This window comes from Streptomyces sp. NPDC042259, from assembly GCF_055582085.1.
Window position 1 is genome coordinate 1,088,249 of record NZ_JBVJDW010000001.1, and the last position, 57,671, is coordinate 1,145,919.

Genomic DNA, 57,671 nt, shown 5'->3' on the forward strand with positions numbered 1-57,671 from the left:
CGTCGTATTCCAGGCCCTTGGCCTCCAGGCTGCCCAGCACGACCACCCGGTCGCCCAGTCCGGCCAGCCAGCGCCGCGCCTCCGCGCGGCGGCCCATGGGCACGACGACGCCCACCGTGCCGTCCACGTCGGCCAGCAGGTGCAGCGCCTCCTCCCGCACCGACGCCGCCAGATCGCCGCCCGCGACCGCGAACCGCGGCACGACGCCCGTCGAGCGGACCGCCGCCGGGGAGCGCATGCCGGGCATGGCCAGGGCCAGTACCTTGGCCGCCAGCTCGGCGATCTCGGCCGGGTTGCGGTAGTTCACGGTCAGCTCGAAACGGCGGCGCGGGCGGCTGCCGAGCGCCTCGTCACGGGCCGCGGCCGCCTCGTCCGGGTCGGACCAGGAGGACTGCGCCGGGTCACCGACGATCGTCCAGGTGGCGGTGCGGCCCCTGCGGCCGACCATCCGCCACTGCATGGGCGTCAGGTCCTGCGCCTCGTCGACGATGACGTGCGCGTAGTCCGTCCGCTCCAGAGCCAGCCGCTCCGCCCGCTCGCGCCGCGTCTCGGAGCGCTCGGGCATCAGCTCCTCCAGCCCGGTGAGATGGGCCAGCGGGTCCGCCTCGCGCGGCTGCTTGGGGCGGAAGGGGACGCCGAGCAGCGTCTCCAACTCGTCCAGCAGCGCCACGTCGTGGACGGACAGCGGCCCCCGGCCGTGCTCGTCCAGCCGCTTGAGCGACCGGGCCAGCAGCCGGACCTCACGCGGGTTGAGCACCCGGCGCGCCCAGCGGGAGAGCCGGCGTTCGTCGGCCATCGCGGCGAGCACCCCGCGGGGGGTGAGTTCCGGCCACCAGGCGGCGAGGAAGTCGAGGAAGTAGTCCTCGGTGGAGAGGTCCTCGTCGAACGCCTGCCGCGCCTCGGCCAGCAGCTCCGGGTCGGAATAGCGCTTTCCGGCGCCCGACTTCGACCACAGCGCGTCCAGGATCAGCCGCCGGGCGCGCGGGCGCAGCAGGTTGACGGGCGCGGTGCCGCCGAGCACGGTCTGCCGGATGCGCCGCAGGTCGTCGGCGCCCAGCTCCACCCGGCCGCCGAAGACGACCACGCGCAGCCGGTCCGGCGGACCGGCCGGGGCGGCGGCGGTGAGGCCGTCCAGCGACAGCTGGCCGTCGTCCGCGGGGGAGGCGGGTGCGGGGCTCGCAGGGGAGTCCAGCGCACCCCGCACCGCCTTGCGCAGCACCTTGAGCATGCGCGAGGAGCCCTTGATCCGGGCGACGGCGGGCTCGTCGTAGGTGTCGGCCTCGGCGCCGTCCACCAGGTTGCCGACCGCGCGGATCGCGACCTGGCCCTCCTCGCCCAGCGAGGGCAGCACGCCCTCGGTGTAGGCGACGAGCAGCGGCGTCGGGGAGACCACGAGGATGCCGCCCGCGTAGCGTCTGCGGTCCTGGTAGAGCAGGTAGGCGGCGCGGTGCAGGGCGACGGCGGTCTTGCCGGTGCCCGGGCCGCCCTCGACCTCGGTCACCGACGCGGCGGGCGCGCGGATGACCATGTCCTGCTCGGCCTGGATGGAGGCGACGATGTCCCGCATGGTGTGGCTGCGGGCCTGGCCGAGTGCGGCCATCAGCGCGCCGTCGCCGACCACCGCCAGCTCCGCCCCGCCGAGCGTCGCGGTCAGCTCGGGGCGCAGCAGGTCGTCCTCGACGCCGAGGACCTTGCGGCCCTTGGAGCGGATCACTCGGCGGCGGACCACCCGGCCCGGTGCCACCGGCGTCGACCGGTAGAAGGGCGCGGCGGCGGGTGCGCGCCAGTCGATGACGAGCGGCGCGTAGTCGGCGTCGAGCACGCCGATCCGGCCGATGTGCAGCGTTTCGGCGATCTCCGCCCGGTCCCCCCGTACCGCGTCGTCGGCGGGCTCGACGGAGGTGTACGCCCCGTCCGGGCCCTTCTTGCCGTCCTTTCCGAGCAGCAGGTCGATGCGCCCGAAGAGGAAGTCCTCGAACTCGCTGTTCAGCCGGTTGAGGTGCACGCCGGCGCGGAACACCTGCGCGTCCCGCTCGGCGAGCGCTCCCGGCGTGCCGACCTGACCGCGTTTGGCGGCGTCGTCCATGAGGAATTCGGCCTCGTGGATCTTTTCCTCAAGACGTCGGTACACCCGGTCGAGGTGCTGCTGTTCGGCACCGATCTCGCGGTCGCGGACCCCGTCCGGTTCCGTCACCACGTGCGCGTCCGTGGCGTTCTGCGCGGCCACCCAGGCCCCCTTCTGCTGTGCGTAGGGCAGCCGTCAACCGTACGCGAACAGGGGTGCTGAGCGCACCTGTCAGGACATGAGCGGTTTGCTATGACTGTTCACACGTTGACAGATCCCCGCGGATGGGCTGGTGCGGGTGCGGACGGTCACCGGTTGTCGACGGTGGCCAGCCGGGTGCCGTCGAGTGTGCGGACCTCGAACCGGTCGATCCGGTCACGGTCGAGGGCGGCGCCGCCGTGGGTGTACAGCGGCTCCTTGTTCCACTTCCCCGTGGCCTCCGGCAGGCCGTAGCCGCCCGCCGGGACGGCCCAGGTGGTGACGGTCTGCCGTTCGCCGTTCTTGCCGACGGCGATCAGGTCGCAGCTCAGCGGGCCCCTGACGTTGCCGAGCCTGAGGGCGACGTGGGTGCCCCAGGGTTTGGCCTGGAGGGAGACCGTCGCGTCGACCTTGGTGACGGGGTCGACGGTGCCGATCTTCTCGCCGTCCTCGTACATCTCCTTGGCCGCGCTCACCGTGCTGTGGCCGGGCGTGTCCCGCGCGGTGACGGCGGCACCGGCCAGCGGACCCGCGACGATCAGGGCGACGGCCGCCGCGGCGAGCCACAGCCGGCGGGTGCGCCGCGCCCGGCGCACCGTGGCGGTCTCGTCCAGCAGCCGGTCCAGGAGGGCCGGCCCGGGCCGGGCGTCGAGCACCGCGGGGTCGGGTGACGCCCCTTGGAGTTCGGCGAGCACCGGGGACAGGCCCAGCAGGTCGTCCAGCTCGGCGGCGCACCAGTCGCAGGAGACGAGGTGTTCCTCGAAACGGGCGGCGTCCGCCTCGTCGAGGACGCCGAGCGCGTAGGCGCCCACGTCCGTGTGCTGTGCCGGCGGGTTCATGCCGTCACTCCCCGTTCCGCGAGCGAGAGCTTCATGGAGCGCAGCGCGTAGAAGACCCGGGACCGTACGGTCCCGGCCGGTACGCCCAGCACTTCCGCCGCCTCGCTCACCGTACGTCCTTTGAAATAGGTCTCGATCAGAGCCTCTCGGTGGGCTTCGGTCAGATCGCCCAGTGCCTCGGAAATGGTCATCAGGCGCAGCGCCCGGTCGATCTCGTCGGCCGCGGGGATCAGTTCCAGCGGACCCGCGTCGACCTCCCGGGGCCGGGACTGCCGGCTGCGGTGGCCGTCGATGACGATGCGCCGGGCGACGGTCACCAGCCACGGGCGCACGGATCCCGTGGCGTCGCGCAGCCGGTCGGCGTTGCGCCAGGCGCGCAGCAGGGTCTCCTGGACGACGTCCTCGGCGCGCTGGCGGTCGCCGCCGACCAGGCGCAGCACGAAGGCGAGGAGCGGGCCGGCGTGCTCGTCGTAGAGCGCCCGCATCAGCTCCTCGTCGGGCGTCGTCCTGTCTGCCACGGCGGCATCCTTGCGCAAGCCTTCCCCCAGGTCGATAGCTCGGTTCTCCCGAAGGCGCGGGTGGGGGGCCGTCGCGGGCCCCTTCACCGGTGGATACGGGTGGGGCGGGGGATCGGCTCAGTGCCGGCGGATAAATTTCCGGAAGACCCTCCGGCAACACCCGTGGCGTACGGGCTCCGGGTTCGGCTCAGCCGTGGCCGTCGGCGGCGCGCCGCCGGTGCCGGGCGACGCGCTCGCGGTTGCCGCACACCTCGCTGGAACACCAGCGGCGGCGGCGCCCCCGCGAGGTGTCGAGGTAGACCAGCGAGCAGGTCTCCCCCGCGCACCGCCGCAACTGCCCCCGGGCGACGGGATCGGTGAGCAGCTCGACCGCGTCCCGGGCGACCTGCCCCACGAGGGCGTCGCAGTCGGGCGGGGCGGCGACGGTACGCACCAGCGTGCCGTCCCCGGCCCGGACGGCGAGCACGGCGGGCGGCGCGGTCGCGGCGAGGGCGTTGACCCGCTCCAGATCCGGATCGGCGGCCCGCCCGTCGACCTCCGCGTGCACGACCCGGTGCAACAGCTCCCGCGCGGCGTGAAACCGCCCGAGCCAGCCCCCGTCCACGGCCGTCAGCGGCGTACCGGGCGGCACGACCCCGGCCCCGACCAACCAGTCCCGCAACCGCTCGGGCCCGGTCAACCGCTCCACGGTCTCCTCACCCGCCCGGCTGCCGCCCGTGGCCAACAGGTCCAAGCAGAGCCGCCCGGAGTCGAACCGCAGGTCGTAGGAGGCCCTCGCCGCCGCCATGTGTCCTGTCACCCGTTTCCCTGTGGGGGGTCCTGTGGGGCCCTGTGGGGTACCGCCCCCCTCAGGGTGCCCGGAGGAAGGGGGGTCCGTAACCCCCGGGGACGGGCGGGGGCCCCTCGGGCCTCAGCGCAGCTATCGCGGATTCTGCTCGTCATCGTCGTTACCGGCTTCCATCCGCAGCTCGGCCAGGTCCAGGACCCCACGGATGATCCGGTCGACCTCGGCGAGCCCTTCGGGCGGGAGGCCATCAGTGACATGCGCGGCGTCGGGGACGAACTCGTAGTCCCAGCGCTGTTCGGTCGACTCGTCGCTCAAAGACCGATCTCCCGCTCAGCGGCGGCCAGAATCCTGGCGATCTCACCCTGGGCCTCGATGACCTGCCGCTCGCTCGACGCCGGGTCGGCGGCGACACGCTCGGCCTCGCGCAATGCCGCCGCCCGCTGCGGCCGACGCTCGACCGCCACGAACATGGCCCACTTGATCAGGAAACCGCGCATCCATCCGATGGTTTCCGTCCGCACGGCCTGGTCGAAGGCCTCGCCCAGCTCCCGGTCGTACTGCGCCAGGTTCAGCGGCCTGATGTGCCGCACGGCCTCCCGCAGGGCCTCACGCGTCATCGCGGGCTGCGGAATGAGACCGCCCGGAGGACGCGTCCGCAGGGCGCCCGTACCCGCCGCTCGACCGGCCATCCGGCGGCCGCCCTCGTCATGGCGGTGATTACACACCGTCAGCAGTAACGCGGCCCGAAGCCAGTGGTCCGGGCGGCCACGGCGGTCATCCGTCGCCACACCTGGCGGGCCGCCGCCCGGTCCGCCTTGTCGCGGGAGTGATCGGAGGGGGTCACCGTCTGCGGCAGGCCCGGCGGCCTCAGCGCCCCGTAGTCCGTGAACCGCCGCGTCCCGCAGTTCGCGCACCGGGCCTCGCCCCCGGTGTGCGTCCAGCCCGAATGATGCGCGCACGGCTGGACGAGCCGCCCGACGGCCCTCATGCCGTTCCCTCGGGCGGGGCGGCACACGCGAACTCGCACCACACCACTTTTCCGGGGTCCCGCTCCCCGACCCCCCACGTGTCCGCCAGCGCGTCCACCAGCATCAGCCCCCGGCCCCGCTCCTCCTCCGCAGTGGTCGTACGAGCCACGGGGTGGCCGTCGCCGCTGTCGTGCGTTTCCAGCCGGATGACGTGGTCGTCGAGAAGCCAGAGGTGGAGCAGGAACCCCCTGCCCACCGGCACTCCGTGCAGCAGGGCATTCGTGGCCAGTTCGCTCACGCAGAGCAACACGTCTTCGGCTCTGCCTGTGAGGTTCCAACGCTCCAGGGTCCTGCGGGCGAATTCTCTGGCCATGGGTACGGACCTGGGCGTACGCCGGTAGAACCGCTTGTGGAAGTAGGGGAGTTGAGTCGCGTCGTTCATGAGACCACGGTGGCAGTGGGTAACTACGCTGGACCAGCGCATCAGCCCGTACGGATTTTTTGTACGGGTTCCACGCCGGTCATTTGCACCCATGGATGGGGAGTTGGTCTCCATGCAGACCCGGAAGAACGCCAAGAAGCAGGGCACGTCCGTGCGGCTCATCGGAGCGTTGGTCGCGCTTTTCCGCGCGAACGCGGGCTTCACACAGCGCACGCTCGCCGATCGTTTGTGTGTGCACGAGGAGACGATCGCTTCGATCGAGCAGGGCAGGCGGCCCCTTCTACCGGACATGGCAGAGCAGCTCGATCGCGTCCTGGAGACGGGGGGTGCACTGGCGGTTGGAGTAGAGCACCTATCCGCTCGGGAGAAGTACCCCGTCTGGGCGGAAGAGTTCATGGCCCATGAGAGGGAGGCGATCTCTCACTACTCGTACGAGAACCAGGTCGTTCCCGGCCTGCTTCAAACAGAGAATTACGCTCGCGCCACCTTCCGCACCACCACCCCATCCCTCACCGAGGAGGAGATCGAGGTTCGCGTCGCGGCCCGGATGGAGCGCCAGGAGCTGCTACACCGGACGGCGCCTGCCACTTTCAGCTTCATCCTCTCCGAGGACGTGTTGCTCTGCCGCCTCGGCGGCCAAGAGGCCATGAAGGAGCAGCTCCGCCACCTACAGGTTGCCGCCGACCTGCCTGGCGTCTCTGTCCAGGTGATGCCGCTCGACTACGAATCCCACGCTGGCCTCTCCGGCCCCTTTGTCTTGCTGGAAACTCCCAGCCATCAGCAGCTCGCCTACGTCGAAGCGCAGCTCGGAGGCCGTCTCACCTCGGAGCCCGAGGACGTCAGCCTCCTCGCGCGGAAATATGGAATGCTGCGCACACAGGCTCTCAACTCTAAGGAGACCCAGAGCTTGCTGGACCGGCTGCTAGGAGAGACATGAACGAGCTGACGTGGTTCAAGTCGAGCTACAGCACGGAACAGGGCGGCAACTGCATCGAAGTCGCGTACGACTGGGTCAAGTCGAGCTACAGCGGCAGCGAGGGCGGCTGCTGCGTCGAAGTCGCCACCCACCCCACCACCATCCTCGTCCGTGACTCCAAGGTCCCCGACGGCCCCCGTCTGACCCTCTCCCCCGAGGCCTGGTCGGCCTTCACGGCCTTCGCTCGTACCACCGACTAGGTACCGCATGGGCCGATCGGCCCAGCCGCCGCACGGCGAGTGCAGTAGTCGGCAGTCCGCCGGACATACGGACCCACAAGCAGCCGCCGAAGGCGGCGAGCGCCCCCGGGGCGTGAGCCACGCCCCCGCGCATCCGAACCGCCCCTCCCGGTGAATCGCGACCCCGCGAAACCCGCTCCCGCACCGCATGCCTACGGCACAAGAGTGGCTCTGGCCTGCCGTTTTTAGCCCATTAGCATGATCTTGAAGCCTGCCTGTGAGGGCTCATTCGGCATGAGGCAATAGATCAACATCTTGCTTGGGAGTGCCCTACCTGCCAGCCGTCAGCCATCCGGTGCACCATCTGCCAGCTGGCACATTGCGCGGGCAAGGTGCCACCTCCCGGACAGGACCCTCCCAGTGGCGCCCGAGCCACTTGCCGGAGGGCGGACAACGACCACACACTGCATTCGTCAGGGCAGTCTCCGATTGCCTGTCCTGCGGGGAAGGACCAGCGATCGTGGCTACTCCGGGCGCCGTGGTACAGCGGCGGCAACTGCGCACCGAGCTCAAAAAGGCACGTACCAAAGCCGGACTCACTCAGCTGGAAGTGGCTGCCCGGATGGACTGGAGCCCTTCCAAGCTGATCCGGATCGAAGCCGGCCAGGTGGGGATCTCCACCAACGATCTACGGGCGCTGCTTCATGAGTACGGGGTCACCGACCAGCAGCGCCTGGACTACTTCCTGGAACTGGCTCGCGCCAGCCGGAAGATGCCGTACCGGGAGTACAGGGGGCTGCTGTCCAAGCCCTACATGGACTTGCTGTCGTACGAAGTCGCCGCGAGCATCGTCCGTTCCTTCGAGCCTCTGCTGATTCCCGGTCTGCTCCAGATCGAGGAGTACACGCGGGCGACGAGCCTCGCCTTCGCCCCGCACCTCACAGGAGACCGACTGGACCGTGCGGTCGAAGCCAGGCTTCAGCGGCAGGAGCTGCTGGACAGCCCGCACCGACCGGAGTTCTTCTTCATCATCGACGAGGCGGCGATCCATCGATGGACCGGCGGCCCCGGGGTGATGAAGAGTCAACTGCTCCACCTCAAGGAGATGGCAACCCGCCCCGGGATCTCCATCCAGATCGTCCCTTTCAGCGTCGGTGCCCACGTCGGCCTGCAAGGGTCCTTCGTCCTTCTCGAATTCGATGGGGAGATGGACGACATTCTCTATCTGGAGAAGACCTCGGGGGACTCCGTCTTCAGTGACGACACCGAAGCGACCAGCCGCTATCTGGAAACTTTCTGGGCGCTGGAAACGCAGGCCCCTCGGGAAGACCTGCCCCGTTTGATCGACCGGGCGATCGAAGGAATGAACGGAGTCCCGGAGGCGCGACCCTCGGTGGAAGTGAGCGTAGAGGCGTAGGAGAGGCCGTCTCCCATGCCTACAGCAGTAGGTTGATTCGGAGCGATTCGTGAACAGCATAGTCAGCCCTGCCGTGCCCGGCTTCACGCGCGGCGGAGCAGTACACCCACGGGGACGTACAAGCGAGTTGCGGAACCATGGCCGGCCGTAGCGAGCGGCCGAGCCCCCGCCGACGCCAGATGTCCGACGACTCGTCCAGCGCCTGGGACGTCGTCGTCATCGTCCTGCGGGAGATCGTGACGGACTCCCGCAGGACACGGAACCTCATCCTGCTGGTCATCAGCGTGCTGCTGAGCGCCGGAGCGCTGGTGACCGTGGCCCTTGTGCTGATACCGAACCCCTCGGGCTGGCTGACGGCGGCCGGGTGCTGCGCGGGCACCACCGCCGTCGCGGCGGCCAGTCGCCGGCGTCAGCCGCGCGCTGTGCGGAGATCGCCGCTCACCGGGTCGAGCCCGCGCGGCGTGGAGCCCGCGAGTCCGTCGAACGAGGGCGAGCCCAGCGATACGCCCAGCTGAGCAGGGTCGGGGCCACCCACCCCGCCGCTACGACCACCGCCCCGGAGGCCAGTACGTGCACCAGCACGGACCCTCCGGTGGCGGCCGCGATCAGGGCTCCGAAGCCCGTCGCCGCGATGCCGGCGGCCAGTATGTAGACGTACCACAAGAGACGCCTCGCGCCTCGGGACGGACCGGCCGAGGTCGAGTTCCCCATGACGTCTCCTCTGCCACACACAGTCGGGGGCCGGGCCTCCACCAGATTAGGGGATACGGCCGCACCGCCGGAACGGTACGCGCCCGTACAAACAGCGTGTACGGCTTCGGCGCGCACAGTCCGCAGCACATACGCGCAAATGCCGAATTTCTCAGATATTTAATTCTATTCCGGCCCACCCTTCCCTGATCACCGATTACTTGTCAATCTGATGGGGATAACCGGGGAGCCGAGCCGCAACTCCCCCGGCCAGCCATCGACAAGCGGCCGAGCGGAAGGGATATTGGCGTGGGCGATCAGAAAATTCGGCCACTCTGGCTGAGGAGCAGCTTTTCCGGCCCCGGTACCGAAAACTGCGTCGAAGTCGCCTTCGTCGATCACGAAGTTCGGGTACGCGACTCGAATTCCCTCGGTCGGCCCTCGGTCTCCTTCTCCCACCGCACCTGGCGGGAATTCCTCACCCGGCTGCGGCTCCCGTCCGCCTAGCCCCGCTCCCCCATCAGCGCCGCGTCACCCGGCGGCAGCCACCCCGCCCCCGGCGGTCGCTCCAGCCACCCCCGTGACGCGGCCAGGGTCCGAGCGGCGTGCCGCAGCGCGTCCAGGCCCGGGTGCCGCAGGCCCTTCGCCCACACCATCGCCACCGGCGAGAGCGGCACCGGGTCGACCAGCGGTCGCAGCACCATGCCCGGTACGTCGATGAACTCGACACTCGCCAGCACCGACCAGCCCCGTTTCCGGATGACGCGGATGAACTCCTCGTCCCCCTCGATCTCCGGGAACGGTTCGGCGACGCGTATGCCCCGCCCCTCGAAGAGGCGTTCCGCGAGGTCGGTCCACTCGGCGGTCACCGGGTTTCCGGCGGCGGCGTAGAGCGTCTCCCCCGCCAGCTCGCCCAGCGGGACCTGCGGGAGTCCGGCCAGCCGGTGGTCCTCCGGCAGCAGCACGGCCATCGGCTCGTAGCGGACGGGCTGGTGATCGAGGCGGGCCCGGAGCGCCGGGTCGAGGCCGGCCACGCGGCCGAAGGAGACGTCGAGCCGTCCGGCGGCGATCTCCGCCGCCGCGCCCGTGAGCCCGCTGAGGTACCGGGCGATCAGCTCCTGCTCGGGAGCCGCCTCCCGGGCGGCCGTCAGCACCTGGTGGGCGACGCCGGCCTTGGCGCCGACGTCGACGAGCAGCGGGCGCTCCTGGCGGGCACAGGCGGCCGCCAGTTCGTCGTACGCGGCGAGCACCCGCCGGGCGTGCGGCAGCAGCCGGGTGCCTTCCGTGGTGAGGGTCACCTGCCGGGTGGTGCGCGCGAACAGCTCGGCGCCGACCCGTCGTTCCAGCCGCCGGACGTCCCGGCTCAGCGCCTGCTGGGCCACGTACAACCGCGTCGCCGCCCGGGTGAAGTGCAGTTCCTCGGCGACGGCGACGAACGCCCGCAGCAGTCGCGGCTCTATGTCGTGGGGCACGGACGGCAGTTAACAACACAGGCGCGTGAATGGCCACCGATCAGGTGTTGGACCGCCGCACCGCCCTCCGGCGAGGGTGGGGGCATGCCGCATCACACACCCTTCCTCGCCGTCAGCGGCGGCACCCTGATCGCCATGGCCCGTCCGGCCACCGGCCCGCTACCCGGCCGGGACACGCCTCGCCGACGCCCCGGGCGCCTCGTCCGTCTGCTACGGAACCGCCTTGACCTCAAGCGCGGTTGATGTCCGACGCTGGGCGCGTCCGCCAGCGATCACCGCAAGGAGTCCGGCCCCCATGAGCACCACCCCGCGCCCCGCGCTGCCCGACGTCACCCGTCCCGACGCCGGGACCTCCCTCGTCAGCGAATGGATCTGCGGCAGCGCCGAACGCTCCCGCACCGCCGCCGACATGGCTCTCGCCGAGTGGTCGGTCACCATGGGCCAAGGGCCCGGCGGGGACGCCGACGGGGCCCTCGCCCTGCACATCTTCCTGAACACCGACGGCAGCGGCCTTCTCCACTACTCGCAGTGGACCAGCGACGAAGCCCACCTCGCCTGGGCCCGGGCCCGCCGCGACCGGATGATCGGCACGCTCGACGAGGTCGTCCCCGGCATCGAGCGCCCGGGGCTGCACCGCACCCGCGTCTACCGGAGCATCACGGCGGACCCGACCCGCACACCCGGCCTGGTCGTCCTCGCCACCGTCGACGCGACCGGCCCCGAGCGTCAGCGCTCCTGGGCCGACACCGTCGTCGCCGCCCAGCGGGAGACCCCGCTCCCCGGGCTCATCGCCGCCCACTTCCATCTCACCAAGGACGGCACGCGCGTCCTGAAGTACTCCGAGTGGTCCGACGTCGCCGCCCACGAGGCGGCGCTCCCCGTCCTGGCCGCCTCCCCGGACTGGGGCAAGGTCCTGGACCACCCCGGGACCCGGCACCTGGGCTTCAAGCGGTACGAGATCTACGGCTCCGTCACCCGCGAGCCCTGACCCGCCTCACGATCACCACGCCCGCCGCTGCCGCCACGGCCGCCCCACCCGTGCCCGCACCGACGATCAGCACCGTGCGGCCCGGCCCCTCGTCCGGGGACGCGGGGGCGGCTCCGGTGACGACGAGGTGGCCGGTCCGCTTCACCCGGCCGTGGTGGCTGACGACGGTGACGGGGTAACGCCCGGATTCCAGACCGGAGCGGACCCGGGCCGGGCCGAAGTAGCGCGGGTCGTCACCGTCGCCCGCCTTGCTGTCGTCGCGCTTCAACGACACCGCGCGCTCGAACGCCGGGGAGGTCGCGGTCAGCCGGCCCTCCTCGCCCGGGTCGGGTGACTCGTCGCTCCACAGCACGTTGACCGAACCACCGGCCGCGATCTTCACCCCGGACCCCCGGGCGTCCTCGGGCCGCTCCTTGACCGCGAAGAAGGCCGGGCCGCGCGCCCTGCCCACGTAGTCGCTGTCCCCGGGCCGCGCGGCCCGCACCACCAGGTCCTTGTTCTCGATGGTCCGGCCGTCCGGGCCGGTCAGCTCCACCTTGTACGTGCCGTCCTTCGCGTCGACGGGCAGCCGCGCGAGCGCGGAGAACATCCGGGGGTTGTTCCAGTCGGCGCCCTTGGGGTCGTGGACCAGCCGGACGGGGTTGGGGAAGACCGGGGACCGCACGGTGAAGACGTCACCGCTCTCACCGGGATAGAGGTCGTCGAACCACATCCCCAGCTGCTCGCCCGGCCGCAGCTCGTCCCCCGGCGTGGCCGCCTGGAACGTCGGCCGCTGCGAGGGCTTGACCTCCACCTGGTCCCGGGCCACGACCTCGCCGTCCGCCTCGACCTTGAGCGGGTACGTGCCCGGCGCGGTGGACATCGCGACGGCCGGGCGCGCGTGGTGCGAGCCGTCCGAGGCGGCCAGCTCGACCGGGCGCTCGAAGACGGGCGAGGTGACGGTGACATCCGCACCCGCCCGGACACCTTGGACATCGACGTCGATCAGCTCGCCGGGCCGGTTGTCGAAAGCGCCGTTGAGCAGCAGGTGCACCCCGCCGCCCGGCCCGTCGTCGGCCACCGCGACCCCGGCCGCGCCGGCCACCGGCCCGATCAGCCCCACCCCCAGCACGGCCACCGCCGCCCGAGTCCACTTCACCGCACACCCCCTGTCGGTCACTGAGGAAGATGCCCGTCCCGGCCCGATGGTTGCCCGGACGAAAAAACCCCGGGCCCGCGACGATGTCGCGGGCCCGGGGTTCACATGGGATGACGGGATCCGGGGGCCTGGCCCCCGGAGAGCTGACGGGCGGACCCTGCTCGCGTGGTGTGCGAGCGGGGAACGCCCATCCGTCCGTGGAGATGGCGGGAATCGAACCCGCGTCCAACGGTGCGGAATCAGGGCTTCTCCGTGTGCAGTTCGCTGCGCTTTTCTCGGCCCCGGCGATCACGCGAACAAGTCGCCGACGGGCCCAGTCACTGTTTGATTTCCTTCTCGACCCCGTGACCGGGTCGAGAAGTTTAGTTCCCTAGCTGATGCCAGGATCCGGGTCGGGAACAGCCCCGGGCTGACACTTCACGCAGTCGCTACTTAGGCAGCGAGGGCGAAGGAATCGCGCTTGGAGTTGGCGATTATTGGTTGCGACATATGGTTTACGAGATCATTGCCGCTTCCTCGACACGCTTCCCCTGCTTCGACATCCGCTGTCGAAACCGATCATCCCCATGTTGATTTTTCAAGGTGCGCACCCGCCGGTACCACCCGGTGGTGTGCGATGCCCATCGTACGTGACCAACGCACGAGGGTGCCAGCGAATTCCCGCGGGGCGGGCTGCGGGCCCGGTCGCGGCGCCGGCTACAGCGCCTGCTGCTTCGCCCGCTGGCGCCTGCGCGCGGCGGCGATCGCGCGGTTGGACTCCCGCGTGTCCTGCTTCTCGCGCAGCGTCTGCCGCTTGTCGTACTCCTTCTTGCCCTTGGCGAGGGCGATCTCGACCTTGGCCCGGCCCTCCTTGAAGTAGATCGCCAGGGGCACGATCGTGTGACCCGTCTCCTGCGACTTGGAGTCGAGCTTGTCGATCTCGGCACGGTGCATCAGCAGCTTGCGCTTGCGGCGCGCGCTGTGATTGGTCCACGTCCCCTGGGCGTACTCGGGGATGTGGGCGTTGTGCAGCCACGCCTCGCCGCCGTCGATCTGCACGAAGCCGTCCACCAGCGAGGAGCGGCCCTGGCGGAGCGACTTGACCTCGGTGCCCGTCAGCACCATGCCGCACTCGTAGGTGTCCAGAATGTGATAGTCGTGGCGCGCCTTCTTGTTCTGCGCGACCAGCTTGCGACCCGTCGTCTCTTTCTTCTGTTTAGCCATAGCGCGGTCATTCTCGCACTAGGACCCCACCCCGAGGCCACTCAATACCGTGCGGGCCCGACGCTCGGCGTCACCACGAACGACGAGGTCGGGGGTGATGCCCCGGCCGTCGACCGCGCGCCCGGCGGGGGTGCGGTAATGGCCGACGGTCAGCTCGGCCACCGAGCCGTCGGGGAGCCGGCTGGGCATCTGCACGGACCCCTTGCCGAAGGTGGGCCCGCCGACGAGAACGGCCCGGCCCCGGTCCTGGAGGGCGCCCGCCAGCAGCTCGGCGGCGCTCATCGTGCCGGCATCGACGAGGACGACCAGCGCCGGCCGGGTGCGCCCGCCGGGGGCGGCCTGCAGCACGCGCTGCTCGCCGTGCACGTCGTAGGTGGCGACGAGACCGCCGTCCAGGAAGGCGGAGGCGGCCTCGACGGCCTCGGTGACCAGACCGCCGGAGTTGCCGCGCAGATCCAGCAGGATGCCCTCGCCGCGCCCGGCCGCCCGGACCGCCCGGCGGACCCGCTCGCCGGTGCCCTTGGTGAAGGAGGCCACCTTGATCCGGGTGGCCGGTGCCTCGTCGTCCCGGAGCCGGGCGACGGTGACGCTCTCGGTCGTCAGCCGCTGCCGGCGCAGCGTGTGCTCCCAGGTCCGGCCGCCGCGCTGGAGACCCAGGCGCACGGGCGTACCGGGCCCGGCCGCGGCCGCCCGGACGGGGTCCTTCCCGGCGGCGCCGCCCGGGGCCGGACTGCCGGCGTCACCGCGCAGCCGGGCGACGGTCTCGGTGACGGGCCGGCCGGTGACGTCCGCGCCGTCGACCGTGCGGACCCGGTCGCCGGGGCGCAGCCCGGCCCGCTCGGCGGGGCTGCCGGGCTGGACGCCGTCGACCTCCGTCCAGCCGCCCGGCCCGCGCCGGGCGGAGAGACCCACGCCCACGTACACACCGTCCAACGCCCGCTGGAAGCCCTCGTACTCGCGGGCGCTGTAGACCGCGCCCCAGCGGTCGCCGCTGCGGCTGACGACCTCGGCGGCGGCCTCCGAACCGGACTTGCCCTTCCGCGCGGCCTGCGCGGCGGCGGCCTCCACGGCCCGGCGGTCGACGGCCCGCGCGACCGTGCGGGAGGACCGCCCGGCCGTGTGCTCCCCGCCGCCCTGCCGGTCCATCCCCCAGGAACCGGCTGTGGCACCGGCCGCGAGCACGCTCGCGAAGACCAGCGTCAGAGCCGCCCCACGACGGACGCGGCGCGGCGGAACGAACATCGTCGGGCCGAACATGCGCGAGAGTCTAGGACACCAGAGGGCGCCGTACGGGGAGTTGACCGCACGGCGCCCTCGGCGCATGACAGGTGTGCTCGTGGCGGGCCGGTGCCGCCGCGGCTACACCTTGAGGTACTTCCGCAGTGCCACGAAGGCGGCGAGCGCGGGCATCAGCACCCCGATCGCGATCACCAGCGGCAGCTTGGAGAGCACCGCGTCCCAGCCGAGGAACTGGATCACGTCGACGCGGGGGGCGAGCAGATTGTTGACCAGGAAGTACTGGCCGCTGACCAGCAGCACACAGGCGAAGCCCGCGCCGAGCAGCCCGGCGACCGCGGCCTCGGTGATGAACGGGATCTGGATGTAGAAGCTGGACGCGCCGACCAGCCGCATGATCCCGGTCTCCCGGCGGCGGCTGAACGCCGATACCCGGACCGTGTTGACGATCAGCAGCAGGGCCACGACGAGCATCAGGGCCATCACCCCGAGCGCCGCCCAGTTCATGTACTTCAGAAGATTGAAGAGGTTCTCCAGCAGGGTCTTCTGGTCCTGCACCACCTGGACACCGGGGCGCTGCGAGAAGGCGCTGGAGATGACCTTGTACTGGGACGGGTCCTTGAGCTTGACCCGGAAGGACTCCTGCATCTGGTCCGGGGTCAGGGAACCGGCGATCGGGGACTTCCCGAACTGCTCCTTGTAATGCTTGTACGCCTCGTCGCTCGTCTCGAACTGCACGCTCTGGACGACCCGCATCTTCTCCAGATCGGCCTTGATCTGCTTCTTCTGGTCCTCGGTGGCCGCGCCCTTCACACAGGCGGGATCCGACTCGGCGTCGACCTTGTTGCAGAGGAAGATCGAGACGTTGACCTTGTCGTACCAGTAGCCCTTCATCGTGCTGACCTGCTCGCGCATGAGCAGCGACCCGCCGAAGAGGGCGAGCGAGAGGGCGACGGAGACGATGACCGCGAAGGTCATCGTGAGATTACGGCGGAGACCGACGCCGATCTCCGACAGGACGAACTGGGCGCGCATGGCGTCCTTTCAGTGCTGGTAGCCGTAGACGCCGCGCGACTGGTCGCGCACGAGCCGGCCCTTTTCCAATTCGATGACGCGCTTGCGCATCTGGTCCACGATCTGCTGGTCGTGCGTGGCCATGATGACGGTCGTCCCGGTCCGGTTGATCCGGTCCAGCAGTTTCATGATGCCGACGGAGGTCTGCGGGTCGAGATTGCCGGTCGGTTCGTCGGCGATCAGCAGCATCGGCCGGTTGACGAACGCGCGAGCGATGGCCACGCGCTGCTGTTCACCACCGGACAGCTCGCCGGGCATCCGGTCCTCCTTGCCCCCCAGACCCACCAGATCGAGGACCTGGGGCACGCCCTTGCGGATCTCACCGCGCGGCTTGCCGATGACCTCCAGGGCGAAGGCGACGTTCTCGGCGACGGTCTTGTTGGGCAGCAGCCGGAAGTCCTGGAAGACGGTGCCCAACTGGCGGCGCATCTGCGGCACTTTCCAGTTGGAGAGCCGGGCGAGGTCCTTGCCGAGCACATGCACCTGGCCGTGGCTGGCCCGCTCCTCGCGCAGGAGCAGCCGCAGGAAGGTGGATTTGCCCGAACCCGAGGAACCGACGAGGAAGACGAACTCGCCTTTCTCGATCTCCAGCGAGACATCGCGGAGCGCCGGGCGGTTCTGCTTCGGGTAGGACTTGGAGACGTTGTCGAATCGGATCACGAGTGCACCACGCGTCGACCTGGATAGTGGCACGGAACACCGCGCGCGCGGCTCCCGTCGGTGTGCGTGACCATACGCGAAGCACCGGCGCACGCGCAGTCGGCATCCGGGGTTGGCGCGTTTATTACCGACACCATCGGGGACAAAACGAGGACATTTGGGCCCCGTTTTGCGCTGCGCGCGAGCAGTCGCGCCGAACGGCGGGAAAGCTGGCACAGTGGTAAGGGGAACCACCCGGGTATCCCGCGCGTTGGACGTGCCGGAGGAGGAGATCGCATGACATGCGACCGACTGGTGTGCGCCAGCTGCGCGGGCCGGGTCAGCGAGGGCAGGTGCCCGGTCTGCCGGGCCAGCCGACAGCGGCTTGAGCAGCAGGAAGGCGCGTTCGCCGCGCTGTCGCCGGCCACGCTGATCGCGCTGCTGGTGGCGCTCGTCGCGGTGGCCCTGGTCGCCCACGGCTTCGCCGCGTAACCACCCGCTCACAGCTGCCGGGATCCCGTAGAGACACCGCAGACCTACCGCGTACAGGGTGAGGGCCCGGAGCGTCGTCCGCTCCGGGCCCTCACCCTGTCCCCGTACGGGGTACCGGTCGTCCGGTCAGGCCGCGGTGTTCCGGTTGACCAGACGCGGCAGCATCCGGAAGCCGATGCCGCCGGCGATCATCGTCGCGGCGCCGATCAGCAGGTAGGACGTGTGGCCGGCGCCGGTCTGGGCCAGCTGCTCCTTCGGCTTGGCCTGCTGCACGGGCTTGGAGCCGCCGCCGTCGGTGCTGGTGCCGCAGTGGGAGTCCGTGTCGACCGGGCAGGTCGTGGCGTCGTCGCCCTTGCCGCCGCCGGTGGCGGAGCCGCTGTGGTCGTCGCCGCCGGTCGAGCCGCCGGTGGAGCCGCCGGTGCTGTCGCCGTCGTCGTCACCGCCGGTGGAGCCACCGGAAGTCGAGCCACCGGAAGTCGAGCCACCGGTGGTGGTACCTCCGGAGGTGGTGCCCTCGGAGGTGGAGCCGCCGCTCGTCGAGCCGCCGGTGGTGGTGCCACCGCTGGTCGAACCGCCGGAGGTCGAACCGCCGGAAGTCGAGCCCCCGGAAGTGGAACCGCCGGAGGTCGAACCACCGGAAGTCGTGCCCTCGGAGGTGGAGCCACCGCTGGTGGTCCCCTCCGACGTCGAACCGCCGCTGGTCGTGCCCTCGGACGTCGAACCACCACTGGTGGTCCCCTCGGAGGTCGAACCACCACTCGTGGTCCCCTCCGACGTCGAACCACCGCTCGTGGTGCCCTCGGAGGTGGAACCGCCGCTGGTCGTGCCCTCGGACGTCGTGCCGCCCGACGTCGTGCCCTCGGACGTCGTGCCGCCCGACGTCGTGCCGCCCTCGGTCGTGCCACCGGTCGGCGGCTGCGTCGGCTGCGGGATCTCGGTCGGGTCGACGGTCGGGTCGACCGTGGGCGGGGCGGTCGGGTCGTCGCCGACGGTCGCCTTCACCCCGATGCCACCGACCTCGACGTCCACACCGGCGGCCGAGGCCGCACCCGCGGCGGTCAGCGAGGCACCCGCCACGATCACCGCACCGGCGGCTATTCGCGCGACGCGCAGTCGCGTGTTCTTCGTCATCTGCCTGCTACCCCCAGTAGCCGAACTCGTCATTGGAGCAGCTCTTCACGGGGCCATGGCGCCTTGGGGACCACGCGTGGCTGAACCGGCCGTACCGGCCGGGCCGCTCGCCCCCCACCACACGCGCCCCAGTGATACGCATGCCAAACGCCACCCTTCACAGTTTTCAGGGTGGCGTCAAGGCAGTTAAGGGCGTGATGCCCGGCTATGTCGGTGTTTGGACTACTTCTCCGACTGCTTGCGCCAGCGGATACCGGCCTCCAGGAAGCCGTCGATGTCGCCGTCGAGCACGGAGGTGGGGTTGCCGACCTCGAACTCGGTACGCAGGTCCTTCACCATCTGGTACGGGTGCAGAACGTACGAACGCATCTGGTTGCCCCAGGAGTTGCCGCCGTCGCCCTTGAGCGCGTTCATCTTCTCCTGCTCCTCCTGGCGGCGGCGCTCGAGGAGCTTGGCCTGGAGGACGTTCATCGCGGTCGCCTTGTTCTGGATCTGCGAGCGCTCGTTCTGGCAGGAGACGACGATGCCGGTCGGCAGGTGGGTCAGCCGGACCGCGGAGTCGGTGGTGTTGACGCCCTGGCCGCCGGGGCCGGACGAACGGTAGACGTCCACGCGCAGATCGGACTCGTCGATCTCGACGTGGTCGGTCTGCTCGACGACCGGCAGCACCTCGACGCCCGCGAAGGACGTCTGGCGGCGGCCCTGGTTGTCGAACGGCGAAATGCGCACGAGGCGGTGGGTGCCCTGCTCGACGGAGAGCGTGCCGTAGGCGTACGGGACCTGCACGGCGAAGGTGGTCGACTTGATGCCGGCCTCTTCCGCGTACGAGGTTTCGTAGATCTCCGTCTTGTAGCCGTGGCGCTCGGCCCAGCGCAGGTACATGCGCTGCAGACGCTCGGCGAAGTCGGAGGCGTCGACGCCGCCGGCCTCGGCGCGGATGTTGACCAGCGCCTCACGGGAGTCGTACTCGCCGGAGAGGAGGGTACGGACCTCCATCTCGTCCAGCGCCTTGCGGACCGCGGTCAGCTCGGCCTCGGCCTCGGCGAGGGTGTCCGCGTCGTCCTCGGCCTCGGCGAGCTCGAAGAGCACCGCGAGGTCGTCGATGCGGCCGCGCAGCGCCTCGGTCTTGCGCAGCTCCGCCTGCAGGTGCGACAGCTGGCTGGTGATCTTCTGCGCCGCGTCCGGGTCGTCCCACAGGGACGGTGCCGCCGCCTGCTCCTCGAGCACGGCGATGTCGGCCCTCATCTTGTCGAGGTCCAGGACGGCCTCGATCGACCCCATGGTCGAGGAGAGGGACTTCAGCTCTTCGGATACATCAACGACTGCCACGCACCCAGCCTAACGGCTGTGCCGGGCTGCACGGCCCGAAGGTGGGCGCCCAGGATCTTCGGGGTGCGCTTTTCCGCTCCCCGGCCGGGCGTTTGTGGGCCACAAAGGCCGCAAAGGTCATAAGGCCATAAGGAACAGGGCCCCGGCCCGCGAGCCCGCGGGCTATCGCCCCGACGAGGGTTCCGTGCGGTGGACGCCCGGTTTGGAGTCGCCGGAATCGTGGTCCCCCACGGCGAACCAGCCGCCCACCCCGGCCGCCGCGGCCAGCGCCACCGCCGCCGCGCCGAGCTTCACCCGGCGGCGCCGGAGCGCTTCCGCGGCCGACCGGTGGCGCGCGGAGCCCGCCCGGCGCTCCCCCGCCGCGCGCGGGGCGCGGGCCGTGCCGTGGGCGCCGCCCGCCAGCTCCTCCGGGCCGGGCACGCGCATGCTCGTGTGGGTCTCGCGGCTGGAGTCGGCGACGGCGCCCGGCACGAGCGGCACGACGCCCCGGCGGCGCGGCTCGGCGGCCACGGCCGTCTGCGACCGGTCGTCGTACGCGCCGTCCCGGCCGGGGTCGGCCGCGCTCTGGCCGTCCTCGGGCTCGTCGATGTCGAGCGGCGGGTACCCGGCCAGGCTCGGCAGCAGCTCCCGCAGCCGCACCGCCAGCTCCGAGGCCCGCAGCCGGGACGCGGGGCCCTTGGCGAGGCACTGGACGATCAGCTGCCACAGCTCGTCGGGGATGCCGGGCAGCGGCGCCACCGTCTCGGTGACGTGCCGCCGCAGGACCGCGCCCGGGTGGCCGCCGCCGAAGGGGGTGAAGCCCGCCAGCAGTTCGTACAGCACGGTGGCGAGGGCGTAGACGTCGACGGAGGCGCGCGGCGGCAGACCCTCGATGATCTCCGGGGCCAGGTAGTCGGGCGTGCCGATGACGCTGCGCGGGTTCGGGGAACGGCCGCCCGGGGCGGCGGAGCCCCCGAGCCCCCCGGTGGCGGCGGCGCGGCGCGGCGTGTCCACGAGGCGGGCGATGCCGAAGTCGGTGAGCAGCGCGGGGTGCGCCCCGGCGGGGCCGAGCGGGCCCGCCATGTCGAGGAGGACGTTCTCCGGCTTGACGTCGCGGTGCACGATCCCGGCGGCGTGCGCGGCGGCGAGCCCGTCCGCGACGTCGGCGACGATGGCGACGGCGGCCTCGGGGGCGAGCCGGCGCTCGTGGTCGAGGCGGGTGCGCAGATCGGTGCCCCGGATGAGGTCCATGACGAGGGCGAGGTCGGCGCCGTCCACGACGAGGTCGCGCACCCCGACGACGTTCGGATGGTCGAGGCCGAGGAGGGCCGCGCGCTCCTGCACGAACCGGCCGACGAGCTCCTGGTCGGACGCAAGGTCCTCACGCAGGAGCTTGATGGCGACCGGGCCCTCGGGGCCCTCGCCAAGCCACACCGTGCCGGCACTGCCGCGCCCCAGGACCTGGTGGGCGGTGTACCGGCTGCCGATCTTCCGTGCCAAGACTCTTCGGCTTCCTTTCCTGGTCCTCCGACCCCCGACAAGGGCGCGTTGGCGACAAAGCTACGCGGCTGAAGGGATGTTAGGGGCACCGATCTGTGCCGACCGCCGCTTCTGCGGCAGAAAACACCCTTCAGATGTCGACAAGTCTCCAAGATCGGGGCGGCGGCGGGACCGCCGGGGGCGGCCGGTCACCGGGTGGATCGACCGGGCGGGTGAACCGGGTGGGTCACCTGCCCGACGCGAGGCCGGAGACCCAGTCCTTCGCGTCGGTGATCCAGTCCCAGGTGGCGTCCCAGAAGTTCTGGCCGTCGGCGACCCAGTCCTTGAGGGGGGTGAACTCCCAGACCAGCCAGGACCCGAGGACCAGGATCAGGATCATGAACAGACAGCCCTTGAGGCAGCCCAGACCCGGAATCCGCATGGGGTTCGCGCCGCGCTGCCGGGGCGGCCTGGGCTCCCGGCGCGGGGCGGCGGGCTCGGGAGCCGGCGGCGGGGAGTAGCGCTGCGGCTGGTGCTGCTGCTGGGGCGGCTGCGGCGGCTGCTGGTAGCGCGGCTGGTGCTGCGGCTGGGGCCGCTGCCCCGGCTGCCGCTGCGGAGCGTACTGCTGGGGCTGCGGCTGCTGGGGGGCGTACCGCTGCTGCCCCCCGTACTGCTGCTGTCCGTACTGCTGCTGCCCTTGCTGCTGCCCGTAGCCGCCCTGCGGCGGCTGCTGGTGGCGCGGGGGCTGCTGCGGGGGCTGCTGGGGCGCGCCGGCCCGGCGGGTGGGGCGGCGGCGCAGCGGGTCCTCGCTCGGGTCCAGGTACTGGACCTGCGTCTGGTCGTTGCGGTCGCGGGCCGCGCGCAGCTGGGTCTGCCACGGGTGCGGGTCGTCGCCCGAGGGCTGCGGCGGGCCCGGGGGCACCGGCGGCATCACGCGGGTGGGGTCGCCCGACTGCGGCCCGCCGGGGCCGGTGGGCAGGACCTGCGTCGGGTCGGCGTTCGGCCCGGGCGGGGTGTGGGGCAAGAAGCTCGTCGCGGCGTTCGGGTCGTAGGAGCCCGCGTTCGTCGGGAGCATCTGGGTGGGGTCGGCGTCGCCGGGGGCGCCGCCGTCCGCGCCGGTGCCCGGCACCTGGGCGGGCTCGGGGTCCGGGGCCAGCAGCGCGGCGACCCCGAGCGCGGCCTCGGCCTGCGCCGGGGAGGCGTGCACCCCGACCCCGGCGGCGACGACGCGCAGGGCACGCGCGAGGTTCTCGGCGCTCGGCCGCTCCTCGGGGCGCTTGCGCAGACACCGCTCGATGATCGTCCACAGCGGTTCGGGGACGGTGGTGGGGCGGCGCGGCTCCTCGCTGAGGTGGCGGTGCAGGACCTCCAGGGCGGTCGAGCCGGCGAACGGCGGACGGCCGGTGACCAGTTCGTACAGCAGGATGCCGGCGCCGTAGATGTCGACGGCGGACGTCTGCGGGCGGCCCTCGGCGGACTCGGGCGCCACGTACGCCGGGGTGCCGACGAATTCGTGGGTGCGGGTGAGTCCGGGCGAGTCCGCGAGGCGGGCGATGCCGAAGTCGGTGAGCATCGGGTGCATCGCCTGACCGTCGTTCTTGAGGAGAACGTTGGCGGGCTTGAGGTCGCGGTGGACGACGCCGTCGGCGTGGCTGGCCGCGAGGGCGTCGGCGATCTGGGCGGTCAGGAGCGCGGCCGCCACGGGGGTGAAGGGCCCGTTGTCGCGCAGATAGCGGTGCAGGTCCGGGCCGTCGACCAGGTCCATGACGAGCGCCAGCAGATCGCCCTCGACGACGAGGTCACGGGTGCGGACGATGTTGGGGTGGGTGAGCCGCAGCAGGACGGAGCGCTCCCGCAGGAAGCGCATCACGACGTCCGCGTCGTTCGCCAGCTCCTCCTTGAGGACCTTGATCGCGACCAGCTCGCCGGGCTGGCCGGCCACGGCGGCCTCGGCGCCGGCCGCCTCTCGCTGGCGGGCTCGCCAGACGACGCCCGTGGCTCCGCGTCCGAGCGGCTCCTCGAGCAGGTACTTACTGCCTACCGGCCGCACGTCATGTGCTCCCTGATCGTGATCCAAGCTTGCGGTGGCCGCTGCCGGCCATTCGCCCACTGTAGTGCTGCCGCACCGACCGTTGACGGGTCTCGTTCAGTGGGGCTCATGGGATAGACGCGCGTTCCGGACAGATGGTTGCCACACGCGTTCCGCCACGCCCCCCGTGCGGGGGATCCGCGGGCGCCCGGCTGACGGCCGGGGCGGGGAGCGGACGGGGAGCGGACCATAACGGACCCTGAGCGGACACGGTGTGGCACGACTTGGCCATCCCGCGTTCGCGACCTCACGATTTCGCACCTTCGGATCGTCGTTCAAGATCACGAATTGGCCGTCCCCGGGCGCGTCGTCAGTGGCAGGTGCGAGGATGCTCACAGCACGGATGCGGCGGGGAGGGAGCGGGAGGCCCCGCGCGAACGTGGTGACCTGTACGTGCCGACGCGCCCGTGCGTGGTGGGGGTAGTGCGGAACCCTGCCGGCACCCCGGGCAGGAAGGGACCGTTGACGGCGATGCAGATCCGGCTGACCGTCCTCGGGCCGCTCAGCGGCCACACCCCCCCTCATGGCCCTCACCCGACGCGCGCCTGCGACGTGCTGGTGACCGCCCCCGCCGGGACGGCCCTCGCCAGTGTGGCGAGCGGCCTCGCGGCCGCCGCCGCGGCGGCGGGCTGCGATCTCGGCGGCGGAGCCGTCGTCGTCTACGCCGGGGCCGAGCGGCTCGACGCGCAGCGCAGCGCGCTGGGCGAGCCGCCGCTGGTCGACGGCGCCGTGCTGTCCCTGGGCGCCCCGGCCGACCCGGACCGGCACGCGGGCGTGCCGCTGTCCGGTGTGCCGGAGGCCGCCGCCCGGCTGCACGTGGTCTCCGGCCCGGACGCGGGCGGGGTGCACCTGCTGCACGGCGGCGAGGTGCGCATCGGCCGTTCCAGCTCGGCGGACGTGCCCCTCGACGACCCCGACGTCTCCCGGCTGCACTGCGCGGTGACCGTCGCCGACGACGGCGCCGTCACCGTCCACGACCTCGGCTCCACCAACGGCACGGTCCTCGACGGCACCCCGCTCGACGGCCGCCCGGTCCCCTTCCCCGCCGGCACGCTGCTGCGGGTCGGCGAGTCCACGCTGAGCCTGCACGGCTCCGGTGACACCTCGCCGCGCGTCCTCGCGGCGGTGCCGGACGGCGAGGGGCACCTGCGGGTGGCGGCGGGGACGGTCCCCGGCGGCGCCGGGCAGCCCCGGGGGACGACCTCGTGGGCCGAGGGCTCCGCCGGGTTCGCGGAAGCGCCGGCGAGCGGCGCCGCCGGTGTTCCCGGCCCCGCCAGGGCCCCCCGGGGCGGGGCCGGGGGGCCCGGCCCGGCCGGCGGCTTCGGCGACGCCGGCGGCGGCCCCGCGCCGGCGCACGCGGCCACCGGCCCCGCCCGGACCGCCGAGACCCGCCACTTCGTGGGCCTCGCCGGATTCCCCGGGGCCACCGACTACGGCGACGGCGGCCAGACGGCCGCGCACGCCTCCTACCCCGGCCCGGCCAAAGCTGCCGGCAGCACGGCGCCGGGCGGCTTCGCCGACACCGCCGCGGTGCCCGGGCCGCGCCACCCCACCGGCTTCGCCACCGGGCCCGCCGGATTCCCCGACCCCCACGCTTCCGGGCAACTCACCCACGGCGGCCGCGGCACCCGGTTCGACGTTCCCCCCGGCCCGGGCGCGCCGCCCGTCGCCGACGAGGCGCCGGAAGAGGGCAAGCGGGGCGGCCGGAACCGCGGCATAGGCGCATGGGCCCGGCGGCTGGCCGGCGGGCGCGGGGCCGAGCGGGCGGCCGTCGCCGAGGAATGGCCGCCCACGGCCGAGGGCGACGCGGAGCGGGCCCGCGCCCTGGCCCGGTCGCTGCGCGAGCGGTGGCCCGATCCGGCGAGCGTGCTGCTGACCGCGCTCGGCCCCGGGCCCCGGCTGTGGGAGCGCGGCCCGGACCACCCGGACCTGCTGACCGTGCGGCTGGGCACCACCGACCGGTACGCCGCCGACGGCAGCGGGCTGCTGCCGTCCGTGCCGGTGACGGTCGCGCTGCGGGAGGTCGGGGCGCTGGGCCTGGCGGGCCCCCGGGAGCGGCTGTCCGGGCTGGCCCGGTCCGTCCTCGCGCAGCTCGCGGCGCTGCACCCGCCCGCCGCGCTGGAATTCGTCCTGATCAGCGCCGACCGCTCGCGGAGCGTGGCGGAGCGGCTGGCGGAATGGTCCTGGCTGGGCTGGCTGCCGCAGCTCCGGCCGACGCACGGGCAGGACTGCCGGCTGCTGGTCGCCTACGACCGCGAGCAGGCCGAGGCCCGCACGGCGGAGCTGGTGCGCCGTCTCGACGACGGCCCCCTGGGGCCGAACTGGGCGAGCGCGGCCCCCGGGGCCGTGGCCTCGGTCGTCGAGCACTACGCCGGGCCGTTCACGATCCTGATCGTCGACGGCGACCCCGGCTCGGCCGCGCTGCGGGAGACCGTCTCGCGGCTGGCCACGGGCGGCCCGGCGGCCGGCATCCACCTGCTGTGCCTGGCGGACACCCCGGCCACCACCCCCGCCTCCCCCGTCTCCGCCACCCTGGACACGGCCCGCGCGCTCTCCCCGGCCTTCCCGCGGTGCGGCGCGGTGGCGCTGCTGAGCGGGGACGTGGCCACGGTGGTCCAGGTGATCCACCGCGGTGGTACCGGTACCGCCTTCGAGGCGGACGCGGGCCCGCACGGCGGCGCCGACGCGCCCGGCGGGTACGGGCCGCCCGGCCGGGACGCCGGGGGCGGGCCGCCCGCGCTCGGCGGGCACGCCACCCGGTACGGCGGTACCGTCCCCTCCCCCGGCCACGGCACCCCTCCCCCGGCGGCGGCCGGCGGGAACACCGTCATCGCCGCCGTCGACGCGGTGTCGGCGGCCTGGGCCGAGCGGTTCGCGCGGGCGCTGGCGCCGCTGCGGATGGCGGACGCGCAGGGCGCGCACGGGCAGGCGGGGCGGGTGGTCGCGGCACTGCCGCGAACGGCCCGGCTGCTGGACGAGCTGGGGCTCGCCCGGGCCACGCCCGCCTCGCTGACGGCCCGTTGGGCGGCGGCCACCGACCGGGGCTCCCGGCCCGGCGGGCGGGCCGTCGCCGTCCTCGGCGCCGGGCCGCACGGGCCGCTGACCGTCGATCTGGCGGCGGACGGGCCGCATCTGCTCGTCGAGGGCGGGCCCGGCTGCGGAAAGACCGAGCTGCTGCGTTCGCTCGCCGCGTCACTGGCGGCCGCCGACCGCCCCGACCGGCTCTCGCTCGTCCTCGTCGACGGGGCGGGCGCCGAGCGCGGCGAGGGCCTTCGGGTCTGCACGGACCTGCCGCACGTGTCGACGTACCTCGCCGCCGCCGACCCGGTGCGGATGCGGGAGTTCGCGCAGGCGCTGAGTTCGGAGCTCAAGCGCCGCGCCGAGCTGCTGGGCCGGCTGGACTTCTGCGGGTGGCACGCGCAGCACACCGCCGCGCAGATCATCTCGCCGCGCCGCCCGGCGGACGCGTCGTCCGGCGACCTCGATTCCGCGCCGAGCGGCACGTTGAAGCTGCGCGCGCAGAAGGACGGTCCGGCGCGCACCGCCGAGACCGCGCTGCCCCGCCTCGTCGTCCTCGTGGACGACTTCGACGCCCTCGTGGCCCCCGCTCTGGGCAGCACGGGCCGCCCGGCGGCCGGTTCCGTCGTGCGGGCGCTGGAGTCCGTGGCCCGGGACGGCGAGCGGCTGGGTGTGCACCTGGTCGCCGCGTCCGGGCGCCCGGACCGCACGGCCGACACGGCGGCGGTCGAGCGGTCGGGGCTGCGCGTCACCCTGGAGATCGCGCCCCCGACGGCCGACGGCGGGGGCGACGGCGGCGGCTCGGGCGAACCCGCCCCGGGGCGCGGCAGGTTGCAGCGGCCCGACGACGACGCGATGACCCCGTTCCAGGCGGGCCGGGTCACGGGCCGGATCCCCCGGACGGCGACGCTGCGCCCGACGGTCGTGGCCGTGGACTGGCAGCGCATGGGCGATCCGCCCACCCGCCGCCCCCTGCGCGAGCTGGGCAACGGCCCGACCGATCTGGCGCTGCTCGCCAGTGCCCTGCTGCGCGCCGCCCAGTCGGCGGGCACCTCCCCGGCTCCGTCCCTCCTGCCGCCGGACCCGCCCCGCCCGGCGTGACGGGCGGGTCCACGGGGGACAGCGCGGCGCGGCTCATGTGACGGCGCATCACAGCCCGGTCACGATCGGTGAGTTGATGCCGGGGGCGGTATTGCGGCGGCTCCGGACCCGGCGTAGGACTGTCGGCACGGGAGACAGGCCGTACGCCGGTTCGACGTACGGCGCGCGGCCGTCCACGGGGAACCGGGTACGGGAGGACGGCTATGCGTATATCGCGTACACCACTTCGCAGTTCGCCGCGCGGGGCGCGCGCGACGCGTGGGGCACTGGCTCTGGTCACGGCGGCCGCACTGGCTCTGACGGCCGCCGGCTGCGGCGACGACGGCGGCGGGGAGGCGAAGGACGACGGACCCTCGGGTTCCTCGAAGCCGGTTCCGCGCACCGTCGACCTCCCCAAGCTCGACGGGCAGAAGCTCAAGGTCACCGCCGTGTGGACGGGCACCGAGCAGAAGAACTTCACCAAGGTGCTGGACGAGTTCGCCAAGCGGACGGGCGCCGAGGTGTCCTTCGTGCCCAGCGGTGACGACATGTCCTCGTTCGTCGGCTCGAAGATGGCCGGCGGCGAGGCGCCGGACGTCGCGATGCTCCAGCAGCCGGGCGTGCTGAAGGAGTTCGCGCGCAAGGGCTGGCTCAAGCCGCTCGGCGCCGGGGCCACCGCGCAGCTGGACAAGAACTACTCCAAGGGGTGGCAGGACCTCGCCTCGTACGAGGGCAAGCGGTACGGCGTGTACTTCAAGACCAGCAACAAGTCGCTGGTCTGGTACAACACCAAGATCTTCGAGGCGGCGGGCGCGAAGGAACCCAAGTCCTTCGACGAGTTCCTGCGCACCGCCCAGGTGATCGCCGACTACGGCGTGCCGCCGGTGTCGGTCGGCGGGGCGGACGGCTGGACCCTGACCGACTGGTTCGAGAACGTCTACCTCTCCCAGGCGGGCAAGGACAAGTACGACCGGCTCGCCCAGCACAAGATCAAGTGGACGGATCCGTCCGTCAAGGACGCGCTGACCACCCTCGGGCGGCTCTTCGGCAAACGGGAGCTGCTGGCGGGCGGCAACGACGGCGCCATCCAGGTCACCTTCCCCGCCTCCGTCACCCAGGCCTTCGTCGGTGGCGAGAAGGCGAAGGCGGCCATGGTCTTCGAGGGCGACATGGCGGCGGCCAACATCCTCGGCGCCCATGTGAAGATCGGCACCGAAGCGAAGGTCTTCCCCTTCCCGGCGGTGGGATCCGACTCGCCCGTGGTGACCGGCGGTGACGTCGGGGTGGCCCTCAAGGACAGCCGGGCGGCGCAGGCACTGCTGACCTTCCTCGCCTCGTCCGACGCCGCCGGCATCTGGGCCCACGAGGGCGGTTTCATCTCGGCCAACAAGAACCTCGACCCGGCCGTGTACCCCAATGACGTGCTGCGTTCCATCGCCAAGGCGCTGGTGTCGGCGGGCGACGACTTCCGCTTCGACATGTCCGACCAGGCCCCCGCCTCCTTCGGCGGCAAGCCCGGCCAGGGCGAGTGGAAGCACCTGCAGGACTTCCTGCGGAACCCCCAGGACGTGGCGGGCACCCAGCGGAAACTGGAGTCCGACGCGGCCAAGGCGTTCAAGAACTGACGGCCGCGTCATCATGTCGACCGCGACAGCGGGCGGCGGCCCGGCCTCCGGGCCCGCACCGACGCCCGGCGACCCGCCCGTCACCCCGTCCCGGGGCGTGCTCGGCACCCGCCCGTGGGTGGCCGCCTGCTTCCTGCTGCCCACCCTGGCCCTGCTCGGCGCCCTGGTGGTCTACCCCATCGGCTACTCCCTGCACCGCAGTCTCTTCGACGCCTCCGGCGACGGCTTCGTGGGCGTCGACAACTACCGCGAGGTCTTCACCGACGACCGGATCCGCACGGCCCTGCGCAACAACGTGATCTGGGTGGCCGTCGCCCCCACCGTCGCCACCGCGCTCGGACTGATCTTCGCGGTGCTGACCGAACGGGTGCGCTGGGCCACGGCCTTCAAGCTGGTCGTCTTCATGCCGATGGCGATCTCCATGCTCGCCGCGGGCATCATCTTCCGGCTGGTGTACGAGCAGGACCCCGACCGCGGGGTGGCCAACGCGGTGTGGGTCGGCGTCCACGACACCTTCGCCGACCCCGCGCCCTTCCCCGGCGCGCACCCCCGGCCGTCCGCTGACCTGGCGGCGAGCGGCGACGGCGCGTTCACCACCAAGTCGGCCGTACGGGCGGGCTCCCCGGCGGCCCTGCCGCTGGTGGCCGTCAAACCGGAGGACGTCGCCGGGGCGCGGGACGCCGTACCGCCGCGGCAGGCGGCGGGGAAGGTCACCGGCACGGTGTGGCTGGACTTCGCCAAGGGCGGCGACGGCACGGCCGGACACGTCGACAAGGGCGAGAAGGCCCTGGCGGGCATCACGGTCGAGGCGGTGCGGGACGGGAAGACCGTCGCCTCGGCGACCTCGGCCGCCGACGGCACCTTCACCCTGCCCGACTCCGCGGCGGGCGCCCGGCTGCGCCTTCCGGCCGCCAACTTCGCCGCCTCCTACGGCGGCGTCGACTGGCTGGGCCCCACGCTCGTCACCCCGGCCATCATCGGCTCGTACATCTGGATGTGGGCCGGCTTCGCGATGGTCCTCATCGCGGCGGGCCTGGCGGGGGTGGACCGGGAACTGCTGGAGGCGGCCCGGGTCGACGGCGCGAGCGAATGGCAGGTCTTCCGCCGGGTGACCGTACCGATGCTGGCACCGGTCCTCGGGGTCGTCGTCATCACCCTCATGATCAACGTGCTGAAGATCTTCGACCTCGTCTACATCATCGCCCCCGGCTCCAGCCTCGACAACGCCAACGTCCTCGCCCTCCAGCTCTACCAGTCGTCCTTCGGTACGGACGTCAACCAGGGAGTCGGCAGCGCCATCGCCGTCCTCCTGCTGCTGCTCGTCCTGCCGGTGATGCTCGTGAACATACGAAGGATGCGAAGGGAGCGGCGGCGATGACCACCACGGACACGGCCGTACGGGCGAAGCGGTCGCTCCCGGCCCGGATCGCCGCCCGGGCCGGCGGGGGCGCCCTGCGCGTCTTCCTCCTCGTCGTCGGCCTGTTCTGGCTGATGCCGACGGTCGGGCTGCTGCTGTCCTCGCTGCGCGACGAGGCGGACATCGACGCCTCCGGCTGGTGGCGGGTCTTCAGCCACCCCGGCGGACTGACGACCGAGAACTACGCGCATCTGCTCGGCAACGACAAGGTGATGGAGTCCCTGCTCACCACCGCGCTGATCACCGTCCCCGCGACGGTGCTGGTCATCCTGATCGGCGCGCTCGCCGGCTACGCCTTCGCCTGGCTCGACTTCCCGGGCCGGGACTGGTGGTTCATGGTCGTCGTCGGGCTGCTCGTCGTGCCCGTGCAGGTGGCGCTCATTCCCGTCGCGAAGCTCTTCAACACCCTCGGGGTCTTCGAGACCACCCCGGGAGTGATCCTCTTCCACACCGCCTTCGGACTGCCGTTCGCGGTCTTCCTGCTGCGGAACTTCTTCGCCGAGATCCCCCGCGAGCTGCTGGAGGCGGCCCGGCTGGACGGCGCCGGGGAACTGCGGCTGTTCACCCGGGTGGTGCTGCCGCTGGGCGGGCCGGCCATCGCCTCGCTGGGCATCTTCCAGTTCCTGTGGGTGTGGAACGACATGCTCATCGCGCTGATCTTCGCGGACAGCGGCAACCCGCCGATCACGGTCGCCCTCCAGCAGCAGGTGCGGCAGTTCGGCAGCAACATCGACGTCCTCGCCCCGGGCGCGTTCCTCTCGATGATCGTGCCGCTGGCGGTCTTCTTCGCCTTCCAGCGCCAGTTCGTCAACGGGATCATGGCGGGCGGCGTCAAGTGAGCCGGGGCCTGTCCGGCGGATCACAGGGGCTCACCCACCGCTGCGCGGCGGTTGTCCTCCATCGCCGGGCGGGGCCTACCTACGGACGTACAGCGACACCGCGCCGCCGCGCACGAACACCGAGGACTCCTCGCGGTAGCGCTCGCCCAGGACGGTGGTCTTGGCGTGCTCGGCGGGCCGGGAGTGGATCCAGCGGTCGCCGACGCCGGTGTCCGTGACGACCCACACCCGGCCGCTCGCGGGGAGCCGGGCCAGTCGTGCGCGCAGCTCGGCGGCCGGCACCTCCTCGCCGAAGAGGGTGCCGGAGGCGGCGGGTGACCTTTCGAGGGCGAGGTCGCGCAGGCCGGTGAAGTCCTCGGGGTAGGCGAGGGCCACGCGGCGCTCGTGCAGCGGCAGGAACAGCACCGCGTCACCCGGCCGGGCCAGGTGCCCGACCACCGAGGCGGTCCGGGCGAGTTCGTCGCCGCGGCCGGCCGGCAGGCGCTCGCGCGCCTGCTCGGGAAGCTGCCCCACGAAGGCCGCCGCGACGACGGCGACCCCGGCCGCCGCCACGGCCCGCCGCCCGCGCCGGGGCACCGGCAGGAGCCCGAGGAGCCGGTCGGCCCCGGCGGCGGCGAGCAGCGGCACGCCCGCGAGGGCGAACAGCAGATACCGGTCGAGGAAGAGCGGCTGCCACTGCGCGGCGGTGTAGAGCAGGACCGGCGGGACGAGGGCCAGAGGCAGGGCGACCGCGTTGAGGTGGAGGGCCCCGGAGCGCGGCCGTGGGAGGAGGAGCGCCACGGCGGCCATCAGGAGGACACCGGTGCGGACGGTGTCGTCGGGGCCGGTGAAGGCACGCAGCAGTGCCTCGGCCTCCTCGGGGCCGGGCGGCCGGATCCAGGAGACCTGTCCGCTCTGTCCCCGGGAGAAGAGCGCGAGGGGCAGCAGTGCGAGCGCCGCGGCCGAGGCCGCGCACGCCCAGCCGCGCCGGGTCCGCCACGCCACCCGGGAGAGCAGCAGGGTCAGGCCGTGGGCGGCCGTCAGCAGGATCGCGAATTCGTGGAGCAGTGCGGTGAGCCCGACGGCCGCGCCGTAGCCGGTCCACCGCCCGTACGAGGGATGTTCGACGGCCCGGATCAGCAGCCAGGTGGCCAGGGCGGCGCCGGTGGCGACGAGCGCGTACGAGCGGCCCTCCTGCGCGTAATGGCTGACGAACGGGGTGGTGGCGTAGAGCAGCCCGGCCCACAGGCCCACGCGGGGGCGGGCCAGCCGGCAGCCGATCGCGCCGACCAGGGCGGCGGTGGCCGCGGTGGCGAGGACGGACGGCACGCGCAGCGCGAGTTCGTCCTCGCGCACCGCCAGGACGGCGTGCATCAGCAGGTAGTACAGGCCGTGCACGGCGTCGATCGTGCCGAGGAGGTGCCGGATCTCGGGCAGGGTGCGGCGGGCCACCTGGAACGTCGCGCTCTCGTCCCGCCACATCGTGCCCCGGTCCAGCCCCCACAGGCCGAGCACGAGCATGACGGCGGCGGGCACGAGGACGGCGGCCACCGCCGCACGCCGCCGGCCGCCCCGGGGCGACGGCCCGGAAAGCCCGGTCGGCCCGGCCTGCCCGGTCGGCCCAAACGGCGCCGTCGGCGCCACGCCCGGTGCGGGGCCCGATATTCCGTGCGGCCTTCCGTCCGGCTTTTCCTCCCGCCTTCCGTCCCGTCTCGCGTCCGGGCTTCCGTCCGGCTCCGGGCCCGTGGCGGCGGGGCGCCGCACCGGTCCCACTCGTCGTGTCGGCCCCATGAGTCCGGTCCGTTCCCTTCCGGCCCCTGCCCTCATCCCTGCCGCTCCTTGTCCCGGCCCGGGCGTCCGCCGACCGCGCCCAGGGGCGCAATGCCCCACTTGATAGGTATTTGTAGGTAAAACTGTGTTCTGTGGCAGCGAGCGACAGCGAAACCTTCGAGCGGGACCCGGACGCCCCGCCCGTCGCACGGGTCTGTGTGATCGTCATCGGCTTCAACGACGCCGGGCACATCCGCGACGCCGTCCACTCCGCCCTGGCGCAGGGCCCCGCCGTCGCCGAGGTCATCGCCGTGGACGACGCCTCCACCGACCGCACCGGCGAGTTCCTCGACCAGCTGGCCGCCCGCCACCCCCGGCTGCGGGTCATCCACCGCCCGGCCAACAGCGGCGGCTGCGGCACCCCCCGCAACGACGGCGTACGGGCCGCCACCGCGCCCTACGTGATGTTCCTCGACAGCGACGACGTGCTGCCGCCGGGCGCGGCGGACGCCCTGCTGCGGGCCGCCCTGCGCCACCGGGCCCCCGTGTCGGCGGGTCTGTGCGTGCGCCGCGAACTGCCCCGGCACCACGACACCCGATGGCAGCCCGGGCTCTACCGGCGGCCCGCCGTCCGGATCCCCGGGGACCACCCGGCGCTCGTGCACGACACCCTCTGCGTCAACAAGCTCTACGCCCGGGATTTCCTCACCGAGCACGGCATCGCCTTCCCCGAGGGCCGCTTCCCCTACGAGGACTTCGTCTTCACCGCCCAGGTCCTCGCGGCGGCGCCCCGGGTGGCCACCGTGCCCGACACCGTCTACATCTGGCACGTGCGCCGCGACGCGGCCAAGCCGTCGATCTCCCTGGACCGCGAGCGGGTCGCCAACTGGCGGGCGCGCCTGGCCGCCCACCGGCGGAGCGTGGAGATCCTCCTCGACTCCGGCGGCAAACCCCTCGCCCACGCCGCGCGGGTGAAGTTCCTCGACCACGACCTGCGCATGTACGTCCGCGAACTGCCCACCCGCAGCCCCGCGTACCGGCGCGCGTGGTGGCGCCTGGCCCGCGACCGCCTGGCCGGCTACGACGAGGTCGAACTGTGCTCCGCCCGGCTGCCCGCCCGCTGGATCGCCCGGGTCGTGCTGGCCGCCGAGACACCCCGCGACCTGGACCGCCTCTCCCAGCTGGCCGCCCGCCCGGCCCGGCTGCTGCCGCCCTACGCCGAGTCCGACGGCCGGCCGGTGTGGGCGGAGGACCTGCCGCACGTGGAACTCGACGGGCTCACCGGCCCCGGCTCCCCACCGCCCCACCGGCTGCCCATCACCGTCGACGCGGCGGCACGCGCCCTGTCCGGCCCCCGCGCCGCGCTGCGCCGGCTGCCGTCGCCGCCCTCCCCGCCGCCCGGGTGGCGCCGCCCGTGGCGCTTCACCCGGGCGGACGACCACGGCCCGCCGCCCTCGCCCGCCCTGCCGGGGGCCGACGCCTCGCCGCGGCCGCCCGTCGTCCCCGGGGCGCCCCCGTCGCCACCGCCGCCCGCCCCCGCCGGCCCCCGCTTCGAGCTGGGGCTGCGCGTGAACGACCTCTACGGACGGCTGGCCACGGCCCGCCCGCACACCGTCGACGTCGAACTGCGCCACCGGGACGGCGGCGCGCTCCTCACCCGCAGCCTTCCGCTGGTCCACGACGGCGCGCAGTGGACCGCGCACCTCACCCTCGGCCTCAGCGCCCTGGCCGCCCGGGGCCGCGCCGGCACCACCGCACCGCAGGTCTGGGACGTACGGGTGCGGGTGCACTGCGCGACGGGCGCCTCCTTCCGCACGACCGTCCGGGCCGTCGGCGGTGGACTGCGCCGGACCGTCCTGCCCAGCCTGCGGCACGGGATCCTGCTGGCCCAGCCTTACGCCACGGCAGGCGGCTCGCTCGCCCTGCGGCTGGCGCCCGGCGCGCGCGGCGCGGTGGACATCGCCCTGCGCAGACTGCGCCGGGCCCGCGCCCGCTTCGCCTGCCGCGGACGCCACGGCCTTCTCCTCCTCGAACCGCCGCACTCCGACTCCCCCTAGATGTGTTGTTGTCGCCGCACCATCACGGTGCGGTGGTTGCCCTCAATCGCCGGCCACTCAAGCCCGTCCGGCGATTGAGGACGCGCCCGCAGGGCGCTTGCCGCCGCAGGCGGCACCACCGGCCCGCAGCCGAAGAACCGCCGGCCAGGCGAGCGGCGCAGCTACCGGTCGATCTCCTCGAACAGCGCCTCCCACCGGTCCAGCACGGCCGGCAAGGCCAACGGCGCGACATGGGCGCGGGCGGCGCGGCCGTAGCGTTCGCGCAGCCCTTCGTCGTCGACCAGCTCCCGCAGGGCCGCGGTGAACGCCGCCGTGTCCCCGGGCGGTACGAGCGTGCCCGTGCGGCCGTGGTCGACCAGCTCGCGCACCCCGCCGGACAGTTCGAAGCTCACGCAGGGCACCCCGGCGGCGGACGCCTCCGCGAGCGCCATCGGGCGCCCTTCGCGCTCACTGGTCAGGGCCAGCACGGACAGCTCCCGGTAGGCGGCGGCCACGTCCCGCACGCTGCCCCGGAAGCGGACCCGGGCCGCGATGCCGAGCCGCTCGGCGTGCGCGCGCAGCTCCGGCTCCAGCGGGCCGTCGCCGAACAGGTGCAGCTCCCAGCCGGGCCGGTCGGCGCAGGCCGCGGCGAAGGAGTCGATCAGCCGGTCCAGCCGTTTGACCGCCTCCAGCCGCCCGACCGCGCCGACGCGCCGGGTGTCCAGGGGCGCGGGGGCGGTGGGGGTGAAGGGCACCGGGTTCGGCAGCACCGTCGCGTTCGGCAGCCGGCGGCGGCGGAAGTCCGCCGCGTCCGGCTCGCTCAGGAACACCGACTTCTCCAGCTTCGGGTAGTGCCGCAGGATCAGCTGGAGGTTCGCGGAGTGCGATGCCTGGAAGAACGACTCGTGGTACTGCCCGATCGCCTTCAGATGCGGCCGGTCGACGGCGTTCAGCCAGACCGCCGCCCAGGGCGAGCCGATGACCACATAGCCCTCGGACACCGCCGCGAACCGCTGCGCGAGCCGCGCCCGGGCCAGCCCCCGCTCGCGCCGCTCGGCCCGCGCCGCGCGCAGCCGGGCGGGGTGCAGCCGCTCGGCGAAGGAGGCGGCCCGCCAGGCGGGCGCGGCCGGTGCGCGGTAGAGCGTGGCGTGCCGGTACCCGGGGTCGGTGACGTAGGTGTGGGGTTCGGGGCTCGGCCGGATCCCGATCAGCTCGACGCGGTGGCCGCGCTCGGCGAAGCCCTGGGCGAGGGTGTGCAGCACCCGCTGCGAACCGCCCATGGAGTCCACGTCGATGCCGATCAGGAAGACGTTGCGGAGTGTGCGCGGGCTCACCGGGCCGTCCCCTCTCGTCCTTCGGTGAAGAACAGGTCGACGACGGCGGCGCTCGCCCGGCCGGTCGCGTGGGAGTTGAACATCTCCTGGAAGCGGCGGTACGCCGCCGCCCACTCCTCCCGCACCGCGCCGATGTCCTTGAGCGCCCCGGCCAGTTCGTCCGTCGTGGCGAGCATCGGGCCGGGGGCGATCTCCGGCAGGTCGTAGTACGTGCCGCGCGAGGTGGCGCGGTACTGCTCGTAGTCGTCGGTGTAGAGCAGGATGGGGCGCCCCAGGTTGGCGTAGTCGAACATCACCGACGAGTAGTCCGTGAGCAGCGCGTCCGAGGCGAGCAGCAGGTCGTTGAGGTCGGTGAACTCCCGGCCGTCGCGCACCGCGTGGCCCAGCTCGCGGGGCACGGTGTACCGCTCGTAGTAGTGCGGGCGGACCACGACCGTCCACTCCTCGCCGGTGCGGGCGAGGAGCCCGGCCAGGTCCACGCGGACGGACTCGCCGGTGCCGCGCGCGCCGTCGCGGAAGGTGGGGGCGTAGAGCAGCACCTTGCTGCCCTCCGGGACCTGGAGCTTCGCGCGGGTGACGGCCGCGCGGTCGCGCTGGCGGGGTTCGTCCCCGCGGACGAGGACGTCGTTGCGGGGCAGGCCGGTGCGCAGCAGCTCGCCGGTGAAGCCGTTGGCCCGGACGAAGGTCCGCTCGAATTCGGCGCTGGGCGAGATGAGCGCGTCCCAGCGGGCGACCATGTCGCGGTGCTGCTGCCGGCGCTCGGGGCTCGCGAGCCGCAGCTCGGGCACGTCGAAGCCCATGTGCTTGAACGCCTGGCCGTGCCAGGTCTGCAGGTAGCGGGTGCCGGGCCGCTTGCCGTAGATCATCGGGAAGCCGTGCGAGTCCACCCAGTAGCGGGCTCGGGCGACCGCGCGGACGTACTCCCAGCTGCCCCGTCTGACCAGGGGCACCCCCTTGGGGTAGGAGGCGCGGCTGCCGGAGTAGGACCACACGGCCCGCAGCGGCAGGTCGCGCCGGAGCAGTTCCTCGTGGAGGTAGCGGGGGCTGTCCGCGTAACCGCGGCCCTCCATGGCCTCGAAGATCACCAGCTCGTCGTCGATGGGCAGCCGCTGCAGCTCGTGATAGGTCAGGGCCTTGGCGCGGGGGCCGGTGGCGCGGCGGATCAGCCGGTGGATCCGGCGGCGTACCGGTGCCAGACGCGGGGCCACGCTCTCGGCGTGGCCGAGGGCGCCCGTGCGCTCCCAGGCGAATTGGAGCCGCCCCGCGCCGCGCCCCTCGCAGCCCACCCGGACGCGGTGCCCCGCGAACGGCCCGTGCAGGGGCAGGGCCACCCGCAGGGCGGGCAGACCGGCGGGGGCGAGCAGCGGGTCGGTGCGGCTGAGGCCCAGCCGGTCGAGGACGACGACGGGGTGGCGGCGGCCCCGGAAGCCCTTGGGGCCGAGCGGGATCAGCCGGGGGTCGACGGCGAACTCCGCGGTACGGACCTCACTGTTCCCCTCACCCCCCTCGTCTCCGTCGTCGCGAGCCCCCTCGTCGTAGCGGATGGGCACGGTCAGCGGCGCGCCGTTCGTGGCGAGCCGCAGCTCGGCGGTGACGGCCCCGGCGTCGGGGCCGGACAGCAGCCGTGCCGGGTCGTAGGTGCGCAGGGTGAACCGCAGCAGGGGCCCGTCCGCTTCGATCCGGGCGGCCTCGTGCCGCAGCGGCCCGGTGGCGAAGGACTGGTCGTCCAGGTGCCAGTCGGTGATGTCGAGCCCGGCGGCCGCCCGCTCGTCGGCGGGCAGCTCCCGCCCCCAGTACACGCGCCCGCCGCGCCGTACGACGTGGCGCGGGGCGAGCTGCGGGCGGTCGAGGGTGCGGGCGCACTCGGCGGCCTCCTCCAGGCGCCCGGCGCGCAGCAGGTACCGGCAGATCTGCTGCTCGCGCGGCACCGTGCCGAAGGCCTCGGGGGCGATGCCGTCCAGGTAGGGCGAGACGGCGGCGGCGAAGCCCTCGGTCCACGAGCGGTCCCGGAAGGGCAGGTCACCGAGGTAGAGGCGGAAGTCGTGGCGGAGGAACTTCGCGTCCTTCGCGGGCCGCAGATCCGCGTTGCCCGTCTCCTCCAGGAAGGTGTCGATGAGCCGGGCCACGTGGATGCGGTCCGTCACGTTGCGCGGTTCGTGGCGGCTGGAGGAGATGGACAGCCGGTCCGGGTCGGCGGCGAGCCGCCAGGTGTAGACGGGCCAGGGGACGACGGCGAAGGCGCGCGCGAGGGTGAAGGCCTGGGCGCTGAACAGCTGGTCCTCGTAGTGGATGCCCTCGGGGAAGCGCAGGCCGTGCCGGGCGACGAAGTCGGCGCGGTAGAGCTTGTTCGTCGAGAGGTGGTCGAGGAAGAACTCGGGTGCCTGTCTGATGCCCTCGACCAGCCGCACGTCCTCGAAGAGGCCGGGGTACCACAGCCCGGTGGTGCCGCTCTCCTCGAACAGCCGGGTGACCTCACCGGTGACGAAGTCGGCGCCGGTCTCCTCGGCGGTCAGCAGCAGCGATTTGCAGGCGTGGTAGGGCAGTTCGTCGTCACTGTCGAGGAACATCAGATGGGGCGCCCGGGCGGCGTCGATGCCCGCGTTGCGCGGGGCGCTGCAGCCGCCGCTGTTGACCGGCAGCCGGATGTGGCGCACCCGGGGATCGGCGGCCGTCAGCCGGCGGGCGACGGCGAAGGTGTCGTCGGTGGAGCAGTCGTCCACGATGATCACTTCGAGGTTGCGCAGCGACTGGCCGAGCACCGACCGCACGGCGCGCGGCAGCCGCCCGGCGTCGTTGTAGGCGATGACGACCACGCTGACGTCGGGGACGGGAAGGGGGTGCGCGACGGTCACGGTTCACCTCGTTCCGGAGTGGTTCCGGGGATCGGGATCACTACACAGAGAGTAAGTGCCACCACTGACAGTGACCTCCGTGGCGGGGTGCGGGCGGGCCCGCCACACCGCCGAGCACAGCCCCGCCGCCATGCCGGTGAACATGACGAAGTCCTTGAAGGCGTGCCGCTCGGCGCTCTGCAGCTCGGGCCAGTGCACCCCGGCGAGCTGCGGCACCAGCGGCAGCCAGCACCACACCGAGCGCACCGCGGCCCCCCGCACCACCCCCGACGCGGCCAGCGACGGGACCACCACCATCGCGTAGTGCAGGAACGACGGCCGGGACACCAGGAACGCCGCGAGCATCAGCAGCGCCGCGCACTCCACGAGCCGCAGCCCCTCGTCTCCCCCGCGCCGCCACCGCAGCCGGGCGAAGGCCAGCACGGTCACGGCGGCGCCCACCGCGAGGAGCGTGGGGAGCGGGGACGGGATGCCGAGGCGGGGCAGGACCGAGGGCCAGGCCGCGTCGTAGGGGCGGGCGTAGGCGTCCTGCCCGTGCAGCAGGAACGGCAGCGTCCGGGTGAAGAACAGGCCCGGCCGGGGCATCGCCCACGCGGCGGCCAGCGACACCACGAGCGGGACGCCCACCGCCCAGGCCACCGCCCGTCGGCGCCGGGCGAGGACGAACAGCAGCAGAAGGGGCACCAGCATCGGCTTCAGCGCGATCGCCGCCCCCACGACCACGCCCGCCCCGCTCCAGCGCCCCCGCCGCGCCAGCAACAGGGCGGCGGGGAAGGCGAGGGCCGAGAACACCGTCCAGTTGGCGAGGTGGACGACGCTGCGCAGCGGCAGGAACACGCCGAGCCCGGCGACCGTGACCGCCGCCAGCCGGCTGTCCGCCCGGACACCGAAGATCCGCAGGGCGGTCACGACGCCCACCAGGACGAGCAGGGCCGTGAGGGCCGGTGCCACGAGGGACACCCCGCGGTCGGTGAGCAGCGTCTCGGGTACGGCCGCGAAGACGGCGCCCGGCGGATAGAGGAACCGTTTGTCCGCATAGGGCGACCCGCCGTCGAGCAACGTCCGGGCGGCGCGCACCACGACCGCGTTGTCGATCCCCAGCCGGCCCGCGCTCGCCTCCTGCCACACGCTCAGCGCGTACACGAGCGACGCCGCCGCGAGCACCGGCCACGGTGCGCCGCCGCGCAGCCACCGCCCGGCGGCGTCGGGCCTCTCGACGCGGGCCACCCGGGTCTCCAGGGGCGGCCGGATGCCGGGCGCGGTCATCGGGCGCCCCCGGCGGTGTGCCGGGTGGTGTCCCCGGCGGCGTCCCCGGCAGCGTGCCGGCCCGGGCCGGTACCCCGGGCGGAGGTGACGCCCCCGCTCACCTCGGCGACCTCGAACAGGGCGAGCCCGCCCGGCCCTTGGGCGGCCTTGCGCAGCGAGGGGTCGTCCGCCGGCAGCCCGGGGCCGCCGGCCCGCTGGACCACCCACCGTGCGCCGTACTCCTTGAGAAGGGCGAGCCGCTCGGCGCGGGCGGTGGCCGGGGCGAAGTAGCGGCGGGTCGCCTCCCGGCGCCGCCGCTCGTCGGGGAGGAAGAAGTCGGGGTAGGCGGGGGCGACGGTGTACGGGCCGTAGGCCGGGAGCATCCGCAGCGCGTAGTAGTCGTCGGTCATCACCGTCGCTCCTTTGGGCACATGACGGGCCGCCCAGGCGAACGACGGCCAGGGGGCGATGCGGTGGACGTGGCGCAGCACCGGCGGAAGGGCGGTGTCCCGCAGGACGTAGGTCAGCACCCCGGCCTGCGTCCAGGCCCCGGCCAGCAGGGCCAGGGCCGTCACCGCCACCGCCGGTCCCAGGGCGCGCGCCCGGCGTGCGAAGACGTCCGCACCGGCGTCCGCGACCTCGATCGCGAGCGCGAGCTGGGCGGGCAGCAGGACGGCGGGCAGGATCCGGCCCCAGGCGTGGTGGCCGCTCGCCCCGCCCGCCGCGAAGACGGCGAGACCCAGCACGAAGAAGATCACCAAAGGGTCGCGGCGGTCGCGCCACCAACGCGCCGCCAGCGCCAGGACACCCAGCCCCACCAGGCAGAACTTCGTGTCGAGGTGGTCGTAGAGCGACCGGTGGATGGCATCCAGGCCGCCCGTGCCCGGCAGCGACCAGAAGGGGTAGTACGGCCAGAGGGCGAGCACCACCACGGCCAGCGCGGCCCCCGTGGCTGCCCGCGTCCACACCGCGCGGGCCGGCCACGGCCTGGTGCCCAGCAGCATGGCGGCGGCGCCGAGCACGGCGACCGCGCCCGTGAACTGGTGGCTGAGCAGCACGACGGCCAGCAGCGCCCCCAGCGCCAGGAACGTGGGCAGCCCCCGGGCCGCCGTGGTGGTGCCGCCGAGGGCCCGGCGCAGCAGGGCGAGGAAGTGGAGGGTGAGGCCCAGGGCGAAGGTGCTCGGGTAGGCGAGGGTCAGGGACAGCGAGGTGAGGCCCGGGAAGCCGCTCCACGCGAACAGCCGCACCCCGTACAGGAGCAGCACGCACAGCAGCGCCAGCGGGACGGCCGCCGCCCGGCGGGTGAAGGTGACGACGAGCGCCGCGACGCCGGTGAGCAGCAGGACGAGGCCGGTGAAGGCGGCCAGCCGCAGCGTGAAGAAGGTGCTCGCGCCGGTCGCCTCGGCGACGCGGGCCAGCGCGACCGTCCACGGCGAGTAGTACGGGCTGGGGGTGTCGGCGGCCACCAGCGGGTTGCCCGGGTGGAGCAGGTCCGTGCGCAGCCGTTCGAGGACCGCGGCGTGCACCCCGAGGTCACCGGCCCAGGGCAGCCGCACCACCATGAGCAGCGACAGGGCGGCGAGCAGCAGGGCGGCGCCGCCCGCGACCCGCCGCCCGGCGTCCGGCCCGGGGCGCGGACGGCCGGTGGCGGCGGCCCAGGGGGCCACGCGCTCAGCGAGCGGACTGATGGGCGGGTCTGCCGGAGCCACGGACGGCCTTCGCGCGCAGCCGCCAGGGCATGGCGACGGATTCGAGCTGGACGGACAGGTTCATCTTCGACTCGCCGACGGTCCGGTCCTCGAAGTGGATGGGCACCTCCACGATCGTGAATCCGGCGCGCAGCGCCCGGTATTTGGTCTCGACCTGGAAGCTGTAGCCGGCGCTGTCGACGGAGGAGAGGTCGAGGGCGCGCAGCGCGGTGGCGCTCCAGAGGTTGAAGCCGCCGGTGATGTCGCGCACCCGGGTGCCCAGGATGGTGCTGGCGTAGGCGTTGGCCCAGCGGGAGAGCAGCCTGCGGTGCGGGCTCCAGGCCTCCGAGAGGGTGCCGCCGGGCACGTAGCGGCTGCCGACGACGACGTCCGCGCCGGTGGCGAGGGCGACTCCGAGCATCTCGGCGACCTTGCCGGGCGGATGGCTGCCGTCGGCGTCCATCTGCAGGACGTAGCGGGCGCCGTCGTCGACGGCCCGGGCCATGCCCGCCGCGTAGGCCCGGCCGAGGCCGTCCTTGGTGGTGCGGTGCAGGACGCCGACGCGGGTGCGGTCCGGTTCGTTGTACTGCTCGGCGAGGCCCTCGGCGACCTTACCGGTGCCGTCCGGGCTGTTGTCGTCGACGACGAGCAGCCGCAGCCCCTCCAGGGGCAGGGCCATGAGGGCCTCGGCCATCGCGGGGAGGTTCGCCGCCTCGTTGTAGGTGGGCATCACCACGGTCGTCGCGGTGCGGGCCCACTCGGCGGGGAGCGGGGTCACGGCGGCGGGGGTGTGCGTGGGTCTCATGGGCCTGTCCTTGTGGGTGTGGCGCCGGGTCGGTCGGGTGGGTGGGCTCGGAGGGCGGCCGTCGTCGCGTCTCGTGTCGCCACTGTCGCACTATGTTAGTTTTCGCGGCAATTTACACTACAATCAGGTCTCCATTCGTAAATGTCTGCTTTGCGTGGCGCCCGAACCGACCGTACCTGGAGAAGCCCTTGCGACCGGCGAAGCGATCGGCCCCCGTAAAAGGAACGCGTACCGCGGGAGGAGCCCGGGCTCCGGGCGGAAGGCGCGCGTCCGGCCGCGCGGGGCTGCTGGCGCTCGGCCGGGAGTTCGCGAAGTTCGGCACCGTGGGCGGCCTGGGGATCTTCGTCAACCTGGCGGTCTTCAACCTCTGCCGCGCGACGACCGGCCTGCCCGTCGTCCGGTGCAGCGTCATCGCCACCGTGGTCGCGATCGCCTTCAACTACCTGGGGCTGCGCTACTTCACCTACCGGGATCGGGACAAGAGCCGGCGCAGCAGGGAGATCGCCCTCTTCGCCGTCTTCAGCGCCGTCGGCCTGGTGATCGAGAACGGTGTCCTCTACATCGCCACCTACGGTTTCGGCTGGGACACGCCGTTCCAGAGCAACCTCTTCAAGTTCCTCGGGATCGGGACGGCGACCCTCTTCCGCTTCTGGTCCTACCGGGCCTGGGTGTTCCGCGCCCTGCCCGCCCGCGCACCGGAGGCCGACGGGGACGGCTCCCCCCACGGGGACGCCACGCCTCACGGAGATCCCACGAACAGCACGAGCAAGCCCGCCGCGTACCACCCCGAGACCACCGCACCCCCACCGTAGAGACAGACCCGCACCACCAGGGGAGCACGCGCGAGCGGCCGCGCCACCAACAGGAGCGGAACCGGCAGGAACGGCAGCATGAAACGCGGCTTGGAGAACGGCGAGCCGGGCGTCCCCGTCATCAGCAGCCACGCCCCGGCGACCACCACGACCAGCGGCCAGGGCACCCGCCGGTCCAGCGCCAGGGCCGCCACGGCCACGGCCGTGAGCAGCACCACCGCCAGCACGGCCGCGTTGCGCACGTCGGTGGCCCGCTCCGGCCTGCCGTAGAGCAGCACGCTCCGCAGGAAGTCCGCGGTCCCGGCGCCGAAGTCGAAGGACTGCCCCCAGGCCCGTTCCGCCTCGAACCAGCCGTCCAAGCGGCCCACCCGGCTGCCCAGGTACAGCCAGCTGCCGATCAGCCCCAGCGGCGCCACGACGAGGGCCGCCCAGGCCCGCGCGCCGCCCCGCCCCCGCACCGCCGCCCACCCGACCGCCAGGACGACCGCCCCGATCAGCACCACCGCCGTCGGCCGCACCGTGCCCGCCACGGCACACAGCACGGCGGCCGTCAGCCAGCTCCCCCGCACCACGGCCACCAGCGCCCACACCAGGGCCGCGCTGAAGACGCCCTCGGAGTACGGCACCCACAGCGCGAAGGCGTACGGCGAACAGGACCACAGCGCCACGCACGCGTACCCCGCCGCCGCGCCGCCGCCCACCGCCCGCACGAGCCGGTGCACACCGACGGCGGCCACCGTGGCGGCGCACCAGGAGACCAGCACCCCCGCGTACTCCACCGGCAGCCCGGTCAGCAGCCGGGCGCCCCGGACCAGCAGGGGAACGAGCGGGAAGAAGGCCAGCCGGGAGAAGCCCGGCTGCCCGTCGGGGCGGTAGGGGATCCGGCCCGGGTAGCCGTGCTCGGCCACGGCCAGGTAGTTGCCGCTGTCCCAGCGCCGCAGCAGCCACGTCACGCTGTGCCCGAGGTGGTGGTTGACCAGCAGCAGGACCGTGAACCCGAGGGTCGCGAGCGAGAGGTGGAGTGCCGCCGCGCCGAGGGCCTCACGGCGGGGCGCGGTGGACCACGGCCCGGATACGACCTTCATCCGTCTCTCTTAGCACGGCGAAGGGGCGGCCCCGGGAGAACTTCCCCGGGGCCGCCCCTTTCAGCCGTTCGGCGGCGGATCAGTTGTGCGTACGCAGCAGGGTGCGCATCGTCCTCATCGCCACCGACAGGTTCGCCAGGTCGAACGCGTCCGAACCGCGGATCTCGTCCAGCGTCGTGCGCGCCCGGTTCAGCAGCGCGGCGTTCTTCTCCTCCCACGCCCGGAAGCGCTCCTCCGGCGAGGAGGTGCCGTTGCCGACGGCGAGGATGTCGGAGGTGAGCGCCGCGTGGGCCGAGTAGAGGTCCTCGCGGATGGAGGCGCGGGCCATGGACTGCCAGCGGTCGGACCGCGGCAGCTCGATGATCCGGTCCATCAGCTGGCTGATGTGCAGCCGGTCCCCGAGGTCGTAGTAGACCTCCGCGACGTCCAGCGGGTCCTTGCCCGTGCGCTCCCCGGTGGCGACGATGTCGAGCGCCGGGAAGACGGACGAGAAGCCCGCGACCCGCACCGCCAGGTCGTCCGGGACCCCGGCCTCGACCAGCTCGTCGTGGATGGACTGCCACCACTCGCTGTCCGCGCCGCGCAGCAGCTTGGGCAGCTGGAACCAGACCGCCGCCACGCCGTCGCGGAAGAAGTCGATGGTCTCGGCGAGCTGGAGCGGCTGCGGCCGGTTGTTGAGCAGCCAGCGGGTGCCGCGCTCGACCAGCCGCCGCGAGTGCAGCCGGATCCGGGTCTGCACCTCCGCCGCGACCTTGTTGTCGAGGGTCTCGACGGCGTCCCAGACCCGGCCCAGGCCGAAGATCTCACGGGCCGCGGTCTGCGCCCGGACGATCTCCTCCAGGGAGGCCCCGGTCTCTTCCCGCAGTCGGTGCAGGAAGGTCGAACCACCGCTGTTGACGGTGTCGTTGACCAGCACCGTCGTGATGATCTCGCGGCGCAGGGCGTGCGCGTCGATCTGCTCGGCGAAGGCCGTCCGCAGCGCCTCGGGGAAGTACGCGAACAGCAGCCGCTCGAGGTACTTGTCGTCCGGGAGGTCGGTGGCGAGCAGTTCCTCGGCCGTGGTGATCTTGATGTAGGCGAGCAGGACGGCCAGCTCGGGCTGGGTCAGCCCGCGGCCCTGGGAGAGCCGCTCCCGGATCTGCCGGTCGTTGGGCAGGAACTCCAGGGCACGGTCCAGATGCCCGTCGCGGGTCAGCCGGCGCATGATCCGCTGGTGGGCGTGGAGCAGGCTGGGGGCCTGGGCCACGGCGTTGGCGAGCGCGGTGTTCTGCGCGTAGTTGTTGCGCAGGACCAGCTCGCCGACCTCGTCGGTCATCTCGGCGAGCAGCTTGTTGCGCTGCTTGACGGTCATGTCACCGTCGATGACCAGGGCGTTGAGCAGGATCTTGATGTTCACCTCGTGGTCCGAGGTGTCCACGCCGGCGCTGTTGTCGATGGCGTCGGTGTTGATCCTGCCACCGGTGGACTCCGGTCCGCCGGACAGGGCGAACTCGATCCGGCCGAGCTGGGTCAGCCCCAGGTTGCCGCCCTCGCCGACGACCTTGACCCGCAGGTCCTGGCCGTCGACCCGGATCGCGTCGTTCGCCTTGTCGCCCACGTCCGCGTGCGACTCGGTCTGCGCCTTCACGTACGTGCCGATGCCGCCGTTCCACAGCAGGTCGACCGGCGCCTGCAGGATGGCCTTCATCAGCTCGGCGGGGGTCATCTTGCCGACGCCCGCCTCCAGGCCGAGGGCGGCCCGCACCTGCGCGTTGATCGGGATCGACTTCGCGCTGCGGGGGTGGATGCCACCGCCGTGGGAGAGCAGCGAGGTGTCGTAGTCGGCCCAGGAGGAGCGGGGCAGCTCGAACAGCCGGCGGCGCTCGGCGTAGGAGGTGGCCGCGTCCGGGTTGGGGTCGATGAAGATGTGCCGGTGGTCGAAGGCGGCCACCAGACGGATGTGCTCGGAGAGCAGCATGCCGTTGCCGAAGACGTCACCGGACATGTCACCGACGCCGACGACCGTGAAGTCCTCGGTCTGGGTGTCGTGGCCCAGCTCCTGGAAATGCCGCTTGACGGACTCCCAGGCGCCGCGGGCGGTGATGCCCATGCCCTTGTGGTCGTAGCCGGCGCTGCCGCCGGAGGCGAAGGCGTCACCGAGCCAGAAGCCGTACGACTGGGCGACCTCGTTGGCGATGTCGGAGAAGGTCGCCGTGCCCTTGTCGGCGGCGACGACGAGGTAGGTGTCGTCCTCGTCGTGGCGCACGACGTCCTTCGGCGGCACGACCTCGCCGCCCACCAGGTTGTCGGTGATGTCGAGCAGACCGGAGATGAAGGTCTTGTACGAGGCGATGCCCTCGGCGAGCCACGCGTCACGGTCCACCGACGGGTCCGGCAGCTGCTTGCCGACGAAGCCGCCCTTGGCGCCGACGGGCACGATGACGGTGTTCTTCACCATCTGCGCCTTGACCAGGCCGAGGACCTCGGTACGGAAGTCCTCACGCCGGTCGGACCAGCGCAGACCACCGCGCGCGACCTTGCCGAAGCGCAGGTGCACGCCCTCGACGCGCGGGGAGTAGACCCAGATCTCGAACGCCGGGCGCGGGGCCGGCAGGTCCGGGATCGCCTGCGGGTCGAGCTTGAGGGAGAGGTAACCGTGCGGCTGCCCGTCCGCAGTCCGCTGGAAGTGGTTGGTCCGCAGCGTGGCCTTGATGACGGTGAGGAAGGCCCGCAGGATGCGGTCCTCGTCCAGGCTCGCGACCTGGTCGAGGGCGCCGTCCAGCTCCTCCAGCAGCCCGTCGATCAGCTCGCGGCCGGCGTGCTGGAGCGCCGGCGACATCCGGGCCTCGAAGAGGTTGACCAGCAGCCGGGTGGTGTGGACGTTGGTGCTGAGGGTGTCCTCCATGTAGGACTGGCTGAACGGCGAACCGGCCTGCCGGAGGTACTTCGCGTACGCCCGCAGCACCATCGCCTGCCGCCAGTCGAGACCGGCCCGCAGCACCAGGTTGTTGAAGTTGTCGTTCTCCGCGCGGCCGGTCCAGACGGCGGCGAAGGCCTCCTGGAAGCGGACCCGGGCGTCGTCGCCCTCGACGTGCTCGGGCATCCGCAGACCGAAGTCGTAGATCCAGGCGGTCTTCCGGTCCGAGCAGCGCAGCTCGTACGGGCGCTCGTCGACGACCTCGACGCCGAGCCGCTGGAGCACCGGCAGCACGACGGACAGGGAGACGGGCTCACCCGTGCGGTAGATCTTGAAGCGGCGCTCGCCGGGGGCCGCGCCGACCGGCTCGTACAGGCTGAGTTCGAAGTCGTGCGGGCCGCCGGCCGTGGTCAGCTTCTCCAGGTGACCGAGGTCGGAGACGGCGCTGCGCGGGCTGTGGTCGGCCTTGTAGCCCTCGGGGAAGGCGTGGCCGTAGCGGCGCAGCAGCTCGGCGGCGCGCTCCTCGCCGACCTCGGCGGTCAGCGTCTCGGCGAAGCCGTCCGCCCAGGAGCGGGCGGCCTCGACCAGGCGGGCCTCGATGCGCTCGATGTCGGCGTCGGTGAGGTCGACCAGGGTGGCCCCGGGCTCGACGCGCACGACGAAGTGGAGGCGGGAGAGGACCGACTCGGTGTTCCAGGCGGTGAAGTCGACGCTGGTGCCGCCCAGCTCCTCCTTGAGGATCTCGATCAGCCGCAGCCGGACGCCGGTGGTGTACCGGTCGCGGGGCAGGTAGACGAGGGCGGAGTAGTAGCGCCCGTAGGTCTCCTGGCGCAGGTACAGCCGCAGCCGGCGGCGCTCCTGGAGGTAGAGCACGCTGGTGACGATGGTCCGCAGCTGGTCGGCCGGGGTCTGGAACAGCTCGTCGCGCGGGTAGGTCTCCAGGATCTGGAGCAGGTCGCGGCCGTCGTGGCTGTCCGGGGAGAAGCCCGCGTCGGCGAGGACCCGCTCGACCTTGCGGCGGACGACCGGGACGCGGCGCACGGACTCGGTGTACGCGGCGGAGGAGAACAGCCCCAGGAAGCGGCGCTCGCCGGTCACGTTGCCGTCGGCGTCGAAGGTCTTCACCCCGACGTAGTCGAGGTAGGAGGGGCGGTGCACGGTGGCGCGGCTGTTGGCCTTGGTGAGGACCAGCAGCTTGTGCTCGCGGGCCTTGGCGCGGGCGTCGGCGGGCAGCCGGCTGAAGGACGGCGACGCGGGGCCGGTGAGGTGGGCGTCGGGCCCGGCGTGGTGGCCCTCGCCGTGGTGCGAGGGGTCGGAGCGCAGAATGCCGAGGCCGGTGCCGGGGACGGCGGCGAGCACGTCCTCCTCGCCGTTGTCGGTGGTGACCTTCGTCAGCTCGTACTCGCGGTAGCCGAGGAAGGTGAAGTGGTCGGCGGCCAGCCAGCGCAGCAGCTCGCCGGCCTCGGCGACATCGGTGCCGGGGACGTCGGAGGGGACGGTCTCGGTGGGCAGGACCTCCGCGATGCGCAGCGCGGTGTCGCGCATCTTGCCCCAGTCCTCGACGGTCTCGCGGACGTCGGAGAGCACGCGCAGCAGGTCGGCGGCGATCTGCTTGAGGTCGCCGCGGTCGGTCTCGCGGTCGATCTCGACGTGGATCCAGGACTCGACGAGGGCGTCGTGCGGCAGCTCGGTCCCCTTGCCGGTGCCGTGGGCGTCGCAGTTGGAGCCGAGGACCTCGAGCAGGCGGCCGGTCAGATCACGGCGGACGATCACCTGCGGGTGGATCACGACGTGGATGCCGCGGCCCTGGCGGGACAGCTCGTTGGTGACGGAGTCGACCAGGAAGGGCATGTCGTCGGTGACGACCTCGACCACGGAGTGGCTGCACGTCCAGCCGTTCTCCTCGACGGTCGGGGTGTGCACCCGCACGTTGGCGGTGCCCTGCGGCCGGTTCTCGGCGAGCCGGTAGTGCGAGAGCGCGGCCCCGTAGACGTCGACCGGGTCACGGCCGGTGAGGTCCTCCGGGGCGGTGTGCAGGTAATAGCGCTGGAGGAACGCGGTCAGGGTCTCCGGGTCGAGACTGCCCTCGCCCTTCGGCCCGGTCGGTTGTTGCCCCCCGGCAGGGCTGTTCTCAGCGACACGGGCCGCCCGTTCGAGCAGCTCGGCCTTGGCTTCGTCCAGCTTGGTCTGCATGTCCTCTGGCTCCTGTCGCGCGCCGTTGCGTGACATAGATGGTGATGGCATCCCGTCGCGACGCGGGGTGTCCGGTCGTATTCGACGGTATGCCGGAATGAGGGAAGACCGGGCCGTTCCTGACGAACTTCGTCGGACGCGCCCGGTGGAAGGGATCAGCGGCCGCCCGGGCGAGGTGTCGCTCGGGGCGCAGGACAGGGGCGTCGTCGCCCCTGCTGGATATCGCGCTGATCACCTGGTAAGGCTATCGCTCTTCCGGGGGTTGCCGTCATGAGCCGTTTGTGTACAAAACCTGGGCCCGAAGTTTGACGGTCTGGACAGCGACGCGGAGCCGTTCGCCCCTCACATCTGGCCGAAAGTCGACGCTTGCCGGTCGAGGGGCCCGGCCGCTCGACGGCCGGGCGGCGCCGCGGTCCCGGTGCGCGGCCACCGACGCCCCGGCGGCCGGCCCCGGATCCTCGGGCGGCGCGGCCCCCGGCCGCGGCGGCCGCACGCTCAGCCGGCAAGCCGCTCCGCCTCCGCGACGGCTTCCGCCAGGCTGTCCACGACGGGCACCCCGGCCGCCACGAGGCTGGCCCGGCTGTGCGACCCGCCCGTGTACAGCACGGCGTGCGCGCCCACGTGGGCCGCGGCGATCGCGTCGTCGACGGCGTCCCCGATGACGACCGCGCGCCGCGCCGGTATGCCGCCGAGCCCGGCGAGGTGGCGGGCCATGTGCTCGGTCTTGCTGCCGCCCGACGGGCCGGTACGGCCGTCGACCCGGAGGAATCTCCGCTCGATGCCGAATCCGCGCACCAGCGGTACCAGCTGCTCGTGCCCGTACATCGACATGATCGACTGGGTGCCGCCGGCGCCCTGCCAGCTCTCCAGCAGTTCCTCGGCGCCGTCCGCGAGACCGCACCGCAGATGATGATCCAGATAGTGCCGGTGGAAGACCACGTCCATATGGTCCCACTCGGCCTGGGTGGGGAGGCGGCCCATCAGCCGTTCGTAGAAGCGCGGGATCGGGACGCAGTACAGCTCGCGGTACCGCTCCAGGGTGATCGGCTCCAGGCCGATCTCCGCGAAGGAGGCGTTGGTCGCCGACATCACCGCGTCGATGTCGTGAAAGAGCGTGCCGTTCCAGTCCCAGACGATGTGTGCCGCGTGCTTCCCCATGACAAGACCGTACCGACCACCGGTGACAACGCGCTGTCGGCCTCGCCGCGGCGCAGGTCAGAGGAGGTTCGGGAGCTCCTGGACGCCGAACCACATCAGCTCGTGGTCCTCCGCGCCGTCCACCGTGAACCGCGCGTCCTCGTCCCCGAGGTCCGCCGCGCCCAGCGCGGCCGCCGCGGCCGCGACATCGGCCTCGGCGTCGTCCGCGTCGACGTGCACGGCCGCCGCCTTCGCCAGCGGCACCGCCGCCGCGAGCCGCACCTCGCCGAGCGCGGACTCGTCCAGAGCGCGGTCCGGGTCGGCGACCGCCGCGCCCTCGGGCACGTCCACCGCCACGACGACCCGCCGGCGCGGGGCGCCGGGGTCGGCCGCGAGCCTGCGCAGCGAGGCCTGGGCGGCACGGCTGAGCGCCGCGTACTCCAGCTCCTCGATGTCGTCGGAGACGTACCACTCGCGCAGCGCGGGGGTGACCGCGTAGGCGTCCAGCGGAGCCGGGCCCAGCTGCCCCGCCTTGTGCGCCTCGGCGAGACCGGGAAGGGTCAGAGGGACGTAGACGCGCATGACCGCCGCTTTCGTGAAGTGCCGCGAGGCTTGACCAACCGTGCTGCCAGCATAAGGCGCAGGTCCCCCTTCGAAGTGCGGGAGCCCCGCGCCCGGGTGCCCCCGTTACCCCGCGGGCCCCGCCCCGCGCACGGCGCGCACCGCCTGATGGCCCTGATAGGTGAAGCCCGGCGGCCCGTCCCTGACCGGGCGGCCGTCCTTGCCGCCCCCGGAAGGGCGCCGATAGAAGATCACCGACCGAAGCTACCGCCCGGTATTCCCCGGGCCCGGCATCGCGGGGGCGATCCGTATGCAGACGATCCGCAGCACCACCCCGACCACAGGCAGGACCGGGGCCAGGACCGGCAGCAGGCCCGGGGCCAGACCCGGGGGAAGCACCGGGCCCGGTACCCGGGCGGGCGGCACCCGGGCCGCGTGGCCCCGGCGCACGGGCCCCGGACGGCCGGGCGGCGCGCTCCTGGCGCCGCCCGCCCGGCACCGCGAACGGGAACGGCTGCCGCGCTACTGGTTCGCCAACCGGCTGCTGCTCACCCTCAGCGGTCAGCGCCCGGTGCACTGGATGCTCGGGCACACCCTGGGGGCGGCGTACGACCAGCTGACCGCGCTGGCCCCGCAAGCCCCCCTGCGCCCCGCCCCACCGGGCCGCCGTACCCCCGTCGTCCGGCACTGCGACGAGTTCCGGCCACGGCCCGGAGTGATCGAGGCGTTCGCCCGGATCGCCTCCGGTGACCGGCTGCGGGCCCTGGCGTTCCGGCTGGAGCGCGGCGCGGACCTGCGCTGGCGGTGCTCGGCCGTCGAACTGGGCGGGGCCGCCACCACCCACGAGGCCGCCGCCCGGGGGTGAGAGAAAACGCGGGAGGCGGTGGCGGGGCACTCCCGTGCCCCGCCACCGCCTCCCACCGCGTCCGAGCGCGCCGGCGACTACTTCTTGCGGCGCCGGCCGCCGCCACCGTTCTTCTGGGCCTTGCGGCGCTCGGCGCGGGTCATGCCGTCCGCCTCGGACCGCACGGAGTCGTCATTGGCGAAGTCGCCCTCGACGACACCGCCCTCGCCGTCCACCGTCGGCGCGGAGAAGTGCAGCCGGTCGGGGCGCTGCGGGGCGTCCAGGCCCTTGGCCCGGATCTCGGGACGGCCACCGGCGGGCACCGCGTCCTGGACGTCCTTGCTGAGGGACGGGCGCTCCGCGCCGCCCTGCACCGGGACCTCCTCCAGCTGCTGGTCGACCTGGACCTCCAGGTTGAACAGGTAGCCGACGGACTCCTCCTTGATGCCCTCCATCATGGCGGTGAACATGTCGTAGCCCTCGCGCTGGTACTCCACCAGGGGGTCCTTCTGGGCCATGGCCCGCAGACCGATGCCCTCCTGGAGGTAGTCCATCTCGTAGAGGTGCTCACGCCACTTGCGGTCCAGCACCGACAGCACGACGCGGCGCTCCAGCTCGCGCATGATGTCCGAGCCGAGCTGCTCCTCGCGGGCCGCGTACTGCTCGTAGATGTCGTCCTTGATGGACTCGGCGATGAACTCGGCGGTGATGCCCGCCCGGTCACCGGCCGCCTCCTCCAGCTCCTCGACGGTGACCTTCACCGGGTAGAGCTGCTTGAAGGCGCTCCACAGCCGGTCCAGGTCCCACTCCTCGGCGAAGCCCTCGACGGTCTCCTGGCGGATGTAATCGTCGATGGTGTCGTCCATGAAGTGCTTGATCTGCTCCTGCAGGTCCTCGCCCTCCAGGACACGGCGGCGCTCGCCGTAGATGACCTCGCGCTGACGGTTGAGGACCTCGTCGTACTTCAGGACGTTCTTACGGGTCTCGAAGTTCTGCTGCTCGACCTGGGACTGCGCGGAGGCGATGGCCCGGGTGACCATCTTGTTCTCGATCGGCACGTCGTCCGGCACATTGGCCATGGCCATGACGCGCTCGACCATCTGGGCCTTGAACAGGCGCATCAGGTCGTCGCCCAGCGAGAGGTAGAAGCGGGACTCGCCCGGGTCGCCCTGGCGGCCGGAGCGGCCGCGCAGCTGGTTGTCGATGCGGCGCGACTCGTGCCGCTCGGTGCCCAGCACGTACAGCCCGCCGAGTTCCTTGACCTCCTCGAACTCCGCCTTCACCGCGGCCTCGGCGCGCTCCAGCGCCTCGGGCAGGGCCGCCGCCCACTCCTCGACGTGCTCGACCGGGTCCAGGCCGCGCTGGCGCAGCTCCGCCTCGGCGAGGTCGTCGGGGTTGCCGCCGAGCTTGATGTCGGTACCACGACCGGCCATGTTGGTGGCGACGGTGACGGCGCCCTTGCGGCCGGCCTGGGCGACGATCGTCGCCTCCCGGTCGTGCTGCTTGGCGTTGAGGACCTCGTGCTGGATGCCGCGCTTGGAGAGCTGCTGCGAGAGGTACTCGGACTTCTCGACGGAGGTGGTGCCGACCAGGATCGGCTGGCCCTTCTCGTGCTTCTCCGCGATGTCCTCGACGACGGCGGCGAACTTCGCGACCTCGGTGCGGTAGATGAGGTCGGACTGGTCCTGACGGACCATCGGGCGGTTCGTCGGGATCGGCACCACGCCGAGCTTGTAGATCTGGTGGAACTCGGCGGCCTCGGTCATGGCCGTACCGGTCATGCCGGAGAGCTTGTCGTAGAGGCGGAAGAAGTTCTGCAGGGTGATCGTGGCGAGCGTCTGGTTCTCGTCCTTGATGTCCACCCCTTCCTTCGCCTCGATCGCCTGGTGCATGCCCTCGTTGTAGCGGCGGCCGGCGAGGATACGGCCGGTGTGCTCGTCGACGATCATGACTTCGCCGTCCATGACGACGTAGTCCTTGTCCTTCTTGAAGAGTTCCTTCGCCTTGATGGCGTTGTTGAGGTACCCGACAAGAGGGGTGTTGACCGATTCGTAGAGATTGTCGATGCCGAGCCAGTCCTCGACCTTGGACACGCCGGCCTCGTGGATGGCGACCGTGCGCTTCTTCTCGTCGACCTCGTAGTCGCCGGTCTCCTCCAGGCCCTTCTGCGGGTTGGCCGCCTCGCCCTTGGTGAGCCGGGTGACCAGCTTGGCGAAGTCGCCGTACCACTTGGTGGCCTGGTCGGCGGGGCCGGAGATGATCAGCGGCGTACGGGCCTCGTCGACGAGGATCGAGTCGACCTCGTCGACGACCGCGAAGTTGTGACCGCGCTGCACCAGCTCGTCCTGCGACCACGCCATGTTGTCGCGCAGGTAGTCGAAGCCGAACTCGTTGTTCGTGCCGTACGTGATGTCGCAGGCGTACTGCTCGCGGCGCTGCGCCGGGGTCATGTTGGCGAGGATGCAGCCGACCGAGAGGCCGAGGAACTTGTGCACCCGGCCCATCAGCTCGGAGTCGCGCTCCGCGAGGTAGTCGTTGACCGTGATCAGGTGGACGCCCTTGCCGGACAGGGCGTTGAGATACGTGGGGAGGGTACCGACGAGGGTCTTGCCCTCACCGGTCTTCATCTCCGCGACGTATCCCAGGTGCAGGGCGGCACCGCCCATGAGCTGGACGTCGTAGTGCCGCTGGCCGAGCACCCGCTTGGCGGCCTCACGGACGGTCGCGAACGCCTCGGGAAGCAGGTCGTCCAGGCTTTCGCCGTCGGCGAACCGCTGCTTGTACTCGTCGGTCAGCGCACGCAGCTCGGCGTCGGAGAGGTTGACGAAGTCCTCTTCGATGGAATTGACCTGGTCCGCGATGCGGTGCAGCTTGCGCAGGATCTTGCCTTCTCCTGCACGCATGATCTTGCCGAAGACGGACACGTAGGCTGGCTCCTTGCCGGTCGGGCCTGGCGCTGGGGTGACCCCCGCCGCAGGCAGGGGTCGGGTGCGCGGGCACGACGGGACAGTCCCCGCCGCAACGGTCATCGTAAGCGAGGACCCCACCGCGCCGGGAGGTCCGTCAGCACGTAAACCGGGCATCACCCGCACAGTGAACGAACAGCCCGGCCCGAAGGTGCCGGTGCGGTGCCATTTCGGAAAGCCCGCCGGCCCCGTACCGGGCGGGGCGGGTAAAAGGGTCGCACCCACCCGGCCGACGGTTCACACTCCCCCCATGGAGCCCATAAACCTCACCACCGAGCGACTGGTGCTGCGCCCCTTCGTGCCCACCGACCGGGACGCCGTCCACGCCGCCTGCCAGGACCCGGAGATCTCGCGCTACACCGCGGTGCCTTCCCCGTACACCGCCGAGGACGCCCGCACCTTCATCGAGGAGACCGCCCCGGACGGCTGGCGGGACGACAGCTTGTACACGTTCGGTGTCTTCGCGCGCGAGGACGACCGGCTGGTGGGGTCGATGGGCCTGGTACGGCTCGCTCAGCTGCGCGCCCCCGAGCGCCAGGCGGAGCTGGGTTACTGGACGGCCAAGGACCAGCGCGGTCGCGGCTACACCACCGAGGCGGCCCGCGAGGTGATCCGCTGGGCCTTCGAGGAGCTGGGCGTCGAGCGGCTGGAGTGGTACGCGGAGGCGGGGAACACCGGGTCGCGCGGGGTCGCCCTCAAGGCCGGCTTCGTCATGGAGGGCACGATGCGCTCCAAGATCCCCTACAACGGCACGCGCCGCGACGCCTGGGTCGGCTCACTCCTGCCCTCCGACCTCGGCCTGCCCTCACAAGCCCCTTACCTGCCGTTCCCCGAACGGGGCTGACCGCTCGCGCGACGCGGTGTCCTCACGCGCCGGACGGGCTGGGCGGGGTGTCGGCGTCCTCAATCGCCGGACGGGCTGCTGTGCCGTGTCCTCAAACGCCGGACGGGCTGGTGAGCTCTGTCCTCAAACGCCGGACGGGCTGCTGTGGCTGGCCATGACAGCCAAGCCCAGCCAAATCAAGCCCGTCCGGCGATTGAGGACGCGCCCGCAGGGCGCCCGCCGCCGCAGGCGGCAAGACGGCCCGGTAGCCGAAGGAGCCGCCGGCCAGGCGAGAGGCACCACCGGCCGTCAGCCGAAGAACCGCCGGCCAGGCAACGGCCGGCCAGGCCTAGGGTGATCGCCATGACAACCCGTACGACAACTGCCGCCGCATCCAAGGGCCGTACGGCCACGGCCGAAGCGCGACTGTCCGCCGACGAGGCCCGGCGCATGGCGCTGCGCGCCCAGGGCCTGCTGGGCGCCCCGGACCGCCGGGCGGGGGTGCGCGGCGTGCTGCGCCACCTGGGGGCGGTGCAACTGGACACGATCTCCGTGCTGGCCCGCTCCCACGAGCTGGTGCCGTACGCGCGGCTGGGACCGGTGGGCCGGGCGGCGGTCGAGTCGGCGTACTGGACGGGCGACCACGCCTTCGAGTACTGGTCGCACGCGGCATGCGTCCTGCCCATCGAGGAGTGGCCGCACTTCGCCTTCCGGCGCCGGGCCATGAAGGCGCGCGGCCACCGCTGGCACGTGATGCGGGACTCCGAAAGCTCGTGCGCGGCCGTGCGGGACCGGCTCCGGGCCGAGGGCCCCCTGACGGCGACGGAATTGGGCGGCGCCAAGAACGGCGGCGAGTGGTACGACTGGTCCGAGACGAAGATCGCGGTGGAATGGCTGCTGGACACCGGCGAGGTGGTCTGCACCCGGCGGCGCGGCTGGAAGCGGGTGTACGACCTGGCCGAGCGGGCGGTCCCGGACGCCCTCCTGCACGACGACATCGACGACGCCGAGTGCACCCGGCGCCTGGTCGCGCAGGCCGGTGCCGCGATGGGCGTGGCCACCCGGGCCGACCTGGCGGACTATCACCGGCTCAAGAGCGAGCAGGTGGAGGCCGTCATAGCCGATACCGGGCTGGTACCGGTGGAGGTCGAGGGCTGGTCGAAGCCGGCGTGGGCGGACCCGGCCGCGCTGGCCCGCGAGTCCTCGGCGAAGGGCGGCCGGCATCGCACGACGCTGCTCTCGCCGTTCGACTCGCTGATCTGGGACCGGCCGCGCACCGAGCGGATCTTCGGATTCACCCACCGGCTGGAGGCGTACGTGCCCAAGCCGAAGCGGGTG

The 57,671-nt window shown here is 72.7% G+C and carries 46 protein-coding genes and 1 other RNA gene (2 of these 47 running past the window's edge); 17 read left to right on the forward strand and 30 right to left on the reverse strand.

Going from position 1 to position 57,671, the window contains the following annotated elements; all coding sequences use genetic code 11:
• The 8 genes from ACZ6MA_RS04910 to ACZ6MA_RS04945 form a co-directional block, all read right to left on the reverse strand.
• Positions 1–2,227, reverse strand: the 5' portion of a protein-coding gene (locus ACZ6MA_RS04910; protein WP_469431051.1) for a HelD family protein. Its footprint begins 161 nt before the window's first position; 2,227 of the gene's 2,388 nt are visible here — the first part of the coding sequence; it begins with the start codon at positions 2,225–2,227; the stop codon falls past the left edge of the window.
• A 146-nt stretch (positions 2,228–2,373) separates the two neighbouring features.
• Positions 2,374–3,102, reverse strand: coding sequence for an anti-sigma factor family protein (locus tag ACZ6MA_RS04915; RefSeq protein ID WP_469431052.1), 729 nt, complete (start codon positions 3,100–3,102; stop codon positions 2,374–2,376).
• The gene (locus ACZ6MA_RS04920) at positions 3,099–3,638 is read right to left on the reverse strand and encodes a sigma-70 family RNA polymerase sigma factor (protein WP_469431053.1); all 540 of its coding nucleotides are present in this window, start codon (positions 3,636–3,638) and stop codon (positions 3,099–3,101) included. Before ACZ6MA_RS04920 ends, ACZ6MA_RS04915 begins: the two co-directional genes overlap by 4 nt.
• 169 nt (positions 3,639–3,807) lie before the next feature.
• A complete protein-coding gene (locus ACZ6MA_RS04925; protein ID WP_469431211.1) occupies positions 3,808–4,407 on the reverse strand; it encodes a CGNR zinc finger domain-containing protein in 600 nt (199 codons plus the stop codon).
• Between the two features lie 132 nt (positions 4,408–4,539).
• Entirely contained in the window at positions 4,540–4,722 is a 183-nt protein-coding gene (locus ACZ6MA_RS04930) for a hypothetical protein (RefSeq protein ID WP_469431055.1), read from the reverse strand.
• Complete coding sequence (locus tag ACZ6MA_RS04935) at positions 4,719–5,024, reverse strand: hypothetical protein (RefSeq protein WP_469431057.1); 306 nt, start codon at positions 5,022–5,024, stop codon at positions 4,719–4,721. Before ACZ6MA_RS04935 ends, ACZ6MA_RS04930 begins: the two co-directional genes overlap by 4 nt.
• Before the next feature lie 110 nt (positions 5,025–5,134).
• Positions 5,135–5,395 (reverse strand): DUF6255 family natural product biosynthesis protein, encoded by a 261-nt coding sequence (locus tag ACZ6MA_RS04940; protein ID WP_469431058.1) that lies wholly within the window; start codon positions 5,393–5,395, stop codon positions 5,135–5,137.
• A complete protein-coding gene (locus tag ACZ6MA_RS04945) occupies positions 5,392–5,817 on the reverse strand; it encodes an ATP-binding protein (RefSeq protein WP_469431059.1) in 426 nt (141 codons plus the stop codon). The genes ACZ6MA_RS04940 and ACZ6MA_RS04945 overlap by 4 nt, the downstream gene beginning before the upstream one ends.
• Positions 5,818–5,929: 112 nt before the next feature.
• On the opposite strand from ACZ6MA_RS04945, the gene ACZ6MA_RS04950 reads away from it, so the two are divergent.
• From ACZ6MA_RS04950 to ACZ6MA_RS04970, 5 genes are all read left to right on the forward strand, one after another.
• A complete protein-coding gene (locus ACZ6MA_RS04950; protein ID WP_469431060.1) occupies positions 5,930–6,754 on the forward strand; it encodes a helix-turn-helix domain-containing protein in 825 nt (274 codons plus the stop codon).
• Positions 6,751–6,993: a DUF397 domain-containing protein gene (locus ACZ6MA_RS04955; RefSeq protein ID WP_469431061.1), complete on the forward strand. Its 243-nt coding sequence runs from the start codon at positions 6,751–6,753 to the stop codon at positions 6,991–6,993. The genes ACZ6MA_RS04950 and ACZ6MA_RS04955 overlap by 4 nt, the downstream gene beginning before the upstream one ends.
• A gap of 499 nt (positions 6,994–7,492) precedes the next feature.
• Positions 7,493–8,389, forward strand: a complete 897-nt coding sequence (locus tag ACZ6MA_RS04960; RefSeq protein WP_469431062.1) for a helix-turn-helix domain-containing protein — start codon at positions 7,493–7,495, stop codon at positions 8,387–8,389.
• Between the two features lie 137 nt (positions 8,390–8,526).
• Positions 8,527–8,904 carry a hypothetical protein gene (locus ACZ6MA_RS04965; protein ID WP_469431063.1) on the forward strand — a complete coding sequence of 126 codons (378 nt, stop codon included), beginning with the start codon at positions 8,527–8,529 and terminating at the stop codon, positions 8,902–8,904.
• Positions 8,905–9,388: 484 nt separating this feature from the next.
• Positions 9,389–9,586 carry a DUF397 domain-containing protein gene (locus tag ACZ6MA_RS04970; RefSeq protein WP_469431064.1) on the forward strand — a complete coding sequence of 66 codons (198 nt, stop codon included), beginning with the start codon at positions 9,389–9,391 and terminating at the stop codon, positions 9,584–9,586.
• Here the strand turns inward: ACZ6MA_RS04970 and ACZ6MA_RS04975 are convergent.
• Entirely contained in the window at positions 9,583–10,551 is a 969-nt protein-coding gene (locus ACZ6MA_RS04975; RefSeq protein WP_469431066.1) for a LysR family transcriptional regulator, read from the reverse strand. The two genes, ACZ6MA_RS04970 and ACZ6MA_RS04975, sit on opposite strands and share 4 nt — an antisense overlap.
• Before the next feature lie 84 nt (positions 10,552–10,635).
• On the opposite strand from ACZ6MA_RS04975, the gene ACZ6MA_RS04980 reads away from it, so the two are divergent.
• Together ACZ6MA_RS04980 and ACZ6MA_RS04985 are read left to right on the forward strand one after the other, a co-directional pair.
• On the forward strand, positions 10,636–10,794 hold the full coding sequence (locus tag ACZ6MA_RS04980) for a hypothetical protein (protein WP_469431067.1): 159 nt from the start codon (positions 10,636–10,638) through the stop codon (positions 10,792–10,794).
• 52 nt (positions 10,795–10,846) lie between these two features.
• On the forward strand, positions 10,847–11,539 hold the full coding sequence (locus tag ACZ6MA_RS04985; RefSeq protein WP_469431068.1) for an antibiotic biosynthesis monooxygenase: 693 nt from the start codon (positions 10,847–10,849) through the stop codon (positions 11,537–11,539).
• Here ACZ6MA_RS04985 and ACZ6MA_RS04990 read toward each other — a convergent pair.
• The 6 genes from ACZ6MA_RS04990 to ftsE form a co-directional block, all read right to left on the reverse strand.
• On the reverse strand, positions 11,523–12,677 hold the full coding sequence (locus tag ACZ6MA_RS04990; protein WP_469431070.1) for a hypothetical protein: 1,155 nt from the start codon (positions 12,675–12,677) through the stop codon (positions 11,523–11,525). The two genes, ACZ6MA_RS04985 and ACZ6MA_RS04990, sit on opposite strands and share 17 nt — an antisense overlap.
• A gap of 195 nt (positions 12,678–12,872) precedes the next feature.
• Positions 12,873–13,243, reverse strand: a transfer-messenger RNA (tmRNA) gene (gene ssrA, locus ACZ6MA_RS04995).
• A gap of 130 nt (positions 13,244–13,373) precedes the next feature.
• Positions 13,374–13,880 carry an SsrA-binding protein SmpB gene (gene smpB / locus ACZ6MA_RS05000; RefSeq protein WP_469431071.1) on the reverse strand — a complete coding sequence of 169 codons (507 nt, stop codon included), beginning with the start codon at positions 13,878–13,880 and terminating at the stop codon, positions 13,374–13,376.
• Positions 13,881–13,898: 18 nt separating this feature from the next.
• Positions 13,899–15,137, reverse strand: coding sequence for a S41 family peptidase (locus ACZ6MA_RS05005; RefSeq protein ID WP_469431072.1), 1,239 nt, complete (start codon positions 15,135–15,137; stop codon positions 13,899–13,901).
• Between the two features lie 102 nt (positions 15,138–15,239).
• Positions 15,240–16,151: a permease-like cell division protein FtsX gene (gene ftsX, locus ACZ6MA_RS05010; protein ID WP_469431073.1), complete on the reverse strand. Its 912-nt coding sequence runs from the start codon at positions 16,149–16,151 to the stop codon at positions 15,240–15,242.
• A gap of 9 nt (positions 16,152–16,160) precedes the next feature.
• Positions 16,161–16,850: a cell division ATP-binding protein FtsE gene (ftsE, locus tag ACZ6MA_RS05015; protein ID WP_469431075.1), complete on the reverse strand. Its 690-nt coding sequence runs from the start codon at positions 16,848–16,850 to the stop codon at positions 16,161–16,163.
• 276 nt (positions 16,851–17,126) lie between these two features.
• On the opposite strand from ftsE, the gene ACZ6MA_RS05020 reads away from it, so the two are divergent.
• Positions 17,127–17,321, forward strand: coding sequence for a hypothetical protein (locus ACZ6MA_RS05020; RefSeq protein WP_469431076.1), 195 nt, complete (start codon positions 17,127–17,129; stop codon positions 17,319–17,321).
• 126 nt (positions 17,322–17,447) lie between these two features.
• On the opposite strand, the gene ACZ6MA_RS05025 is transcribed toward ACZ6MA_RS05020, so the two are convergent.
• The 4 genes from ACZ6MA_RS05025 to ACZ6MA_RS05040 all read right to left on the reverse strand — a co-directional run bounded on the left by ACZ6MA_RS05025 (position 17,448) and on the right by ACZ6MA_RS05040 (position 23,289).
• The gene (locus ACZ6MA_RS05025) at positions 17,448–18,452 is read right to left on the reverse strand and encodes a hypothetical protein (protein ID WP_469431077.1); all 1,005 of its coding nucleotides are present in this window, start codon (positions 18,450–18,452) and stop codon (positions 17,448–17,450) included.
• 222 nt (positions 18,453–18,674) lie between these two features.
• Positions 18,675–19,781 (reverse strand): peptide chain release factor 2, encoded by a 1,107-nt coding sequence (prfB, locus tag ACZ6MA_RS05030; RefSeq protein WP_469431079.1) that lies wholly within the window; start codon positions 19,779–19,781, stop codon positions 18,675–18,677.
• A 162-nt stretch (positions 19,782–19,943) separates the two neighbouring features.
• Positions 19,944–21,260, reverse strand: a complete 1,317-nt coding sequence (locus tag ACZ6MA_RS05035; RefSeq protein WP_469431080.1) for a serine/threonine-protein kinase — start codon at positions 21,258–21,260, stop codon at positions 19,944–19,946.
• A 226-nt stretch (positions 21,261–21,486) separates the two neighbouring features.
• Entirely contained in the window at positions 21,487–23,289 is a 1,803-nt protein-coding gene (locus tag ACZ6MA_RS05040; RefSeq protein ID WP_469431081.1) for a serine/threonine-protein kinase, read from the reverse strand.
• A gap of 510 nt (positions 23,290–23,799) precedes the next feature.
• On the opposite strand from ACZ6MA_RS05040, the gene ACZ6MA_RS05045 reads away from it, so the two are divergent.
• The 4 genes from ACZ6MA_RS05045 to ACZ6MA_RS05060 all read left to right on the forward strand — a co-directional run bounded on the left by ACZ6MA_RS05045 (position 23,800) and on the right by ACZ6MA_RS05060 (position 31,307).
• On the forward strand, positions 23,800–27,447 hold the full coding sequence (locus ACZ6MA_RS05045; protein ID WP_469431213.1) for an FtsK/SpoIIIE domain-containing protein: 3,648 nt from the start codon (positions 23,800–23,802) through the stop codon (positions 27,445–27,447).
• 203 nt (positions 27,448–27,650) lie between these two features.
• The gene (locus ACZ6MA_RS05050) at positions 27,651–29,051 is read left to right on the forward strand and encodes an ABC transporter substrate-binding protein (protein WP_469431083.1); all 1,401 of its coding nucleotides are present in this window, start codon (positions 27,651–27,653) and stop codon (positions 29,049–29,051) included.
• 13 nt (positions 29,052–29,064) lie between these two features.
• The gene (locus tag ACZ6MA_RS05055) at positions 29,065–30,429 is read left to right on the forward strand and encodes a carbohydrate ABC transporter permease (RefSeq protein WP_469431085.1); all 1,365 of its coding nucleotides are present in this window, start codon (positions 29,065–29,067) and stop codon (positions 30,427–30,429) included.
• Positions 30,426–31,307: a carbohydrate ABC transporter permease gene (locus tag ACZ6MA_RS05060; RefSeq protein WP_469431087.1), complete on the forward strand. Its 882-nt coding sequence runs from the start codon at positions 30,426–30,428 to the stop codon at positions 31,305–31,307. The genes ACZ6MA_RS05055 and ACZ6MA_RS05060 overlap by 4 nt, the downstream gene beginning before the upstream one ends.
• 75 nt (positions 31,308–31,382) lie before the next feature.
• Here ACZ6MA_RS05060 and ACZ6MA_RS05065 read toward each other — a convergent pair whose 3' ends face one another.
• Positions 31,383–32,837, reverse strand: coding sequence for a glycosyltransferase family 39 protein (locus ACZ6MA_RS05065; protein ID WP_469431089.1), 1,455 nt, complete (start codon positions 32,835–32,837; stop codon positions 31,383–31,385).
• Positions 32,838–33,208: 371 nt separating this feature from the next.
• Between ACZ6MA_RS05065 and ACZ6MA_RS05070 the strand changes: the two genes are divergently transcribed.
• A complete protein-coding gene (locus ACZ6MA_RS05070; RefSeq protein ID WP_469431091.1) occupies positions 33,209–35,113 on the forward strand; it encodes a glycosyltransferase family 2 protein in 1,905 nt (634 codons plus the stop codon).
• A 161-nt stretch (positions 35,114–35,274) separates the two neighbouring features.
• On the opposite strand, the gene ACZ6MA_RS05075 is transcribed toward ACZ6MA_RS05070, so the two are convergent.
• The 5 genes from ACZ6MA_RS05075 to ACZ6MA_RS05095 are packed head-to-tail and all read right to left on the reverse strand — an operon-like array spanning position 35,275 to position 43,016.
• Positions 35,275–36,426, reverse strand: a complete 1,152-nt coding sequence (locus tag ACZ6MA_RS05075) for a glycosyltransferase (protein WP_469431093.1) — start codon at positions 36,424–36,426, stop codon at positions 35,275–35,277.
• Positions 36,423–39,278: a bifunctional glycosyltransferase/CDP-glycerol:glycerophosphate glycerophosphotransferase gene (locus ACZ6MA_RS05080; protein ID WP_469431094.1), complete on the reverse strand. Its 2,856-nt coding sequence runs from the start codon at positions 39,276–39,278 to the stop codon at positions 36,423–36,425. The genes ACZ6MA_RS05075 and ACZ6MA_RS05080 overlap by 4 nt, the downstream gene beginning before the upstream one ends.
• Before the next feature lie 3 nt (positions 39,279–39,281).
• Positions 39,282–40,544 carry a glycosyltransferase family 87 protein gene (locus ACZ6MA_RS05085; protein ID WP_469431096.1) on the reverse strand — a complete coding sequence of 421 codons (1,263 nt, stop codon included), beginning with the start codon at positions 40,542–40,544 and terminating at the stop codon, positions 39,282–39,284.
• Positions 40,541–42,190, reverse strand: coding sequence for a hypothetical protein (locus ACZ6MA_RS05090; protein ID WP_469431097.1), 1,650 nt, complete (start codon positions 42,188–42,190; stop codon positions 40,541–40,543). The genes ACZ6MA_RS05085 and ACZ6MA_RS05090 overlap by 4 nt, the downstream gene beginning before the upstream one ends.
• A gap of 4 nt (positions 42,191–42,194) precedes the next feature.
• Positions 42,195–43,016: a polyprenol monophosphomannose synthase gene (locus ACZ6MA_RS05095; RefSeq protein WP_469431098.1), complete on the reverse strand. Its 822-nt coding sequence runs from the start codon at positions 43,014–43,016 to the stop codon at positions 42,195–42,197.
• A 287-nt stretch (positions 43,017–43,303) separates the two neighbouring features.
• Here ACZ6MA_RS05095 and ACZ6MA_RS05100 point away from each other — a divergent pair, with 287 nt between their 5' ends.
• Complete coding sequence (locus ACZ6MA_RS05100) at positions 43,304–43,828, forward strand: GtrA family protein (protein ID WP_469431214.1); 525 nt, start codon at positions 43,304–43,306, stop codon at positions 43,826–43,828.
• Here the strand turns inward: ACZ6MA_RS05100 and ACZ6MA_RS05105 are convergent.
• The 4 genes from ACZ6MA_RS05105 to ACZ6MA_RS05120 form a co-directional block, all read right to left on the reverse strand.
• Positions 43,756–44,913 (reverse strand): hypothetical protein, encoded by a 1,158-nt coding sequence (locus tag ACZ6MA_RS05105; RefSeq protein ID WP_469431100.1) that lies wholly within the window; start codon positions 44,911–44,913, stop codon positions 43,756–43,758. The two genes, ACZ6MA_RS05100 and ACZ6MA_RS05105, sit on opposite strands and share 73 nt — an antisense overlap.
• Positions 44,914–44,992: 79 nt before the next feature.
• Positions 44,993–50,002 carry an NAD-glutamate dehydrogenase gene (locus ACZ6MA_RS05110; protein ID WP_469431101.1) on the reverse strand — a complete coding sequence of 1,670 codons (5,010 nt, stop codon included), beginning with the start codon at positions 50,000–50,002 and terminating at the stop codon, positions 44,993–44,995.
• A 495-nt stretch (positions 50,003–50,497) separates the two neighbouring features.
• Positions 50,498–51,160 carry an HAD family hydrolase gene (locus tag ACZ6MA_RS05115; protein ID WP_469431102.1) on the reverse strand — a complete coding sequence of 221 codons (663 nt, stop codon included), beginning with the start codon at positions 51,158–51,160 and terminating at the stop codon, positions 50,498–50,500.
• A 57-nt stretch (positions 51,161–51,217) separates the two neighbouring features.
• On the reverse strand, positions 51,218–51,721 hold the full coding sequence (locus ACZ6MA_RS05120) for a DUF6912 family protein (protein ID WP_469431104.1): 504 nt from the start codon (positions 51,719–51,721) through the stop codon (positions 51,218–51,220).
• A 289-nt stretch (positions 51,722–52,010) separates the two neighbouring features.
• Here ACZ6MA_RS05120 and ACZ6MA_RS05125 point away from each other — a divergent pair, with 289 nt between their 5' ends.
• On the forward strand, positions 52,011–52,565 hold the full coding sequence (locus ACZ6MA_RS05125; RefSeq protein ID WP_469431105.1) for an Rv3235 family protein: 555 nt from the start codon (positions 52,011–52,013) through the stop codon (positions 52,563–52,565).
• 77 nt (positions 52,566–52,642) lie between these two features.
• Here the strand turns inward: ACZ6MA_RS05125 and secA are convergent, their stop codons facing one another.
• The gene (gene secA / locus ACZ6MA_RS05130) at positions 52,643–55,468 is read right to left on the reverse strand and encodes a preprotein translocase subunit SecA (protein ID WP_469431106.1); all 2,826 of its coding nucleotides are present in this window, start codon (positions 55,466–55,468) and stop codon (positions 52,643–52,645) included.
• Positions 55,469–55,760: 292 nt separating this feature from the next.
• Between secA and ACZ6MA_RS05135 the strand changes: the two genes are divergently transcribed.
• Both ACZ6MA_RS05135 and ACZ6MA_RS05140 read left to right on the forward strand, forming a co-directional pair.
• Entirely contained in the window at positions 55,761–56,354 is a 594-nt protein-coding gene (locus ACZ6MA_RS05135; RefSeq protein ID WP_469431108.1) for a GNAT family N-acetyltransferase, read from the forward strand.
• 342 nt (positions 56,355–56,696) lie between these two features.
• Positions 56,697–57,671 carry the 5' portion of a winged helix-turn-helix domain-containing protein gene (locus ACZ6MA_RS05140; RefSeq protein ID WP_469431110.1) on the forward strand. 237 nt of this gene lie beyond the right edge of the window, so 975 of the gene's 1,212 nt are visible here — the first part of the coding sequence; the start codon lies at positions 56,697–56,699; the stop codon falls past the right edge of the window.

Coding starts and splice junctions, on each gene's coding strand:
- ACZ6MA_RS04915 (WP_469431052.1), bottom strand. CDS start 3,102: ATGAACCCGCCGGCACAGCACACGGACGTGGGCGCCTACGCGCTCGGC.
- ACZ6MA_RS04925 (WP_469431211.1), bottom strand. CDS start 4,407: ATGGCGGCGGCGAGGGCCTCCTACGACCTGCGGTTCGACTCCGGGCGG.
- ACZ6MA_RS04935 (WP_469431057.1), bottom strand. CDS start 5,024: ATGACGCGTGAGGCCCTGCGGGAGGCCGTGCGGCACATCAGGCCGCTG.
- ACZ6MA_RS04940 (WP_469431058.1), bottom strand. CDS start 5,395: ATGAGGGCCGTCGGGCGGCTCGTCCAGCCGTGCGCGCATCATTCGGGC.
- ACZ6MA_RS04945 (WP_469431059.1), bottom strand. CDS start 5,817: ATGAACGACGCGACTCAACTCCCCTACTTCCACAAGCGGTTCTACCGG.
- ACZ6MA_RS04950 (WP_469431060.1), top strand. CDS start 5,930: ATGCAGACCCGGAAGAACGCCAAGAAGCAGGGCACGTCCGTGCGGCTC.
- ACZ6MA_RS04955 (WP_469431061.1), top strand. CDS start 6,751: ATGAACGAGCTGACGTGGTTCAAGTCGAGCTACAGCACGGAACAGGGC.
- ACZ6MA_RS04965 (WP_469431063.1), top strand. CDS start 8,527: ATGGCCGGCCGTAGCGAGCGGCCGAGCCCCCGCCGACGCCAGATGTCC.
- ACZ6MA_RS04980 (WP_469431067.1), top strand. CDS start 10,636: ATGCCGCATCACACACCCTTCCTCGCCGTCAGCGGCGGCACCCTGATC.
- ACZ6MA_RS04985 (WP_469431068.1), top strand. CDS start 10,847: ATGAGCACCACCCCGCGCCCCGCGCTGCCCGACGTCACCCGTCCCGAC.
- smpB (WP_469431071.1), bottom strand. CDS start 13,880: ATGGCTAAACAGAAGAAAGAGACGACGGGTCGCAAGCTGGTCGCGCAG.
- ACZ6MA_RS05005 (WP_469431072.1), bottom strand. CDS start 15,137: ATGTTCGGCCCGACGATGTTCGTTCCGCCGCGCCGCGTCCGTCGTGGG.
- ftsX (WP_469431073.1), bottom strand. CDS start 16,151: ATGCGCGCCCAGTTCGTCCTGTCGGAGATCGGCGTCGGTCTCCGCCGT.
- ACZ6MA_RS05020 (WP_469431076.1), top strand. CDS start 17,127: ATGACATGCGACCGACTGGTGTGCGCCAGCTGCGCGGGCCGGGTCAGC.
- ACZ6MA_RS05025 (WP_469431077.1), bottom strand. CDS start 18,452: ATGACGAAGAACACGCGACTGCGCGTCGCGCGAATAGCCGCCGGTGCG.
- ACZ6MA_RS05045 (WP_469431213.1), top strand. CDS start 23,800: ATGCAGATCCGGCTGACCGTCCTCGGGCCGCTCAGCGGCCACACCCCC.
- ACZ6MA_RS05050 (WP_469431083.1), top strand. CDS start 27,651: ATGCGTATATCGCGTACACCACTTCGCAGTTCGCCGCGCGGGGCGCGC.
- ACZ6MA_RS05055 (WP_469431085.1), top strand. CDS start 29,065: ATGTCGACCGCGACAGCGGGCGGCGGCCCGGCCTCCGGGCCCGCACCG.
- ACZ6MA_RS05060 (WP_469431087.1), top strand. CDS start 30,426: ATGACCACCACGGACACGGCCGTACGGGCGAAGCGGTCGCTCCCGGCC.
- ACZ6MA_RS05085 (WP_469431096.1), bottom strand. CDS start 40,544: ATGACCGCGCCCGGCATCCGGCCGCCCCTGGAGACCCGGGTGGCCCGC.
- ACZ6MA_RS05095 (WP_469431098.1), bottom strand. CDS start 43,016: ATGAGACCCACGCACACCCCCGCCGCCGTGACCCCGCTCCCCGCCGAG.
- ACZ6MA_RS05105 (WP_469431100.1), bottom strand. CDS start 44,913: ATGAAGGTCGTATCCGGGCCGTGGTCCACCGCGCCCCGCCGTGAGGCC.
- ACZ6MA_RS05110 (WP_469431101.1), bottom strand. CDS start 50,002: ATGCAGACCAAGCTGGACGAAGCCAAGGCCGAGCTGCTCGAACGGGCG.
- ACZ6MA_RS05115 (WP_469431102.1), bottom strand. CDS start 51,160: ATGGGGAAGCACGCGGCACACATCGTCTGGGACTGGAACGGCACGCTC.
- ACZ6MA_RS05120 (WP_469431104.1), bottom strand. CDS start 51,721: ATGCGCGTCTACGTCCCTCTGACCCTTCCCGGTCTCGCCGAGGCGCAC.
- ACZ6MA_RS05125 (WP_469431105.1), top strand. CDS start 52,011: ATGCAGACGATCCGCAGCACCACCCCGACCACAGGCAGGACCGGGGCC.
- ACZ6MA_RS05135 (WP_469431108.1), top strand. CDS start 55,761: ATGGAGCCCATAAACCTCACCACCGAGCGACTGGTGCTGCGCCCCTTC.